At 37.7% G+C, this 57671-nt stretch carries 52 protein-coding genes and 3 pseudogenes (2 of these 55 only partly in view); 22 read left to right on the top strand and 33 right to left on the bottom strand.

Annotated features, from left to right (window positions below):
* Positions 1-282 carry the start of a glucose 1-dehydrogenase gene (locus ACOWPH_RS09175; protein WP_015215085.1) on the bottom strand. Its footprint begins 474 nt before the window's first position, so only the first 282 of its 756 coding nucleotides appear in the window; it begins with the start codon at positions 280-282; the stop codon falls past the left edge of the window.
* Between the two features lie 90 nt (positions 283-372).
* Here ACOWPH_RS09175 and ACOWPH_RS09170 point away from each other — a divergent pair, with 90 nt between their 5' ends.
* Positions 373-762, top strand: a complete 390-nt coding sequence (locus tag ACOWPH_RS09170; protein ID WP_015215084.1) for a winged helix-turn-helix transcriptional regulator — start codon at positions 373-375, stop codon at positions 760-762.
* Positions 763-981: 219 nt separating this feature from the next.
* Positions 982-2442: an Asp-tRNA(Asn)/Glu-tRNA(Gln) amidotransferase subunit GatA gene (gatA, locus tag ACOWPH_RS09165; RefSeq protein ID WP_015215083.1), complete on the top strand. Its 1461-nt coding sequence runs from the start codon at positions 982-984 to the stop codon at positions 2440-2442.
* A gap of 289 nt (positions 2443-2731) precedes the next feature.
* Here the strand turns inward: gatA and ACOWPH_RS09160 are convergent, their stop codons facing one another.
* Positions 2732-3517 (bottom strand): helix-turn-helix domain-containing protein, encoded by a 786-nt coding sequence (locus tag ACOWPH_RS09160; RefSeq protein ID WP_015215082.1) that lies wholly within the window; start codon positions 3515-3517, stop codon positions 2732-2734.
* A 440-nt stretch (positions 3518-3957) separates the two neighbouring features.
* Between ACOWPH_RS09160 and ACOWPH_RS09155 the strand changes: the two genes are divergently transcribed.
* The 3 genes and pseudogenes from ACOWPH_RS09155 to ACOWPH_RS09145 all read left to right on the top strand — a co-directional run bounded on the left by ACOWPH_RS09155 (position 3958) and on the right by ACOWPH_RS09145 (position 7440).
* Entirely contained in the window at positions 3958-5025 is a 1068-nt protein-coding gene (locus ACOWPH_RS09155) for a helix-turn-helix domain-containing protein (protein ID WP_015215081.1), read from the top strand.
* A 236-nt stretch (positions 5026-5261) separates the two neighbouring features.
* The gene (locus tag ACOWPH_RS09150) at positions 5262-5942 is read left to right on the top strand and encodes a uracil-DNA glycosylase (protein WP_015215080.1); all 681 of its coding nucleotides are present in this window, start codon (positions 5262-5264) and stop codon (positions 5940-5942) included.
* A 258-nt stretch (positions 5943-6200) separates the two neighbouring features.
* A pseudogene (locus ACOWPH_RS09145) lies at positions 6201-7440 on the top strand (ISL3 family transposase).
* 237 nt (positions 7441-7677) lie between these two features.
* Here the strand turns inward: ACOWPH_RS09145 and ACOWPH_RS09140 are convergent.
* From ACOWPH_RS09140 to tyrS, 6 genes are all read right to left on the bottom strand, one after another.
* Positions 7678-8082: a type II toxin-antitoxin system VapC family toxin gene (locus ACOWPH_RS09140; protein WP_015215078.1), complete on the bottom strand. Its 405-nt coding sequence runs from the start codon at positions 8080-8082 to the stop codon at positions 7678-7680.
* Positions 8072-8287 carry a hypothetical protein gene (locus ACOWPH_RS09135; protein ID WP_096713139.1) on the bottom strand — a complete coding sequence of 72 codons (216 nt, stop codon included), beginning with the start codon at positions 8285-8287 and terminating at the stop codon, positions 8072-8074. The genes ACOWPH_RS09140 and ACOWPH_RS09135 overlap by 11 nt, the downstream gene beginning before the upstream one ends.
* 158 nt (positions 8288-8445) lie before the next feature.
* Positions 8446-9237: an MOSC domain-containing protein gene (locus ACOWPH_RS09130; RefSeq protein ID WP_015215077.1), complete on the bottom strand. Its 792-nt coding sequence runs from the start codon at positions 9235-9237 to the stop codon at positions 8446-8448.
* Positions 9238-9375: 138 nt separating this feature from the next.
* Positions 9376-10002 (bottom strand): hypothetical protein, encoded by a 627-nt coding sequence (locus ACOWPH_RS09125; RefSeq protein ID WP_015215076.1) that lies wholly within the window; start codon positions 10000-10002, stop codon positions 9376-9378.
* A gap of 222 nt (positions 10003-10224) precedes the next feature.
* Positions 10225-10971, bottom strand: a complete 747-nt coding sequence (pyrF, locus tag ACOWPH_RS09120; protein WP_015215075.1) for an orotidine-5'-phosphate decarboxylase — start codon at positions 10969-10971, stop codon at positions 10225-10227.
* A gap of 107 nt (positions 10972-11078) precedes the next feature.
* Complete coding sequence (gene tyrS / locus ACOWPH_RS09115) at positions 11079-12272, bottom strand: tyrosine--tRNA ligase (protein ID WP_015215074.1); 1194 nt, start codon at positions 12270-12272, stop codon at positions 11079-11081.
* Between the two features lie 173 nt (positions 12273-12445).
* Between tyrS and ACOWPH_RS09110 the strand changes: the two genes are divergently transcribed.
* A complete protein-coding gene (locus ACOWPH_RS09110) occupies positions 12446-14368 on the top strand; it encodes a transglycosylase domain-containing protein (protein ID WP_015215073.1) in 1923 nt (640 codons plus the stop codon).
* A 59-nt stretch (positions 14369-14427) separates the two neighbouring features.
* Here ACOWPH_RS09110 and ACOWPH_RS09105 read toward each other — a convergent pair whose 3' ends face one another.
* From ACOWPH_RS09105 to mutS, 6 genes are all read right to left on the bottom strand, one after another.
* The gene (locus ACOWPH_RS09105; protein ID WP_015215072.1) at positions 14428-14751 is read right to left on the bottom strand and encodes a DUF1825 family protein; all 324 of its coding nucleotides are present in this window, start codon (positions 14749-14751) and stop codon (positions 14428-14430) included.
* A 129-nt stretch (positions 14752-14880) separates the two neighbouring features.
* Positions 14881-16857, bottom strand: a complete 1977-nt coding sequence (locus ACOWPH_RS09100; RefSeq protein WP_422665717.1) for a hypothetical protein — start codon at positions 16855-16857, stop codon at positions 14881-14883.
* Complete coding sequence (locus tag ACOWPH_RS09095) at positions 16850-17662, bottom strand: filamentous hemagglutinin N-terminal domain-containing protein (protein ID WP_422665716.1); 813 nt, start codon at positions 17660-17662, stop codon at positions 16850-16852. The genes ACOWPH_RS09100 and ACOWPH_RS09095 overlap by 8 nt, the downstream gene beginning before the upstream one ends.
* A 145-nt stretch (positions 17663-17807) precedes the next feature.
* On the bottom strand, positions 17808-21929 hold the full coding sequence (locus ACOWPH_RS09090; RefSeq protein WP_015215070.1) for a non-ribosomal peptide synthetase: 4122 nt from the start codon (positions 21927-21929) through the stop codon (positions 17808-17810).
* 512 nt (positions 21930-22441) lie between these two features.
* Complete coding sequence (locus tag ACOWPH_RS09085; protein ID WP_015215069.1) at positions 22442-23266, bottom strand: class I SAM-dependent methyltransferase; 825 nt, start codon at positions 23264-23266, stop codon at positions 22442-22444.
* Between the two features lie 35 nt (positions 23267-23301).
* Complete coding sequence (gene mutS / locus ACOWPH_RS09080; protein WP_015215068.1) at positions 23302-25881, bottom strand: DNA mismatch repair protein MutS; 2580 nt, start codon at positions 25879-25881, stop codon at positions 23302-23304.
* Here mutS and ACOWPH_RS09075 point away from each other — a divergent pair.
* Positions 25880-26122, top strand: coding sequence for a hypothetical protein (locus ACOWPH_RS09075; protein ID WP_042465044.1), 243 nt, complete (start codon positions 25880-25882; stop codon positions 26120-26122). The two genes, mutS and ACOWPH_RS09075, sit on opposite strands and share 2 nt — an antisense overlap.
* Here ACOWPH_RS09075 and ACOWPH_RS09070 read toward each other — a convergent pair.
* Both ACOWPH_RS09070 and ACOWPH_RS09065 read right to left on the bottom strand, forming a co-directional pair.
* Positions 26114-26200, bottom strand: a pseudogene (locus ACOWPH_RS09070) (hypothetical protein); the annotation flags it as partial. The gene ACOWPH_RS09075 and the pseudogene ACOWPH_RS09070 overlap by 9 nt on opposite strands.
* A gap of 45 nt (positions 26201-26245) precedes the next feature.
* On the bottom strand, positions 26246-27259 hold the full coding sequence (locus tag ACOWPH_RS09065; RefSeq protein WP_015215067.1) for a cyanophycinase: 1014 nt from the start codon (positions 27257-27259) through the stop codon (positions 26246-26248).
* Between the two features lie 188 nt (positions 27260-27447).
* On the opposite strand from ACOWPH_RS09065, the pseudogene ACOWPH_RS09060 reads away from it, so the two are divergent.
* Both ACOWPH_RS09060 and lysS read left to right on the top strand, forming a co-directional pair.
* Positions 27448-27807, top strand: a pseudogene (locus ACOWPH_RS09060) (MBL fold metallo-hydrolase); the annotation flags it as partial.
* A 70-nt stretch (positions 27808-27877) separates the two neighbouring features.
* Positions 27878-29464: a lysine--tRNA ligase gene (gene lysS, locus ACOWPH_RS09055; protein WP_015215066.1), complete on the top strand. Its 1587-nt coding sequence runs from the start codon at positions 27878-27880 to the stop codon at positions 29462-29464.
* Between the two features lie 49 nt (positions 29465-29513).
* Here lysS and ACOWPH_RS09050 read toward each other — a convergent pair whose 3' ends face one another.
* Both ACOWPH_RS09050 and ACOWPH_RS09045 read right to left on the bottom strand, forming a co-directional pair.
* Positions 29514-30917 (bottom strand): hypothetical protein, encoded by a 1404-nt coding sequence (locus ACOWPH_RS09050; RefSeq protein WP_015215065.1) that lies wholly within the window; start codon positions 30915-30917, stop codon positions 29514-29516.
* Positions 30910-31311, bottom strand: a complete 402-nt coding sequence (locus tag ACOWPH_RS09045) for a hypothetical protein (protein ID WP_015215064.1) — start codon at positions 31309-31311, stop codon at positions 30910-30912. The genes ACOWPH_RS09050 and ACOWPH_RS09045 overlap by 8 nt, the downstream gene beginning before the upstream one ends.
* A gap of 96 nt (positions 31312-31407) precedes the next feature.
* Here ACOWPH_RS09045 and ACOWPH_RS09040 point away from each other — a divergent pair, with 96 nt between their 5' ends.
* Together ACOWPH_RS09040 and ACOWPH_RS09035 are read left to right on the top strand one after the other, a co-directional pair.
* Complete coding sequence (locus ACOWPH_RS09040; protein WP_015215063.1) at positions 31408-31824, top strand: element excision factor XisH family protein; 417 nt, start codon at positions 31408-31410, stop codon at positions 31822-31824.
* On the top strand, positions 31812-32147 hold the full coding sequence (locus ACOWPH_RS09035; RefSeq protein WP_015215062.1) for a XisI protein: 336 nt from the start codon (positions 31812-31814) through the stop codon (positions 32145-32147). Before ACOWPH_RS09040 ends, ACOWPH_RS09035 begins: the two co-directional genes overlap by 13 nt.
* 223 nt (positions 32148-32370) lie before the next feature.
* Here the strand turns inward: ACOWPH_RS09035 and ACOWPH_RS09030 are convergent, their stop codons facing one another.
* From ACOWPH_RS09030 to ACOWPH_RS09005, 6 genes are all read right to left on the bottom strand, one after another.
* Positions 32371-35445, bottom strand: a complete 3075-nt coding sequence (locus ACOWPH_RS09030) for a CHAT domain-containing protein (protein WP_422665715.1) — start codon at positions 35443-35445, stop codon at positions 32371-32373.
* Positions 35373-35840, bottom strand: a complete 468-nt coding sequence (locus ACOWPH_RS09025) for a tetratricopeptide repeat protein (RefSeq protein WP_422665714.1) — start codon at positions 35838-35840, stop codon at positions 35373-35375. The genes ACOWPH_RS09030 and ACOWPH_RS09025 overlap by 73 nt, the downstream gene beginning before the upstream one ends.
* Positions 35827-36600, bottom strand: coding sequence for a tetratricopeptide repeat protein (locus tag ACOWPH_RS09020; RefSeq protein ID WP_422665713.1), 774 nt, complete (start codon positions 36598-36600; stop codon positions 35827-35829). Before ACOWPH_RS09020 ends, ACOWPH_RS09025 begins: the two co-directional genes overlap by 14 nt.
* 74 nt (positions 36601-36674) lie before the next feature.
* Entirely contained in the window at positions 36675-37667 is a 993-nt protein-coding gene (locus ACOWPH_RS09015) for an alpha/beta fold hydrolase (RefSeq protein WP_015215060.1), read from the bottom strand.
* Between the two features lie 26 nt (positions 37668-37693).
* Positions 37694-38158, bottom strand: a complete 465-nt coding sequence (locus tag ACOWPH_RS09010) for a cupin domain-containing protein (protein WP_015215059.1) — start codon at positions 38156-38158, stop codon at positions 37694-37696.
* Positions 38148-38588 (bottom strand): GNAT family N-acetyltransferase, encoded by a 441-nt coding sequence (locus ACOWPH_RS09005; protein ID WP_042465041.1) that lies wholly within the window; start codon positions 38586-38588, stop codon positions 38148-38150. Before ACOWPH_RS09005 ends, ACOWPH_RS09010 begins: the two co-directional genes overlap by 11 nt.
* A gap of 299 nt (positions 38589-38887) precedes the next feature.
* On the opposite strand from ACOWPH_RS09005, the gene ACOWPH_RS09000 reads away from it, so the two are divergent.
* Complete coding sequence (locus tag ACOWPH_RS09000) at positions 38888-39511, top strand: transposase (protein ID WP_216087734.1); 624 nt, start codon at positions 38888-38890, stop codon at positions 39509-39511.
* Positions 39512-39984: 473 nt separating this feature from the next.
* On the opposite strand, the gene ACOWPH_RS08995 is transcribed toward ACOWPH_RS09000, so the two are convergent.
* Positions 39985-41310 (bottom strand): IS4 family transposase, encoded by a 1326-nt coding sequence (locus ACOWPH_RS08995; protein ID WP_015215057.1) that lies wholly within the window; start codon positions 41308-41310, stop codon positions 39985-39987.
* 212 nt (positions 41311-41522) lie between these two features.
* Here ACOWPH_RS08995 and ACOWPH_RS08990 point away from each other — a divergent pair, with 212 nt between their 5' ends.
* Positions 41523-42176, top strand: coding sequence for a glutathione S-transferase family protein (locus ACOWPH_RS08990; RefSeq protein WP_015215056.1), 654 nt, complete (start codon positions 41523-41525; stop codon positions 42174-42176).
* A gap of 191 nt (positions 42177-42367) precedes the next feature.
* Here the strand turns inward: ACOWPH_RS08990 and ACOWPH_RS08985 are convergent, their stop codons facing one another.
* Positions 42368-42940, bottom strand: coding sequence for a pyridoxamine 5'-phosphate oxidase family protein (locus tag ACOWPH_RS08985; protein WP_015215055.1), 573 nt, complete (start codon positions 42938-42940; stop codon positions 42368-42370).
* A gap of 81 nt (positions 42941-43021) precedes the next feature.
* On the opposite strand from ACOWPH_RS08985, the gene ACOWPH_RS08980 reads away from it, so the two are divergent.
* Positions 43022-43945: a 1-aminocyclopropane-1-carboxylate deaminase/D-cysteine desulfhydrase gene (locus ACOWPH_RS08980; RefSeq protein ID WP_015215054.1), complete on the top strand. Its 924-nt coding sequence runs from the start codon at positions 43022-43024 to the stop codon at positions 43943-43945.
* Between the two features lie 160 nt (positions 43946-44105).
* Here ACOWPH_RS08980 and ACOWPH_RS08975 read toward each other — a convergent pair whose 3' ends face one another.
* The 4 genes from ACOWPH_RS08975 to ACOWPH_RS08960 all read right to left on the bottom strand — a co-directional run bounded on the left by ACOWPH_RS08975 (position 44106) and on the right by ACOWPH_RS08960 (position 49254).
* Entirely contained in the window at positions 44106-44528 is a 423-nt protein-coding gene (locus ACOWPH_RS08975) for a hypothetical protein (protein ID WP_015215053.1), read from the bottom strand.
* Between the two features lie 289 nt (positions 44529-44817).
* A complete protein-coding gene (locus tag ACOWPH_RS08970; protein WP_015215052.1) occupies positions 44818-45000 on the bottom strand; it encodes a hypothetical protein in 183 nt (60 codons plus the stop codon).
* A gap of 83 nt (positions 45001-45083) precedes the next feature.
* Positions 45084-47741 carry an EAL domain-containing protein gene (locus ACOWPH_RS08965; RefSeq protein WP_015215051.1) on the bottom strand — a complete coding sequence of 886 codons (2658 nt, stop codon included), beginning with the start codon at positions 47739-47741 and terminating at the stop codon, positions 45084-45086.
* 997 nt (positions 47742-48738) lie between these two features.
* Positions 48739-49254 carry a sterol desaturase family protein gene (locus ACOWPH_RS08960; protein WP_015215050.1) on the bottom strand — a complete coding sequence of 172 codons (516 nt, stop codon included), beginning with the start codon at positions 49252-49254 and terminating at the stop codon, positions 48739-48741.
* A 530-nt stretch (positions 49255-49784) separates the two neighbouring features.
* On the opposite strand from ACOWPH_RS08960, the gene ACOWPH_RS08955 reads away from it, so the two are divergent.
* Positions 49785-50174, top strand: coding sequence for a 6-pyruvoyl trahydropterin synthase family protein (locus ACOWPH_RS08955; protein ID WP_015215049.1), 390 nt, complete (start codon positions 49785-49787; stop codon positions 50172-50174).
* Positions 50175-50426: 252 nt separating this feature from the next.
* On the opposite strand, the gene ACOWPH_RS08950 is transcribed toward ACOWPH_RS08955, so the two are convergent.
* Together ACOWPH_RS08950 and ACOWPH_RS08945 are read right to left on the bottom strand one after the other, a co-directional pair.
* Complete coding sequence (locus ACOWPH_RS08950) at positions 50427-51926, bottom strand: ABC transporter permease subunit (protein WP_015215048.1); 1500 nt, start codon at positions 51924-51926, stop codon at positions 50427-50429.
* Positions 51927-51935: 9 nt separating this feature from the next.
* Positions 51936-53063: an ATP-binding protein gene (locus tag ACOWPH_RS08945; protein WP_015215047.1), complete on the bottom strand. Its 1128-nt coding sequence runs from the start codon at positions 53061-53063 to the stop codon at positions 51936-51938.
* Between the two features lie 185 nt (positions 53064-53248).
* Here ACOWPH_RS08945 and ACOWPH_RS08940 point away from each other — a divergent pair, with 185 nt between their 5' ends.
* The 7 genes from ACOWPH_RS08940 to ACOWPH_RS08910 are packed head-to-tail and all read left to right on the top strand — an operon-like array spanning position 53249 to position 57147.
* Positions 53249-53584 (top strand): cation:proton antiporter subunit C, encoded by a 336-nt coding sequence (locus ACOWPH_RS08940; RefSeq protein ID WP_015215046.1) that lies wholly within the window; start codon positions 53249-53251, stop codon positions 53582-53584.
* Positions 53581-55014 carry a cation:proton antiporter gene (locus ACOWPH_RS08935; RefSeq protein ID WP_015215045.1) on the top strand — a complete coding sequence of 478 codons (1434 nt, stop codon included), beginning with the start codon at positions 53581-53583 and terminating at the stop codon, positions 55012-55014. The genes ACOWPH_RS08940 and ACOWPH_RS08935 overlap by 4 nt, the downstream gene beginning before the upstream one ends.
* Entirely contained in the window at positions 55011-55394 is a 384-nt protein-coding gene (locus tag ACOWPH_RS08930; RefSeq protein ID WP_015215044.1) for a Na+/H+ antiporter subunit E, read from the top strand. The genes ACOWPH_RS08935 and ACOWPH_RS08930 overlap by 4 nt, the downstream gene beginning before the upstream one ends.
* Before the next feature lie 2 nt (positions 55395-55396).
* Complete coding sequence (locus ACOWPH_RS08925) at positions 55397-55654, top strand: hypothetical protein (protein WP_015215043.1); 258 nt, start codon at positions 55397-55399, stop codon at positions 55652-55654.
* A complete protein-coding gene (locus ACOWPH_RS08920) occupies positions 55651-55929 on the top strand; it encodes a monovalent cation/H(+) antiporter subunit G (protein WP_015215042.1) in 279 nt (92 codons plus the stop codon). Before ACOWPH_RS08925 ends, ACOWPH_RS08920 begins: the two co-directional genes overlap by 4 nt.
* Positions 55922-56488, top strand: coding sequence for a DUF4040 domain-containing protein (locus ACOWPH_RS08915; RefSeq protein WP_015215041.1), 567 nt, complete (start codon positions 55922-55924; stop codon positions 56486-56488). The genes ACOWPH_RS08920 and ACOWPH_RS08915 overlap by 8 nt, the downstream gene beginning before the upstream one ends.
* Entirely contained in the window at positions 56485-57147 is a 663-nt protein-coding gene (locus tag ACOWPH_RS08910) for a Na(+)/H(+) antiporter subunit B (RefSeq protein WP_015215040.1), read from the top strand. The genes ACOWPH_RS08915 and ACOWPH_RS08910 overlap by 4 nt, the downstream gene beginning before the upstream one ends.
* Positions 57148-57480: 333 nt before the next feature.
* Here ACOWPH_RS08910 and dacB read toward each other — a convergent pair whose 3' ends face one another.
* Positions 57481-57671 carry the 3' end of a D-alanyl-D-alanine carboxypeptidase/D-alanyl-D-alanine endopeptidase gene (dacB, locus tag ACOWPH_RS08905; RefSeq protein WP_015215039.1) on the bottom strand. 1279 nt of this gene lie beyond the right edge of the window, so 191 of the gene's 1470 nt are visible here — the last part of the coding sequence; its start codon lies beyond the right edge, outside the window; the stop codon is at positions 57481-57483.

Here is a 57671-nt window from a genome sequence, read left to right as displayed (position 1 = left end):
CAGTAACCCCGCATTATTAAAGGCGATATCAAGCCTACCGAACTTATCGACAACAGCAGCAATGGTTGCTTTTATATCTGCTTCTTGAGAGACATCAGCTTTCACAAATAAACCCTCACTTCCTGCCTGATGAATCAAGTTGACGGTTTCACTGCCTTCTTCCTCTCGTCGTCCGACTACAACAACTTTGGCACCTGCATGAGCAAAAGCGATCGCAGTAGTCCGTCCAATTCCAGAAGTACCACCAGTAACAAGGGCCACTTTGTTTTCTAACGGTTTCATCCAAATCTCTCCATTTTCGCTAACTAAAGCAGTGTGCCTTATTTGGATTCTTCTTTACAAGAAGGAACTTTCTGGTGATATAGTTACCTCATGGTTCCCAACAATGAGCAAATAATCTTAGGCGCAGACTGTCCTATGCGACAGATGCTGGATTTGCTAGGAGATAAATGGACCCCGCCAGTACTTTATCTTCTATCTTCTGGTACTAAGCGATATACCGATTTTCAACGTCAAATTCCTGGAATATCAAAAAAAATGCTGACACAAACCTTAAGAAGGTTGGAGTCCGCTGGTGTTGTTAATCGAACTGTGTATCCAATTGTGCCGCCCAAAGTGGAATATAACCTGACTCCCTTTGGTGAAAAGTTGATTGAACCGATTGCAGGTTTGGCAGAGTGGGCTTGGCAACACCAAGAAGAATTGAAATTGGTTTCCGAACGTCAACAGATGTCTTTGAGTAGTCAGAAATTGAAACTTTGAAGTTTTTCAAAACGGATTCAGGAGTTAAGGCATCAGACCCTATAAATTGCCGTCTCTATAATTAACCAGAAGAGACATAGGTTTACTTTATTAAACTGCTCTCAAACCTCTCTCCGCGCCTCCGCGTCTCTGCGTGCAATAATTCCACCAACCAAGAAAACACCATCCCCAGTCCTGTAAATGCTAAAATCAATGACTTGATTAATAAAGAGAAAAATTATGGCATCCATCCGCGAGTTGCACGCACAGCTAGTAAACAAAGAACGTTCTGCTGTTGAAATCACCCAAGAAGCTTTAGATCGCATTCAAGCCTTAGAGCCGAAATTGCACAGTTTCTTAATTGTAACGGCACAACAAGCTCTAGAACAGGCTCGTGCTGTGGATGCAAAAATCGCTGCTGGGGAAGAAATTGGCATCTTAGCAGGGATTCCCATTGGTATCAAAGACAATATGTGTACCAAGGGTATTCGCACCACTTGCGGCTCTAAAATTTTAGAAAATTTTATCCCACCTTACGAATCAACGGTAACGCAAAAACTGGCAACTGCTGGGGCTGTGATGGTTGGGAAAACCAATTTAGATGAGTTTGCAATGGGGAGTTCCACTGAAAACTCGGCTTATCAAGTTACGGCTAATCCTTGGGATATTTCGCGGGTTCCTGGTGGTTCTTCTGGTGGTTCGGCTGCGGCTGTAGCGGCTGAGGAATGCGTTGTATCTCTGGGTTCGGATACGGGGGGTTCGATTCGTCAACCGGCTTCTTTTTGCGGTGTGGTGGGGATGAAACCGACTTATGGGTTAGTTTCCCGTTATGGGTTGGTGGCTTATGCTTCATCTTTGGATCAAATTGGCCCCTTTGCTCGTACTGTTGAAGATGCGGCTATATTGTTGAGTGCGATCGCAGGATATGATGCCCAAGATGCAACCAGCTTAAATGTAGAAATTCCCGATTACGCAGCCAGCTTAACTCCCGATTTACCAGCTGGAAAAAAACTGAAAATCGGTGTAATTAAGGAAACTTTTGGGGAAGGTTTAGATTCTGAAGTAGAATCAGCAGTAAAAGGCGCGATCGCACAACTAGAAGCTTTAGGTGCAGAAATTCACTACATTTCCTGTCCCCGCTTCCGTTATGGTGTACCCAGTTACTACATAATCGCTCCCTCCGAAGCATCAGCCAATCTAGCTCGTTACGACGGCGTTAAATACGGCTTGCGTTCTCCAGATGCAGACAACCTGCTTTCCATGTACACCCGTACACGCTCCACCGGATTTGGTACAGAAGTCAAACGTCGGATTATGATTGGTACTTATGCTCTTAGCGCCGGTTATTACGACGCATATTATCTACAAGCGCAAAAAGTCCGCACACTGATTAAAGAAGACTTTGAAAAAGCCTTTCAGCAAGTTGATGTTTTAGTCTCTCCCACTGCTCCCACTACAGCATTTCAAGCCGGCGAAAAAATTACCGATCCCTTGAGTATGTATTTAAATGACTTAATGACTATTCCCGTCAATCTTGCAGGTTTACCAGGTATCAGTGTACCTTGTGGTTTTGACAGCAAAGGTCTACCAATTGGATTACAGTTAATTGGTAAAGTGCTGCGAGAAGATCAACTTTTACAAATAGCTTATGCCTATGAGCAATCAACTAATTGGCATCTTAAAACAGCGAAAATAGCTTGATAATTCGTAATTGATAATTCGTAATTCGTAATTAATTCATAAAGGTGAATCAGGTGCAAGGAATAAGCGTTGAAACTACCAAAAACTCAGATTCAAGACTATTCTTCTAATTCTTCCTCCTGACTCCTAGTCCTAACCAAAAGACTTTTATAGCTTACGCTACGCTATCAGCGACTCCTAATTACAAATTACAAATTACGAATTACAAATTACAAATTACGAATTACAAATTACGAATTACGAATTACGAATTACGAATTACGAATTACGAATTACGAATTACGAATTATTAATTAGTATATGTAACCTCCTTAACTTGACCCTCATTTCCTAATGGTTTAGGTTGTTCTTCATTGACAGATACCAAAACCGCACCTGCATTACCAGAGCGTATAGTCAAAGATTTTTTAGCTGTCCAAGTTTTGCTCTCCCCCTTACTTAAAGTTCCCTCAAATGCAGTTTTGCCATCAGCTTTTACTTGCAACCACGATAGTCCTTTCAGTTCCAAAGTAATAGCCACATTTGTAGAAGGGTTAGACTGACTAGTTAAAGGTGTTGTTGCGTAAGGAGTAGACTTAATAATCGGAGATGGTTGAGGTGCAGAAATACTTTGACCTGGAGATGGTAGTATTTCCTGTTGAACGCTAAGTATGGGGTCTTGCGTTTTAGCTAATGATGTACCTGAAAGTTTAGGTTTGAGTAAATAAAATAGTCCAACAGAAGCAGCTATTAATAAAAAAATATAAGGAACAAAAAGTGGTATATATAATTTTGATTTTGTAGTTGAATGATTAAATTCTAGAGGTACAACATCAATAGGAAAACTATTTGCGATCACAGTCCCATCTAGTCCTAAATTATCCGCATAGCGACGAATAAATCCTTGTACAAAAATAGGCTCCGGTAACTCCTCAAATTTCCATTCTTCTAAAGCTCGTAAAAAAAATAGTCGAATATGGGTTTGAGCAGCAATTTCTTCTAATCGGATAGATTTTTCTTGTCTAATGTGTCGTAAATTGGCAGTTATTTCTTTTAGCCGTTCTTGTTGTGCCTCATTTAAAACAGTCACTGTCATCACCTCTGGAGTAAATACGTAAACTATTTGTATATAAATTCAATGTATAGTTTAAATTCATTAACAATCATTTTGGTACTCAAAGTAAATTCTCAACCCAAAATATCGAACCCACACAGTTAAAAAGTATAACTGTATTTATCCTTACTCTGATAATTGAAAAATAAATATACAGAATATATATTGTAACTAAAAAAATTACTTATTACCTCTATTGCAAGGATTATTTATCTGCCGCTACCAGTAGAAATAGTTACATTGTTCTTTTCATATGATTGGTCTATTTGTGCTTGTTAAGAAGATATTGCTAGTAATAATTATGAGTCTTGGCTAAAAATAATCAAAAATGATACTCAGGACTCCGGATGTCGCAATTAATTACAGAAGAAATTACTCAGGTCAAACCACTGTTTCCCCTAGCACCCGGAGGGACTTAGATCATGACTATGGCATCTGCGTATTTCTTCAGCATTCCTGGTAGTTCTACCGTTCAAATTAGTAAAGACGAATTGCGATCGCTACTCAGAGAGATAGAATCTGAACTACATCGTGGTAAAGTATATCGCCTTGCTGTCGCTAATGTACAGAAATTGCTTGGTTCATCCGATGAACAAGCAACAAATTTATTCAAGGCTGTCGGTAGAGAAGCAATTAGTTTAGCATTCAAGCAGTTCGCAAAAAAACATGAGATGGTTATAGATACCCATCCCAAAATAGATAACACTGAGTTACCAAATGTAGATTTAGAACCATCTAGTAATTCACCGCAAAATTCAAAAATTATTACATCCAGTTTGGTTGAGAATACTCCCAGTAATTTATCATCTACAACTAAATCTCAACCTGATGTAGTAGCAAATAAGACCATAGAAGACAAAACCAAAACACCAAACAGATGGTTTCGGCAACATCAAAAACTTTCCAAAAGTGAACTAGCCGCACAACTAGCCGCAGAACAGCGGTTAGAAAATCTGCGTCAAATCGGGCAACAACTTAAGCAAGCACGCGAGTTTCAAGGTCTGACTCTGCAAAAACTTAATATTTACACTCATATATCAGTTCATCAGATGCAAGCAGTCGAGAATGCTGATTTAGAGTCATTACCGGAAGATGTTTTGATTCGTGGTTTTATCCGCGTTATGGGCAATGCATTAGGTTTAAATGGCACAATGTTAGCTAATACTTTACCTATACCCAATCAGACAAAATCAGTTTTGCCCTCTTGGTATCAGTCCCAAAATTACTCTGGAAAATTAAATGTAGAAATCCGTCCCATACATCTATATGTAGGCTACGCAGCCCTTGTGGCAAGCGCTTTGGGGGGATTATCTTTAGTTTCTCAGCAAACAAACAATGACACTGTGCAAAATTCTCAAGTGATTGTTCCTACATCTTCATCACTATGCCAATCAACTCAAAAGACTGAAGCGAATTTTAAACCAGGTCTTAAGTCTAGTACTAATGGGGTTTGTGTTGTCTCGGATATTTCTCCACCAGAAGCATTGTAATTTAGGAGTTCGGAGTTAGGAGTTCGGAGTCAGGAGTTAGAAGTTCGGAGTTAGAAAAAAGGAAGGATGAAGAATATTTTTCTCTTCTGTTAAGAGTTAAGACCTGCTTGCTATATCAAACATTCTGGATTCTGAATCCTTAACAACAATTACTTGATACAATGGAATTCAAACAAATTGCTTTATTCAACAAACGTCTACTTTAAAGAAATATCCTAGCGAAAACCTCTATTTTCATGAGCAGCGACACCCAACTGAGTCTCTTTAATGAATCAAGCTTTAACCAAAAAGATTTGATTCCCACAGACGCGAAAATTCCGATTCCGTCCGGTACTTATGCCAGTATGACGGACTTAGCACAGCACTGTAACAATTGCAGTCGTTGTGGGTTGGGTGAAAATCGCACTCATGCTGTGGTAGGACGTGGTAATCTCCAAGCCAAAATTATGATTATTGGAGAAGCACCAGGGCAAAGCGAAGACGAAACCGGTTTACCATTTGTGGGTAAATCAGGTCAATTATTAGAGAAAATCCTGGCATCTGTAGAATTGAGTACAGAGAATGATGTATATATTTGTAATATAAACAAATGCCGCCCACCAGAAAATCGAGTTCCTACCCCTGATGAAATGGCAGCTTGTAAACCTTATTTATTAGAACAAATTCGTTTAGTTGACCCGCAAATTATCTTATTAACTGGTGCAACTGCTGTCAAAGGCATTACAGGAAGTAAGCAGGGAATTACGAAAATTCGCGGTCAATGGTTGGAATGGGAAGGGCGTTTATGTATGCCAATTTTCCACCCCGCTTATTTGTTGCGTAACTCTTCTAAAGAAAAAGGTTCACCTAAATGGTTGATGTGGCAGGATATACAAGCTGTAAAAGCTAGGTATGATGAGATACGGAATGATGGCTAATAGGAATTTATTCCCTAGCTTGAAGGGACTAGAATCTAATTTGTCAGAATTAGGATTTACAGGATTTAAGGATATTATTTTAAAGTATCATATTTGGTTCTTCGGTAGTTGTTATGCCAAACTATTAGCTACACTCACTAAATAATATTAAAAAATGTATCAATAAATGACTAAAGGTATTGTAGGGGTTGACATACAAAGAGCATTTATTATTAACTATAAATGCAATCCAAATTATTTTTAGATAAACTTAAAGTTATGACTGGCAAAAAAGGTATTAAAATTCTAACAGAAATTCTGGATTTAAGCGGTGTAAAAGTTGTATCACATCGCCTTCATACCGGAATTGGAATGATTTTACAAATTGAACAAGAAAATTCATTTGCTACCTGCCCATATTGTGGCACAACCAGCCATAAATTACATCAAAATCATAGACATATTATTAAAGACCTCCCTTTTGGAGAAAAAGAAATATTTTTAGAAATTAATCGCCGACAGTTTAAATGTGAACAATGTAAAAAACCATTTAGTGAAGATTTAGATTTTGTTAAAAAGAAAAGAACTTTTACAAATCGCCTTGCAAATAAGACAATACAAGAAGTTTTAGAAAACGACATTCATAGTGTAGCAGCAAAAGGTATAGTAACAAAAGACGAAATAGAAAGAATGTTAAAAGACGCATCATCAGAATTACCAGATTTAAAACCTATAAATCTAAAAAGACTGGGAATTGATGAAATAGCTTTGAAGAAAGGACATGGGAATTACTGTGCAGTATTAGTAGATTTAGATCAGAGCAAACTAATTGCGATTTTAAGCGGACGAACACAAGAAATAATCAGGAAAACCCTTATGGGATGGGGGACAGAGATTCTAGAAAATATAGAAGAAGTCAGTATAGATTTGTGGAGTGGCTATAAAACTTTAGTAACAGAATTAATGCCAAATGCTCAAGTAGTAGCTGATAGATTTCATGTAATGACACAGATTAACAAAGAATTAGATACACAAAGAAAAAGGGAAAAACGGAAAGTTGAAGATTTAATCAAGAAAGCAAATACAACAGAAAAATCTAAATATGAAGAAATATTAGCTGGATTGAAGAATAGTAAATATCCCTTACTTAAAAATGAAGATAAGTTAACCCAAGAGCAATTAGAGAAACTGATTCAAGTTAAAAATGTCTCGCCTATTTTGAAGGAAATGCACGAATTTAAAGAAAAGATTAGGCAAATTTTAATACTACACAAGATTGGTATACGGGAGTTTTCAAATTAGGTATGTGGTTATCGAGAGCTAAAAATACTTCCCAAATAGCAACAATACTATTATTCGTTGGTATCAGGAAATTATAGCCTACTTTGATAATAGGACAACCAGTGGTACTGTGGAAGGAATTAATAACAAGCTTAAACTAATAAAACGTTCGGGATATGGATTTAAAAACTTTGAAAATTTCCGAATTAGATGCTTATTAAGTTGGCATTATGTTTAATAGTTTAGCATAAAAAGTACCGAAGAGCCTCATATTTTAAATATTGATTTGATGATTAATTGTGAAATTTAAGATAGAATTACCTGATAATCATAATTTACAGAATGTTCAAAAATGCTTGATTTTAAGAGATTAAAGCTCAAACAAAAATCCTGTAAATCCTTAAATCCTGGATATCCTGATTCTGACAAAGAATATCTTGGTTTTCACTTCATACCCTTCAGGAAGCAAGCTACCCTATTTTACTAACGAAAATCTAGCTTGCTGAAAATGATGATCAAAACTTAAAGTATGAGTAATATTTTTATTTTTCATAATTACAAAAGAAATGCAGTCAACTAAACCCCATTCTTTATCTTGAAAATTTTTGTACAAATCAAATCCTTGATGAAATAACTCTGGAGTAACATGGATAATTTCTACTGTTTCTGCATTTAACAAATATTCTATTAATTGAGTTGCTTCTTGTTTATAATTACGACTTAAACCATTAGCTATTTCTAATATAATTGCATCAGAAGTGACTAAAAATGAATCATCATAATAATTTGCTAAATCATTAGCTGTTTGATGATATTGATCTCTTTCATTAATTATGGCAATAATAAATGAGGTATCTAAAAAATAACGATTATTGCTCATCTAATTCTTGCTGGTATAAATATTTATCAAAATTCACGGAAAAGTCTCTAGGCCCTTGAATTTTTATCTGTTTTAATTGAGATAAAATTCCCTTTTTGGTGCTATTTTTTTTATCTGTAAAATCTTTAATTAGTTGATAAACTTCATTAAGTTCTTGTTCTGGGATTTTGTCAATTTCTGCTTGGATAAGTTCTTTCATGGTCATAACTTTTACTCCTGCTGGTAATTTACTATATTATATATGAATCAGGATATCCAGGTTTTACTGTCAGGGCTAAGTATGATGAGATATGGGGTTGAGGAGTTTTTTCACGCAGAGGCGCAGAGGCGCAAAGAGGAGGAAGATAAGAGGAGGTTGAGATTTTATATCGGTTGTGATGATATTTCGATATTATTGCCAATTTCTATGGTTTTTCCAACTTCTGATTTAGCTACTTTTGTATTGACACTCAATCTATAAAAATGATTAAATCTTGATACCGCTACCCAAGCGGGTATAGTTTCTTGGCGTTTCTGCACAAATATTTTTTGAAAGTTTGGGTAAGCTTCACCTAAAGAAGAATCTCTTGTAGGAACTATGCAACGTTGACAGGGGTTAATTCCTAAAAACTGCACGTCTCCTATTATAAAAGATACGGTTTCACCACTGGCAGTATACAGCTTATCTTCCCAAAATGCGGGGACACCATCAATTTCAATATTGGCACGCATCCGACGACGCATTTCGTCTACACTCATACCAGGAAACCAAGAAGCTGTTTCTGTTAATGTTGCTGTACTAATTACTGTTGCACCAGGTGAGTCTGTATCATCAGGAAATCCCATGTTGGTGTTTTGGGTTAATTTGACAGCAAACCCGAAGTAATTACTTAATGTTGCTTGTAGTTCTGGCTGTTCTCTATCAAGATGAAAAGTTTGTGGTGAGTCGCTATCAGGAAATTTGAGGTGGATAATTCTCTCTTTTAAAGAAAATTCTGAACGCAATAAATGTATTTTGGCATGGCGTTTACCATTGACAAATTTACCCTGTACGTCAACAATAGCAAATTCGCGGTCATTCTGAAGTGCGCCACTGGGTAAAATCGTCGCTTTTTCTACTTCAATACCATCCAATGATTTAATTGGATATAGCAAAATTCTAGCTAGATACGGCATTTAAATTAAATATTTATAAAAATTATACAGCGATTTTCGGTTGAGTGAAATGCAAGAACCCCACCCCCAACCCCCTCCCCGCAAGCGAGGAGGGGACTATGATGTATCTCATTCCAGTTCATACCGCTATATTTCTAACTATCGCCTTCGCACACTTCCTGCTTGACAATCCCGTAACCAAAGTTTAACACCTTGTGCGATCGCACCACTACTACTATCTTTCGCTGGTGCAACAGGTGGTTTAACTGGATATTCACCAGTACGACTAAACATCATGACTACATTCCAACCATTTTTAGTTTTTGTCAAAAACAACCAGTGAAATTGTTGTAATTCTACAGCTTTTTTATTTAAATACTGTCTTTCAAAGGTAGTAAAGAAAACTTGTTCTACTCCCTCTGATTCATATTTATTTGCGGTATCAATGCCAGGATTTAAAGGTAAAGCTTGAAACTCCGGTTTACCAGCTACCAATACATAAGGGAAAATATCAACACTGCGACTCAGACGACGAGAGCGTTGGGCGACACGGTTGGCGTAGCTAGGTAAATCTAACAGTAATTGTGTAGTTAAAGTTTCTAAACTTTGCTCTGAACAAGAATTACCTATTTCTGGGTTGGCAGTTTTGGGAGTGAGAGTTTTGGAAAATGCAGGAGAAACGAATAGCAAATAACTACAGGCTACTAACCACCAGCTACAAAAGGTGACAGGTGACAGGTGACAGGTGACAGAGTTGAAAATCTCTTTGTGTCTAAATTTTATCATTAGTTGATTTCCTAATCACCTTAGTAGTGACTATACACAGCACATTGTAGATATAATAAGAATGGCTTTATTACTACTCATTTGTGTGAGGTTAAGCTAGAAATATTTTATCCGTTGGCTTCCACACCCGCCCAGAAATGAATTTCCGGGCTAATAACTAAAGTTTACTAAAGTAAACTGGGGATTTTTTCGCATTTTTAGTCATCTTTTAGATGACTTTTGCTATGAGACTGGGAATTCATTCCCAGTCGGGTTATAGGTTTCATTTAGTTCTTCGGTAATCTTCTGCCAAGCTAACTCCGGCTGAGGTGCAGCAGTAATTGGACGACCAATGACTAGATAATCTGCACCGGCTTTGATAGCTTGAGAGGGTGTGAGCGATCGCTTTTGGTCTCCTTTTTCAGCCCAGGTTGGCCGCACACCAGGACAAACCAGCAAAAAGTCATTTCCACAACTTTCCCGTAATTGTCCCACTTCTTGGGGTGAACACACAGCCCCATCTAAACCCGATTCTTGAGCTAAAAGTGCCATTTGTAAAGCAAATTCTGGCAATTCTATGGGTATTTTTAATTCAAACGCCAATTGTCGGGTTGAAATGCTGGTTAACAAAGTAATAGCAATTAATTTGGGCGGTTTTGTACCCGCTTTTTCTGCTCCTACTTGTACCGCTTCGGTGGCAGCTTTCAGGGCATCCTTACCATTAGTTGAGTGAATTGTCAATAAATCCACTCCATAACTAGCCGCAGCACGACAAGCACCCGCAACAGTGTTGGGGATATCGTGAAATTTCAAATCTAGGAAAATGCGTTTTTGGCGAGATTTGAGAATTTCGAGAATTGTGGGACCCGTGCTGGTAAACAGTTCTAAACCGACTTTCCAGAAAGTGACTTGAGGAAGTTTATCCACAAGAGCGATCGCACTTCCTAAATCTGGTACATCTAAAGGAACGATAATTTGGTGATTGGTCATTAGAAGAAGGAGTTCAGGAGTTCAGAAGTTTATCTCGTTCCCAGTCTCTGACTGGGAATGCCATCATTGAGGCTCTGCCTCTGTTATCATTGATAGCCCAGCGTAAGCTATACTATAAGTCTGATAAACTTATTTTTACCAACTTGTAAAACTCTACCGTGTAATTCGCTAGGTTGTTGGTAAGAGGTATCTGCATCAGTAATTTTTACACCATCTAAACGCACTCCACCCTCTTGAATTTTGCGCCTACCTTCCGCGTTACTCTTACACAAACCACTAGAACCGAGAATAACAGATAATTTAGCCGGAAATTGAGGTACAACAGCCAGAGAGAACTCAGGAACAGCACCTTCCTTACCGCCGCTTTTTGCTGCTTCCTTGGCTTCATTAGCCGATTGTTCACCGTGATACTGTCTGACAATTTCCCAGGCTAAAAATTCCTGGCGATCGCGCGGGTTCTCTGGCAAACTATCTAAAGGTGAATCTGTCAGCAACTCAAAATATTGTGACAGTAAATTATCTGGCACACCTTGGAGCTTCTGATACTTTTGAGAAGGGTGTTCTCCCAAGCCCACATAATTACCCAAAGACTTAGACATTTTTTGTACACCATCGGTACCAATTAAAATTGGCAACAGTAGCCCAAATTGAGGTTTTAGATTAAAATGGCGTTGCAAATCTCTACCTACTGCAATGTTAAACTTTTGATCAGTACCGCCTAACTCCACATCAGCCTCAACTGCCACAGAATCAAAACCCTGCATTAATGGATACAGGAACTCATGAAGGAAAATAGGATTCTCTTTTTTATAACGTTCTGCAAAACCTTCCTTAGCTAACATCTGTCCCACAGTCATAGTAGAAAGTAACTCCAGAGTTTTCCCCAAATCAAGATGGGAAAGCCACTCTGAGTTATAACGTACCTCCAATCTGCCCGGTGTGTCAAAATCTAAAATAGGGCGAACTTGGTCAAGATAAGTTTGGGCATTTTGAGCCACATCTGCCTCTGTCAGTTGACGACGCACATCAGACTTACCAGTAGGATCACCAATACGAGCCGTAAAATCGCCAATAATCAGAACAGCCGTATGACCAGCATCTTGAAAAGCTCGCAGTTTTCTGACAGGTATGCTATGACCAAGATGAATATCTGCACCAGTAGGATCAATACCCAGCTTGACTCTTAAAGGACTATTCGCATTTGCTAAACGGGTTTCTAGACTTTCAGCGTCACTATCATTATCAGGTTGAGGAAAAATATCTGCCACACCACGATGTAACCAAGAGAAATTTTGCGTCATAATATGAAATTCGCTATTAACTACACTTTGTACTTTAGAAATTAGGTTAGTTATGTTCACTGGCAAATTATCTGTTTTTTGCTCTGCCAGACTACTATAATTGCAAAAAATTAACCGACTTTTTCCATTCCATCAATTACATTTATATTTACTAGTGAGGAAGTGAGAACGCCGTGTCGTCTAGGACTTTTGAAGACAAACAGCCACAAGAGCAGGCTTCATCTGGATTTGAGTTTTTTAAAGGAGTAGGTCAAGTAACCGGCGCTACTCTGCTATCTATCACGCTGTTAACAAGCTCTATTGTAGCCGGGGGACTGGTTGGACTAGCCACTAGTTTCCGCAATTTGCCAGACGTGAGACAATTACGTAACTTTTCTCCTTCAGAAACTACATACATATATGACATTAAAGGTAAACTTTTAACAAGATTTCATGGTGAAGCTAACCGGGAAGTCGTACCCTTAGATAGAATTTCCCCAAATCTGAAACGGGCAGTATTAGCCAGTGAAGATAGTCACTTTTACACACACCACGGTATTAACCCTACTGGTGTTGGCCGGGCTGTAGTCGTCAACTTAGTAGCAGGTGGTGTCAAAGAAGGTGGTTCTACCATCACCATGCAGTTAGTCAAAAACCTGTTTTTGTCTCAAAAACGTGCTTTTACTCGCAAATTAGCAGAAGCTGTACTAGCAATTCGGTTAGAACAAATTCTCAACAAAGACCAAATTTTAGAAATGTACCTCAATCAAGTTTATTGGGGTCATAACAATTACGGCGTACAAACAGCAGCACGGAGTTATTTTAACAAATCAGCAGAATTTTTAACTTTGGGTGAGTCAGCAATGATGGCTGGTTTAATCCAAGCCCCTGAGGAATTCAGCCCTTTCGCTAGTATGAAGCTGGCAAAACTGAAGCAAAAAGAAGTCCTGGGGCGGATGTTGGAATTGACTTGGATTACCCAGAAAGAATATGACGATGCTCTCAAGCAAGAAATTAAACTCGGTAGAATCAGGTCATTTCAAGGTAGTGCTTCACCTTACATAACCAATGCCGTAGCCCAAGAATTAGCGAAAAAGTTCGGGCGTGACGCATTGCTAAAAGGCGGAATGCGGGTGCAGACGACTGTCGATGCTAAATTTCAAGAAATGGCAGAAGGAACAGTCGCCAAGTGGCATAAAACTCTACTGGGACAAGGTTTATACAAAAATCAAATTGCCCTTGTGGCAGTTGACCCCCGGACTCATTTTGTTAAAGCCCTAGTGGGTGGTGTAGATTCTAAAGCCAGTGAGTTCAACCGCGCCACCCAAGCTCAACGTCAGCCTGGTTCAGCTTTTAAACCCTTTGTTTACTATGCTGCCTTTGCCACGGGTAAATATACTCCAGATAGTACAGTGGTAGATTCTCCAGTTAGTTACCGAGATGGTAATGGTTGGTACTTTCCGAGAAACTATGATGGCGGCTTTAGCGGTGCAATGTCAATTCGGACTGCGTTAGCTCAGTCTCGGAATATCCCTGTGATTAAGCTTGGTAAAACCGTAGGGATGAATAGAGTGATTGAAATTTGCCGCACCTTGGGCATTATGAGTCCGATGGAACCTGTTACTTCTTTACCTTTGGGTGCGATCGGTGTTACTCCTCTAGAAATGGCTAGTGCCTATGCTACCTTTGCTAATTATGGCTGGCAGTCACCACCAACAGTGATTGTACGGGTAACAGATAGCAGTGGAAATGTGTTACTTGACAACACACCTAAACCGCAGCGAGTCCTTGATCCCTGGGCATCAGCAGCGATTATTGATGTCATGCAATCTGTTGTTACAAGTGGTACAGGTAAAGGTGCTGCTATAGATAGGCCAGTTGCAGGCAAGACGGGGACAACTTCTTCAGAAAAAGATATTTGGTTTGTGGGTACTGTACCACAACTCACAACTGCTGTCTGGATCGGGAGAGACGATAACCGCCAATTATCTAGCGGTGCGACCGGTGGTGGTATGGTTGCTCCTATCTGGCGTGATTTTATGATTAAAGCTCTTAAGGATGTACCTGTAGAGAAATTCAAGTCACCTTCTCAGTTTTCTCGTCCTAAATCAAATTAGGGAACAGGGAGCAGGGAGCAGAAGGCTATTCTCCCCTGTCCCCAGTTTCCTGTCTCCCTTCAAGGAGTTTTTTCCAGTTCGGCTTTCATCCTGTTGAGGGTGACGTTCATTTGCTCAAACATTTGTTGCGGGGTAACGCCAAACTGACCTAGCTGAGTTTTTAGTTGCTCTATGGTCATTTGCGCCATGAAGTCTTCTGATAGCTCAAAACGCTTCATAAAGATGCGATATCGATCCATCATTGCTTCCATTTGCTCAATAAACAGCTTTTTACCCTCGCGGTCAAATTTGCCGTAGTCGTTGCCAAGCTTAATCAGCGATTGATAATCTTCAAAAAGCTGCTTGGCTTCATGTTGAACTATCTCAGAATCAAAAAATCCCATTTTGCTTCTATTTAACTGAGTGCTATTACTCAGTAATTTCAAATTTTGTCTCTAGTCTTATTTTAGCTTGAACTGACAGAAGCCCCACGTCTGACAAGAAGTGGTCAAATACTGAGGGTTAATTAACAGTTAAGGTGCAAAACAAGAAGTCTTAGATATAATAAGACCGTGGGGTAGAACATTTGCTGATTGAGCAATTAAGCTAACTTGACCTTTGGCATCAACAACCCATCCTTGCGCTTCTACAATCTCTGTTGATATACGGTCACTAACTCCTACAGGTTGAATATCTGGGCCATTCTGTTGACTAGGCACTAACTCTACCAAATCTACTAATGCTCTTGTCCCCGTAAATAAATCATCAGGACTAGATGGTAATCCACCACGGCCAATAATAGTAAATTTATTTTCTCGACTGGTAAATTTGCTACCAGCTGCACATTCTTGAGAAACCTGATTATCAGTATCAACCACACTAGTGGAGAGATCTATTAAACCTTGGCTGGGATCGGTAGATAACTGATTGATCTGGACTATACCACTAAACTCTGGACTTGCCCCAGTGGCAGTAATATCACTTTTTGGAGTTAGTTGATCTCGAAACTGTGTCCCGAAGATACCTTGGGCAGTAATTATCACCTTACCACCACGAAAATCAGTCGAATTGGCACTAATGTCACTATTTTCTGCTGCTGCTAAAACATCAGTCACAATAGTGATATTGCCACCAATAACATTGTTGCCAGTCGCATTAGTAGTGATTTTGCTTCCATTACGCATAATCAAATTTTGAGAATGTAAATTAAGATTAGCTTGTTCTTGATTAGTAGCAGTACTATTAATGAGACTGTTGCCACTAATAGTACTAAATTGATCCATCAAAATCGAGTTAGCCTTCAAGCTAAGATTGCCTGCATTTCCTGAGCCTAAAGCCTCTACAGTGATTGTAGCCCTATCGAGAATTTGCAAATTATTAGTATTAACTTTTATATCTCCTGCTGCCCCTGTTGCACTTAACCCAGAACTGGCAAAAAAACCACTGGATAACCCATTAATATCAGTACCAACTAGTTGGATATCAGCAGCATTGACTGTTAAGGTTCCGGCTTTACCTGCATTAACAGTGGAAACGCTGATTTCTGCCCCCTCCTGAATTTGCACTTTATTAACATTAATAAGCAAGTTTCCTCCATTTCCGACACCAACAGCACCAGCGCTAATTTTGCCATCCTGCATTTGCAAAGTGTTAGCATTAATATTTAAATTACCTCCGTTACCCGTTGCCCCAATTTCTGATGCAGTACCTAAAGCATTAATAAAGCTTTCAGATCCTTTACCAATTAAGTGAATATCAGAGGCATTAATTGTTAAATTACCACCATTTCCAGAGCCAAAAGTGGCAGCCGATATAGCAGTATTTTTTCTTAAAATTAATTGCTTAGTGCTAATTTCTATATTTCCAGAATCAGCAATGCCCACGGTAGAAGAGTTGATATTTGTATTAACATTTATATCATCAAATACTTGGTAAAAAGATTCACTTGGCGTTAATTGAATTGATTCAGAAGCATTAATGTTAATATTACCTGCTTTACCTGTAGCCAAAGAACTACTAGCAATAGATCCTCGATTTTGAAGGAGCAAATTTTTTGTTTTAATATTGATGTTACCAGCGTCTCCACTACTTTGGAGTCTATTTCCTGTTGCTAATAAAGATTCAATTACTTCTACTGACTCAGAGGCGTTAATGTTGAGATTACCACCATTACCCTGATTAACAACAGAAACTAATAAAATAGCTCCATCCTTAAGTATCAATTTATTTGTATTAATTTCAAAATTTCCGGTACTTCCAGAACCAGTGCTAAGGATAAAAAAACCATCCCGTCCTTCTGAAACATCAGCGCTGGGATCGAGAATGTTTGCTGCTTTTTTCTCAAATTCACCAGTACCAATTATTTCTATGGTATCAGTGGCGTTAATGGTTATATTACCTCCTGGTAATGATCCCAAGGTTAAAGATGCGATGCGCGATCCTTCACTCATTTGCAGATTACCAGTTTGTATTTGCATCTCTCCCCCACCGATGCCACTGGTATCAAACATTAGCTTCAGCAGTTAGTTGAATGTTGCCAAATTTTTGTATGCCTTCATAATTGAAGGAAAATCCTTGGTTGGTGGAGGTGAGTTTAACTAAACCTTCTCCAGCAACACTACCTAATTCTAATCTTCCTCCATTTGTCTTTAGTGTTGCAGCATCTAAGCTGATATCTCCGCCTACTAAAGCTAAGGTTTGATTTGCTTGTATCTGCAATCCAGTAGCTTTACTATTTACCTGAATTAAACGGGGATGCGCTGCAAATTGCAATCCTATAGGCATACTGATAGTCAATAATGGTGTGCTTTGAGAAACTTGACGACTAAACTGCGTACCATCTACAAATTTGATGCTGTTCGCTGTACTCGCTATCAAAGAACCACCAATGTTTAAATTGGCATTTTCACCAAATATAATCCCGTTAGGATTGATGAAAAACAGGTTTGCATTACCATGAGTACGAATCATTCCATCAATATGGGAGATGGTGTTACCTGTTACCCTGGTAAGGATGTTTTGTATTGCCGAACTATTATTAAATAAGGCTTCACCACCTGTAGGTACAGAAAATTCTTTAAAGCTGTGAAATAAATTTACACCTCTGATTGTTCCGCCATTGATTTCACAAATACTGCATCCTGATTGTACCTGAGAGTTAACTGGGAGGGTATTGTCAGGAACAATTTGGGCTATAGCTTTTTTGGCTGTGAAGGAGGAAATGAGCAATGCTAACAGATACAAGCTTAAGGGTAAAATAGCAGATTTTTTTGCACCTTGGCTTTGTTTGAAAGGATCGATTTCCTGTTTGCTCATTTTGGGTTATTTATTTGTCTATGTTGTTATTTTTGTTCGCTAGTTGTTAATTATACAATATGGGCGTGCAATCCGCCCATACAAGAAAATTTTGAGCAATACAGACAACGGCTAAAAATCTGATCCCCTTAATTTATCAAGGATTTTACCGATTTACCAACTTACCAGCACTATGGGTTTTAATCAGCCGATTTGATAGGATAATCGCATTTTCTTCCCAGTAATTTTCCTGTGCTTGCTCTAAGCAAACCTGCAATTTTTCTGCTAAAATCTGCACGTTGGGTTCATCTAACATACCTAAATGTGTACCTGGTACATGATAGATATCTAAACCATCCTGAGCCAGATGTTTCCAACCTCTATCGGTTTCATTGCGACACCATCTCAACACTTCCTTAGTAGTAAATAAAGTTACTCGGCCAGGATAAGTCTGCGGAACATAATCTTTCATTGTTACCCGTTTTATAGTTTCTATAAACTCCATGTTGTAAGGGTTGCTATCTTCTGATAAAGTGTGATTATTCCAGAGGTCATACTTGCTATGAGGATTCCCTGTAAAAAGTAACCGCAACCAGTCCATCTTCGCTAGAAAATAGTAGCGTTTAGCTTGTGGCGATAGCTCTAACAAGGTACGCCCATAAGCATACATGGTATGAATGAAGGAGGGATTCTCAATATACAGCCTGGGGTTATAGGTATCAAACATTGCTAATAGAGCCACCTGCTCACCTTGGGCTATTAATTGCTGACCCATCTCAAAAGCAACTATACCACCACTAGAGAAACCAGCTAATAGATAGGGTCCATGAGGTTGGACGGTGCGAATTTCTTGAATGTAATGAGCAGCCATGTCTTCAACCCTGGTGTGAGGAGGTTGTTTACCATCTAGTCCTTGTGCTTGTAGTCCATAAATCGGTTGTTCTGAACCTAAGTAACGAACTAGGCTTTGGTAGCCAATGATATTTCCACCAAGAGCATGAACCAGGAATAAAGGACGTTTACTATTCTTAATCGGCTGAATAGGTACTAGAGACGACCAAGAAACGGGATCGTTTTCTTGACTGAGAATGTTCGCTAACTCTTCTATTGTTGGTGAATGGAATAAGGTAGCGAGAGGCAGTTTTTTACTAAGTTTATGTTCGATTTGGGTGAACAATTTCACAGCCAATAGGGAATGTCCCCCCAATTCAAAGAAGTTATCTTTAACTCCAATTGAGTTAATACCTAATACCTGTTTCCAAATCTCAGTTAATTGTAATTCTATTGTGTTGCTAGGAGGAATAAAGGCTTTTTCTAAATTGGGTCGTGTTTGGTCAGGTATGGGTAAAGCCGAACGGTTTATCTTACCATTAGCTGTTAATGGAATATAGTTAATGGGTATCAAGGTACAAGGAATCATATACTCTGGTAATTTCTTTTGTAGAAACTGCCGTAATTCATTCATATTTTTGGGTGCATATTGTTGATTTAGCACCATATAAGCCACCAGTCGCTTACATCCTGGTTCGTCTTCCCTAGCGATAACTACTGTTTCTTCTACTCCGGGGTGTTGTGCGAGTACACCTTCAATTTCTCCCAACTCAATGCGGAAACCACGAATTTTTACTTGATGGTCAATTCGTCCCAAGAATTCAATATTACCATCTGGGAAATAGCGAGCTAAATCTCCAGTTTTATAAAGTCGTGATTCGGGATTTTTACTAAAGGGATTAGGAATAAATTTTTGTGCTGTCAGTTCCGGTTGATTTAAATAACCAGAAGCTAAACAAACTCCACCAATATACAAATCCCCCGCTACACCAATGGGACAAGGATTAAGGTAAGAATCCAGAATATAATATTGTGCATTTTGGATAGGTTTACCATAGGGAATACTCTTCCAATGTGCTTCTACTTTGCCAATGGGATAATAATTAGACCAAACTGTGGCTTCGGTTGCTCCTCCTAAACTAATTACTTCCACTTCTGGAAATGTAGTTTTTAGTAAGTCTGGTAATGTGACTGGTATCCAATCACCACTCATAAATACCAACCGCAACAAGGGATGACAATTACTAGATTTAACTGTGGGGAACAAGGAAGCTAACTGTTGTAATGCTGGGGGTGCTGAGTCCCAAAAAGTAATTGGTTCATGGCAAATAATGTTTAATAAAGCTTCTGGATCTCTAACATCTTGATTAGACACAACCCGAATAGAACCACCTACGGCTAAAAGTCCGAATATGTCATAAACTGATAGATCAAAACACAAAGATGTGATAAATAAAATTCGGTCAGAGGAATTAACATTAAATGTTTTGTTAACCCAGGAAATGAGATTGATCACAGGTTGATGACGAACAACTACACCTTTTGGTGTTCCTGTAGAGCCTGATGTAAAAATTATGTAGGCAATATCATCAGAACTAACAGAGGTGTTTAAGTTTTTTTGAGGTAATTGATCTAGATAGGAACGATTCCATATTTGCTGATTTCCCGATTGTTTAGCGGCACATTTATCTAAACAAATTAAGTGTTGTAGTGCGGGAAGCTGTGTTTCTAGTTCCTGAATTTTAGGTAATAACTTAGTTTGGGTAACTAGACAATTAATTTGCAGTGAAGACAGGAGTAATTGAATACGTTCTTGGGGAAAACTGGGTTCTAAGGGTACATAAGCACCGCCAGCTTTTAAAATTCCCAAAACTGCGGAAATTATCTCTAAGGAACGTTCTAGGTAAACGGCAACCAAGACTCCTGGTTTGACTCCTAGTTCTTTGAGTTGATGTGCTAATTGATTTGCTTGAAAATTAAGTTCTTGGTAGGTTAATTGCTCATTTCCGAAGACAACAGCAACAGATGTAGGTGTTTTTTCTACCTGTGATTCAAATAGTTGATGAATACAAATTTGTTGATTAAAATCTGCTGCTGTGTGATTCCATTCTATTAACATTTGATGTTGTTCATCTGTTGTTAATAGGGGTAATTCTCCTAGATTTTGGTGGGGATTTGTGGCTATGCTGGATAATAAGGTTTGCAGATGTCCCAGCATTCGCAGAATTTTATCATCGTTAAAACTGCGTTGGTCATATTTTATTTTTAGTAAAAGTTCTGTTCCCGCATAACCAACTAATGTCAGCGGAAAATTTGTTTGTTCTTCTAGCTGCACTTCCAAGTTTTGCCATCTTTCATCATGAGAATGCAAAGCCTGATTTAATTCGTAATTTTCAAAGACGACAAGACTATTAAATAATGAACTTCCACCAGGAACATTACTCCAACTCTGAATTTTTACTAGGGGTGTATGTTCGTATTCTCGCAAAGTTACCCACTGCGATCGCAATTCTTTTAACCAAGGAAGTATAGGTGTTTCTCCTGTTATTTTTACCCGGACTGGTAGGGTATTGGTTAATTGTCCTACCATTGATTCTGAACCAGGGACAGATGAATAACGGCAAGCTCTAGTTGCACCAAAAACAACGTCATTTTCACCGCTATAACGACTCAATAATATAGCCCAAGCTGCCTGTATTAAGGTATTGAGAGTGAGTTGATTTTGTTGTGCTAAATCTTCTAATATCTGAGTATTTTTTGCTGATAATCTAATTTTTTGCTCTCCAAAACCGCTTTTATTATGGGGATTTTGGTCTAATAACAAAGGAGTTGGTGCGGTAAAATCTTTAAGTAATTGCTGCCAAAAACTTGCATTTTTTGACCAGTCTTGTTGCTGTAACCATTGAATATGATTTTTATAAGGATGGGGTTGTAGGATTTCTAAATCCTCTCTTTGAGAAAAAGCCTGATAAAAGGTAAGAACTTCTTTGAAAATGATGAGTAAAGACCGACCGTCTAACAAAGCATGGTGAAAAGTCCAAACAAATTGGTACGCAGATTCACTTACCTGAAATAATGCTAAACGCATTAATGGTGGTGTATGTAGCTGAAAACCTAGTGTGCGATCGCTTTGAAGATAAGTTCGTAATTTCTGCTTTTGTTCTGTGTCAGATAAGCTACTCCAATTTTGTTCTTCCAGAGAAAGAATTACTTGTTTATGTACTAGTTGTAGTGCTTCATTTTCGTTTGACCAATCAAAGCTACTTCTTAAAGCTGCGTGTCTTTCTACAACTTTAATCCATGCTTGTTGAAATATTTTCACATCAATTTTTTCTGGCACTAAACAAATAACCTGCTCAATATCAACTCCAGACTGTTGAGCAATTAGGCTATTAAACAACATTCCTTCCTGTAGAGGTGAAAGTTGGTATGAATCTTCTAGATTTAGTAATTTCATATTGAGTTGATTAATAAATACGGGTAACAAAAATTTGATTTGATTAGCGGTTGCTCGATAATACAAGTTTTTTTGTCATGATTAACGCCAAATTCATTAATACATTACTAAAAAAAATCTGCTTGCCACCTATAAATCTAAGTTATTTTTTTGTATTTTTTGTATTTTTTTTATATATTTTTGATTAATTATTTTAGTTAGCATAAATGTTATAAAATTTTCATTAGAATAATTTGTTTAATTTGTAACATTTATTCTGTCAATAGGAATACATTTCTGAAAAATAAAGTATAAATAAAGATTTGATGAAAGATCATAGGCACTATTAGCAATTTTTTCTAACAGGCTGTACTATCTGTTATTGGGCATGGCTATGCTTAGAACGATAGGGTAACGCACCAAGCCTTTGATCATGGTGCGTTACGGATTTCATCTTGTTTTCTGCGTTCCTAAATATTCGATTAGTAAAACTAGGTGGTGAAGCTACCTTAAGTAGAAGTGCATTGGGGTTATTATGTTATCGCTTCACTGGCTTTATGGGCTGTTACAAAGAAAAATGTGACATCATTCCAATAGCCTTCTTTAGTTGCAGCTTTATTTATTTCTGTAAAGTATTCTTGCTGACAACGCTCTAATTCTTCCTCTGATATTTTCACATCCTGAAGCCCAAATGCACTCTTAGCATTACCATTCCACGCAATCTCAGCATCTTGCAAGTAGAAGCCTAATTGCTCAGTTGTAATTTCGATCTCTTCAAAGCCAATTGTTTCCAGTATTTGGTAACACTTCTGATGTGTTCCGAGTAATTCATTAGGATTTGGGATAGTGATACCGTATTTTTGAACTACTGCCCGAAACAAAACAGATGCGGTTGGAGAGGTTTCTGCAAGGCAGGAAAATGCGACAATTCCGCCTGGTTTTAGAGCATTATGCCATCGACAAAGTGATGTGGGAATATCTGTGAAGTAGGCGATCGCAGATGAACACATAATAGCATCAAATTGCCTCTCCTCAAATTCTTGCTCATCTGCATCCACTGTATCAAACATGATATTAGTCAATCCTAAAGCTGCAACTTTTTGCTGGGCTTGCTGCAACATTCCCAAAGCAAAGTCAGTTCCCAAAACATGACCCGTAGAACCAACAATTTGAGCCGCAGCAATAGCCGCTAGACCTGTGCCAGTAGCGACATCTAAAACTTTCTGACCTGGTTGTAATTTTGCTAATTCTACTAATCGAGAGGCAGCTCGTCTATGAAACTCATTCTCGTAGTTTAGGCGGTTGTTGAAATCGTTAAGAATCTTCTGTTTATAAGCATTTAGCGATGAGTAATTCATACACAGTTATTGATTTAGTCTCTTACATGAAATAATTAAAGTCCTTCACGCAAACCCATTGCAATTTTACTGTGTTTTTCTATTTGTCCCATTACTTGTTTTGCCCGCTTTATTACCACTGCTGGTAAGCCGGCTAATCTTCCGGCTTCGATACCATAGGATTTATCAGCACCACCTGGTTGAACTTGATGCAAAAAGATAATTTGGTCAGGTAATTCTTTAACTGTAACTTGATAATTAGCCACATTAGGAACAATACTAGCTAGTTCATTTAACTCATGATAATGGGTAGCAAAAATAGTCCTTGATTGAATTTCTACTGCTAAATATTCTGCCACAGCCCAAGCTATTGATAAACCGTCAAAAGTTGCAGTTCCGCGACCAATTTCATCTAACAAAACCAACGATTTAGCAGTTGCATGATTGAGGATATTTGCAGTTTCATTCATCTCCACCATAAAGGTAGATTGACCAGTTGCTAAATCATCCACAGCACCGACACGGGTAAAAATGCGATCGCACACTCCCAGCCTAGCAGACCGAGCCGGCACAAAACTCCCCACCTGCGCCATCAACTGAATTAACCCCACCTGTCTTAAATAACAACTCTTCCCACTAGCATTTGGCCCCGTCAAAATCACTAAATCAGGCTTCTCCCCCTCCGTGTCCTCTGCGCCTTCGCGGTTCGTTTCTCCACCCAACCCCGTAGAATTAGGCACAAAAAACCCAGCAGGTAAAGACTGTTCCACCACTGGGTGACGACCATCAACAACCTCAATCTCTCGCCCTGCAAGCATTTCAGGACGACAGTAACCTTGATGTACAGCCAATTCTGCCAAACCACACAACACATCCACAGCCGCTACCGCACGGGAAATATTCCGAATTATTTCCGCATGACTACCCACCTCTTCCCGCAAAGCTGCAAAAATCTCATATTCCAACTGATTTAAATCATCCCTAGCTGTGAGAATTCGCGCTTCTCGTTCCTTCAAATCAGGAGTGATGTAACGTTCCTCATTTGTCAGAGTTTGCTTACGGATGTAATTATCTGGAACTTGGTCAGATTTAGAACGCGAAATACTAATGTAATAACCAAAAGTTTTATTAAATCCCACCTTCAAATTTGGAATTCCCGTTCTCACCCTTTCATCAACTTCTAAATTTGCAATCCATTGTTGATCACCTTCCACAGTCGCTTTTCTTTCATCCAACTGTGGATTTATCCCCGGACGAATTAAACCACCTTCTTTGAGATAAATAGGTGGTGATTCTACGATATGAAGTTGTAATTTTTTAGCTAATTCTTCCAGTACAGCGGGTACTTTTTGCAAAGCTTTGAGAAATGGGGATTGCGCCTCTGATGCTAGATATGATAATTCTGGTAACCGGGAGAGAGAATCAGCTAAAGCGACTAAATCCCGTGCATTGGCTCTCCCTGAACCTGCGCGACCTGTTAAACGTTCTAAATCGTAGATTTGCCGTAATAACTGCCGTAAATCTTGACGGAGAGGGGTATTTGTAACTAATTCTTGAATAGTATCTTGGCGTGATTTAATCCCTTTAATATCAAGTAGCGGTTGTAACAACCATCTTCTTAAAGCCCGTCCACCCATTGCAGTACTAGTTCTGTTTAAAGCCCATAATAAAGAACCGTGAAATGTGCCATCGCGGACGGTTTGGGTAATTTCTAGGTTGCGTCGGGTTTGGTGGTCAACGATGAGATAATCGGTCAGGGTATAGGTGTGTAATAGTTGCAGAAAAACGGTATTTTCTTTTTGAGTATCTTCGATATATTCCAATAGTCCACCAGCAGCGCGAACAGCGAGGGGGAGATGTTCACATCCTAAACCTTCAAGCGATCGCACTTTGAATTTCTGCAATAATTTACTTCTAGCTTCTGCTTGGGAAAAGGGAAGTTGCGATCGCAAACTATAGCAAAATGTGGGTGGTAAACATTGGGGAAGGGATGGGGAAGTTTCCCCAGGACGCAGTAAAGTACCTAAATCTGGGGCGTTGGTGGGAAATAGTACCTCGGAAGGTTGCAAGCGCATTAGTTCTTGAGTAAGATTTTCTAAATCGCTACCTTGACAGGTGAGAAATTCCCCAGTTGATATATCTGCGTAAGCTAAACCCCAATGATTAGCCGCAATTACCACAGCAGCAAGGTAATTATTACGACTTGCTTTGAGCATCCCTTCTTCTAGCAAAGTCCCTGGTGTGAGGATGCGGGTTACTTCGCGTTTTACCAAACCAATAGCATCAGCAGAGTCTTCCACTTGGTCACAAATCACCACAGCGTAACCTTTTTCTACCAGCAGGGTTGTGTAGCGTTCCCAAGCGTGGTGGGGTACACCGGTCATAGCGACGCGACCAAGTTCACCACCGTGTTTACTGGTTAAAACTAATTCTAGTTCTCTGGAGACTGTGACAGCATCTTGGAAAAAAGTTTCAAAAAAATCACCGACGCGATATAGCAGCAACGCATGAGGATATTTATCCTTCATTTCTACATAATGCTGATACATCTTACTCAGCTTGCTGCGGTCTTCTACCAGATTTGTATCGCTAAGAGGTGTATTAGGTTGATTGGGTTCTGGTGTCGGAGTCGTCATGGTAGATGCTGAGAGTTTAGGCACAGATTATGGCACAATACCCGATGATAACGTGATGTGGGAGATGGGAGTGCGATCGCTTAAAGTTTATTTATTTTTTGGTGTTGTGGAATTATGGATGTCTCACGCAGAGGCGCAGAGGCGCAAAGAGGAAGAAAGAGATTATGATTTTCTGCGACTACTGCGAAAGGTAGGGCTATATATCAGCAAGCTTCCAGCATTTCGTCAACTGTTAAATTGATGTCACTCGCAATCTTCCGTAGCAAAGTTGGTGAAATGGAACAGTTGTTCCTCTAGCGTCTTCATGACGAAACTGTTTATGAGAACCTGTCTGACGTACTTCTACAAATCCAAGATTTTCAGACTAATTGATTGGGTTTCTTTTGAAACCAGCGCTTCCACCAGTGGTAAACCAGTATTCCCAAGTTCCTCCAGCAGCAGTTGACCAATTGTTGAGGTCAAATTGTCCGCTTCCTGCTGGTGTGCCTGCAATTTTATAAGCTTTAACAGCTTTTCCGTTATTATTCCAAACTAAGGGTAAATTATGTTTCATCTGTTCTGGGACTATACCGTTAGTTTTCAGAAAATAGGCATCTTCTCCTTTACCTGAACCATTGCCAAATACCTTAGCAATTCCTTTTTCATCAATGGCAACAAATGCACCTTCTTCTAAACCAATAGCAAAAACTGAAAGTTGATTGCTATCATGAACAACTCTAGCCAGTAATCCAAAAAGTCTCCCATATCTTGTTTCCGAATGATTTTTATTAAGTCGGTCTAAATGCGTGTCAGTAATTACATTTTTAAGAAATGGGACTTTAATAAAGTCATTGCGATAAATATCCTTTGTGTTGTGGTGAAAAGGATCATTTAAAATTTCTGAACTCTGTACTCCTCGATGGGAAGGTGCATAATAATAATCTCCCAAAATCGCCATACCGGCACTGGTTCCAGCAACAGGAACTTTTTTTTCATTAATCAAAAAATTAATTGCATCTTCTACGGCTGTACCTTCCCAATAATCTTCATAGGCATTCTGATCACCACCAGCTATAAATAGAGCATCAGCTTCGCGGATGTATTCGATAACTTTCGGATCATTGGCTGCTTCCCGACTATCAATAGAAAGTTCAGCAGATGAAGTAATCAAATCTCTATAATGATCACAAATCCAATCAGCTTGTCTGCCAATTCCACCGGAACGAAGAACTAAATAGTTACCTCGATCTGCTTTGTTAAGAAACCATTCAGTGGCTGCCTCTTCTCCAGATCTTCCTCCTTCTGCTCCACCAATTAATAGAATACTAAATACTGGTTTGGCAGAGGTACTATTGACTTTCCCACATTCTCTAATATAGTCAAATTCTCGTCTTACCATAAAAATCACCTTTGGTACTTACTGAGAATGACAAATTTTGAGCAGATTTTATGTTCAAAAAATACAGTTTTCTGAATTATTAATAATAATTCAAGTTGCGGCATGAGTTTATTTTATATGGTTAATATTTTTACGCTAAATTGCTTAGTAAGTCTCTTGCTTTTGGTAGTCTTGAACGTGATACAAAAATACACATAACAGGTTATATACCGTTGCAATTAAATCCAGATTTGTTGATTAGTTCTATTCCTGGTAACACCAAAGGATATACGGCTTTACTCTACAAAAATAAATTTCTCTTCACCGGTGGTCATCTTGCTTGGTCAGAAGACTTGCACCAGTTAGCGGCCTTTCATGAATTTTGCTGGTATTCCTGGTCAGAACAAATTCAATCAATGCGTAAATTGGCTAATTACTCCTTTGAGTGGGTGCTATCAAGTCATGGACGATGCTTTCATACTGATGTTGAGACTATGCAACAGCAGATGCACGGGTGTATTGATTTTATGGAAACTTTTAACGCTAAATCGCTAGTTACAAGCCAATAGCTGATGTAACTGATCACTGATGACGAATCATAGAGGTAGAATAGAGAGATTGTGAAAATAAATATGGCAAATGTTTTGGGCTGATAAAATCGCTGCTGATGCACAAGGCTACCAGGTAGTTAATGATTCCAAGACTCCTTCAGGTAGAGTACACGTAGGGTCTTTGCGGGGTGTGGTTATCCATGACGTTATTTACCGTGCCTTGAAACACGCAGGTAAGCCCGTGAAATTCTTGTACGGTGTGGATGATTATGACGCATTGGATACTGTTCCTAAATATTTAGACCAAGAAAAGTTTGCGCCTTATCTTGGTTTTCCGTTGTGTAATGTTCCATCTCCAGAAGATACAGCTAGTGATTACGCTAAGTATTTCATTGGCGAATTTTTTGAGGTTTTTGAGTATTTAGGAATTAAACCAGAGACTTATTTTTTACGGGATTTATATCGCACTGGAAAACTAAATTCCTATATCGACACTTTCTTGAAAAATGCTCACCTCGTCAGAGAAGCATATAAAGAGGTAAGTAAAGCAGACCGTCCCAATAATTGGTATCCTTTTCAAGTTGTTTGTGAAAATTGCGGCAAAATTGCCACAACTGTAACTACAGATTACAACGGTTCAGAAGTTTTTTACACTTGTAAACCAGACGCAACTGATTATGTAAAAGGTTGTGGTCATTCGGGTTGGGTTTCTCCTTTTGATGGTAATGGTAAATTACCTTGGAAAGTTGAATGGGTTGCTAAGTGGGATGTATTGGGTGTAACTATCGAAATGGCAGGTAAAGACCACTCTCAAAAAGGTGGTTCTAGAGATGTGGCAAATGCTATTTCTCGTAAGGTTTTACAAAAGCAACCTCCTTTCCATTCTCCCTATGAATTTATTCTTGTGAATGGCACAAAAATGAGTTCTTCTAAAGGAGTTGGTTCTAGTGCAAAGGAAATTGCGGCTTTACTTCCTCCTGAGTTATTGCGCTTTTTGATGTTGCGGACTCAACCAAGGTCAGTCATCAATTTTGCACCTAATTATGAAACAGTTACTCGTTTATTCAGAGACTATGATACTTTAATAAATAAGTATCCCAATGCTGCTGAATTAACTGAGGAATTAATGCCGTTATTTTACGCGCAATTAGGAGACGAAGTTAAAACTTTCCAACCTTTCGATTTTAGTACGCTGATTTCTTTGTTGCAAGTTCCTCGTTTGAATATTCAAGAAGAGGTTAAACAACGTAGTCAAAAGCCTTTAAATGAGTATGATCAGCAGATTGTTAATCAAAGAATTGCTGCTGCTCAATTGTGGTTACAAGACTATGCAGATGAGGAAGAAAAGTTAGTTCTCTATTTGGAACAAGTACCAGATAAAGCCAATGAGTTAAATGAGGAACAGGTTGCTTATTTGCAAAGATTGGTAGAGAATTTGCAGAATATTTCTAACTGGGAAGCTGAGGAATTACAAACTTTGATTTTCTCAACTACTAAGGAGTTGCAGATTCAACAAGCTAATGCTTTTAAGGCTTTGTATCTATCGTTTTTAAATAAAGAACGGGGTCCAAAAGCCGGAGGTTTGTTGTCTTATTTAGAGAAGTCTTTTGTGATTTCGAGGTTGCAAGATGTTGTAACTTTGAATACAGGTAAAGAAAAAACTGAAGCTTCTTAATTTCTTGTTCCCTGTCTCTGACAGGGAATACAGTTTATAAAGAAAATAGTTAGCGATGAATTTTGGGCAATAATATCCAGGCTATTATACTGACAATCACTCCGGTTACAACGCTGATGTAAAAAGGTGGGGTGATGATAAATGGGGTTTCTGGTGGTGGTGGAAATTGAGAAACCAAGACAGAGGAAGCGATTTGGCTGGTTGCTAGTCCGATACCTGCGATCGCTATGGTAGTATTGAGTGTGCGATCGCTTTTCGTTTGTTCTAAGTCTATAATCCCTTGGATAGTGCTATTGAGATTTTGCAGTAAAGTTAATCCAGGGCTAAGATTAGCTAAATCTGCTTCTACTTGACGTTGATATTTTTCGGCATAGACTTCACCTTCACTAAATTTTCTGAGAAATTCTAAATCGCTACCTGGATATTTTTTCTCAATATCAGTCAACCGAAATTTATAGTTTTCTAAATTTAAATGAATAGTGCGATTTTGATTTTCTAAATAGTTTAAAGCAATCGTATAATCAGATAAATTAATTAAATTGTTTGTCAGAGTTGTTTGTAAATCACTTAACTTTAAATTATTATTTTTTAGCAGCCTAGTTAACTGACTTGCTTGTTGAATAGAAGGTTGAACATCAATATATTCTTTTTTGAGAATTTTTTTCTGATAACGACTTTGATAATATGACCAAACTATCTTATGTCGGTATTCCCATAATCGCAGAAAATCTTGATAAACACTTTGCGCTTGTTTCCTCATCTCATCTGGGGTAGTGGTTTCAGGAAACAACCAAATCAAAACATGATGGTTTAATTGGCTAAATTTATCCCAAAATTCCTTACCTTCCACACCTAAATTTTGAGGACAATACCATAATTCAAATATTGTTCCTTCCCCTAATTTACCCTTACCGATAAAATCGCGCTGCCAGTTGTAATCGCTGACAACTTGTGTATAACATTTTTGGGCAATATCCTCAATTTCTACTTCTGTTTTGGCACTAGTTAATTTTCCCCATAGTAACCAAGTTTGCCCAATTGTTCCCGTTTGTTGTGAAAGAAGTTGATTAATTTCTTGTTTTAATTTAGCGAATGGTTGATCATCAAAATTTTGTTCAATATCATTAATTTTACCATTAGCATCCAATTTACCAGAATAGTCAACTTGCAGGGCATAAGTATCACTAATTTGTAAAGGATAGTAATAACCATCCAAAGGAGAATTAAACTTTCTAGTTCTAGTTTCTAATAATTCAACAACTTCAGTATCAAAACTTTTATATTTCAATAACTGGTTGAATCTTTGTTGAAATTCCTTTGCATCAACATCACTATATATTTTACGACAAAAATCTTGACAATTTTGATTAATTTGGGTTTCAGTTTCACCTAAACCATCTTTCAAATCATATAGGAATAAATCAATACTAGGATAAATAATTTGTTCAGCCATTTGTTTTTTTACCAGTAATAAATGCTCTTACTTGTTCCAAGAGATTGGAATTAACAGCTTGCTTCACAGCTTCTACAGAATTAGGATGATTAAAACTATTAATTGCAGCATTTGTCAATTCCTTGGTAGGTTCGGTAGGTAAAGTATCCGGTTCTAATCCCTTATTGCGTTGACTAATATTACTATCAATTACAGCTAATTCAGCTTGATAGATTTTATCTAAAGTTGGATAGCTTTCGGCTATAGCATCCAAATTATAGATATTATTTGTATCTGCGGCAATGGCTTTACCAACATCATTTAGCTGCATTTGGATATCTTCTGGTAAAGGTTCATTTAGCTTTGCAAGAGCAGTTAAAAAGGCTGTAAGATGAATTATATCGTTAGGTTTCATGGTAAATTTAGCTAGTCAGTCCAGTAGAAATGGTTACTCAAGACTAAACTTTATTTTACACCTTTTGAGTCTAATTAATCAAAATTTGCTATAATTATGCCAGCAAGAGATTTATTTCATGATACGGTTAAACGAGCCTTAGTAGCTGATGGATGGATAATCACTCATGATCCACTTCCTGTGAGTTTTGAGTTGGGAGATATGTATATTGATTTGGGTGCAGAAAAGATTTTTGCAGCAGAAAGAGGTGAAGAAAAAATTGCGGTTGAAGTTAAAAGCTTTGTGCGAACATCAGCAATTTCTGAATTTCATACAGCATTAGGACAGTTTATTAATTATCGCTTGGCTTTATCGGAACAAGAGCCGGAACGTATACTATATTTAGCTGTACCTATTGATGCTTACAGTTCATTTTTTACGATTCGACTGGTACAAAATATCATCCATATTCATCAACTTAAATTAATAGTTTATCATACAAAAACAGAGGAAATTGTGCAATGGATAAATTAATAAAATATCGAGAAATTGTACAAAAACTGTTGCGTGAGTATGCTGAAATAGGGAATTCTAATCAAGATGTTGAAACTCAGATAGTATTTGATACTGAACATAACCATTATCAATTGATGAATGTGGGTTGGAAAAATGACCGTCGTATTTATGGCTGTTTTTTACATATTGATATTAAAGATGGTAAAGTTTGGTTACAACATAACGGTACAGAATATGAAATTGGAGAAGAATTAGCAAATTTAGGAATTCCTAAACAAGATATTGTGATTGGATTCCATTCACCTTTTAAGCGTCAATTTACTGATTATGCAGTTGGTTAGATAATGTAATTTTCCTATAGTTTTAGAACTTATGCAAGTCTCAGATTTAAGATCTCTTGTAGGGTGTGTCAGACCGATAAATTAATTATTCTCAACAGATTTTTGACATCTAACGCACCTGATTAATAGACGAGTTGCATAAGTCCTAAATTTTTCTATTTACAACTCTTGTGAGGTGAGCATCTTAACCATCCTTGATATACAAATTAAATGTACAATAAATTTAAAACCCAGTAATTATAAACCCAGCCCAATAATAAGGATGTATATAAGGCTTTTTCTGCTTTTCTATATCTTCCATGATACTGATTTGATATAACTTCCTTCTAATAAAAGGACGGATAGTTTGATCATTTTCTGGTAAATTGGATAAGATGACGCGATAAATTTTTTCTAGTCTTAAAAAAGTTAAATTACGCAACCAATTTTGAGCTTTTTTGAGTGCAATGGTAGGAGATTTACCTTTTTTCAGTTGCCAGTAAAAATAAATCATCAAAAAGCTACTAGAATCATCAGTGACAGTCCATAATGTACTGACTACATTAGCAACACCTTGAAAAAGAAAGCCGCTAACTAAACCTACATATTCAGCCGTAATAGTTTGATTGCTTGCAATTGCAGTTTCACACGATGACAGGGTGACTAATTGATAATAACCAAAATTTTCAATGTTACAAATTTCTTCTAGAGTTAATAAATCTTCACCGCTTAATGCTAAGGCTGATTGTTTGGGATGGTGGAAATTATAAAAACTATGTCCTGTAAAGTGAAATATCCCAGAATTGTTAATTAAGGCTGTTTGAATTGCTTGTTTTGTGGCTTCTGCTTCTCCTATTCGTCGTTCTGTAGGTACTTGGAATATTTTAGCAATTGCCGCGACTTCAATTTCTGCATGGGATAAGATACCAAAATCTTTACTATCAGGATGTTCTACACTCAGTAGGGGCAATTTATGAATTGCCCCTACATTGATTTCACGAATTTTTTCTAAATTTGTTGATTTTAATGTTTTTAAACTAATGCCAGTTTTCGCACTTGGTAAATAGATGATAGTGAAATTATTAGGAAACAGTGCATGGATAGGGAAACAGTGTAAATCACGGTGGGGAATTAAAATCAGATTTTGAATTGACCTCTCCCCTAACCCCTCTACTGCAAGAAGAGGGGAACAAGAATCATCTTTAAAACTAATAAAATCTCCTTCTATATTCTCCCCATTCCCTTGTAGGGAAGGGGGTTGGGGGGTTAGGTCATTAATAACATTGACAATATACCCAATATCTAAAATTTCGCCCAATTGCTGCAACATTGAGGGTAAATTATCTCGCCAAGTCGTGATTTTTTCACCTTCATTATCTTTACCTTTACGATAATTACTGTATTCTTCATTCCAGGTTTTTGCCCATTTTTCAAAATCCTGTAAGCGTTGCGCTGGAGATTGGGAAGAAGTAAGAATAATGGGTTGGTTATTGTGAGTAAGAATGAAAGTGTGGAGGGCGTAGGGGCTGAGATGCCAGTAAACTATAGCAGTCTTGGTATTTAGTAATTGTTGAATTTCTGCTAATTTGGGTGACTCATCACTCCAACCATCTAAAAGCCAACTTAAACAAGCATTTTTCCCTGCTTCTGCTAACTCTAACGCTGCACACCAGTTACCAGACTGCACAGCTAAATCAACTGTAAATTGTTGAAAACCTGCAAATTTTAAAGCCAGTTGTTTTTTCTTCCCTGGACTTTGACATTCATTCAGCAAACATCTTAAAACATCAGTTCCTTGTCGTTGGAGTTCTTCAATTTTGGCGATTTCACCCACATGCAACCGGACATTAATCAAGTCGTGTAAAACCTTTAAATGAAATTCAGGAAAATCTGATGCTGTCAGGGTTTTTAGTGCCTGATTATAACTTTTAACTGCTTTGAACCAATAGGTGCGAGGGCGGAAATCTTTCTGTCCTTGGACATAATTAGCAATACCAATTGCTTGATGTAACAAACCCCAACCTTCGGGGTGTGTATCTTGGTGGCAATATTTGAACCCTTCCTCATAGCTTGCCAATACTCCATGATAACCACGCTTATCAAGGTCAGGATTGTTTCTGGCAATAGTGCTTGATAGACTTAGGAAAGGGTCACAACTCACTGAATTTCCAGATGCAATTCCTCTATTTATCCAAACTTCGTGGAGGTCAGGTTTAATTTCTAAAGCTTTGTCGTAGGATGCAACAGCTTGTTCATATTCCCCTAAATCACACAGCACTACACCCCGGTTGCACCAAGCTTCGTATTTGTCAGGTTTGAATTCTAAAGCTTTGTCGTAGGAAGTAACTGCTTGTTCATATTCCCCTAAATGATCTAGCGCCACACCCCGGTTGCACCAAGCGTCGTAGTAGTCAGGTTTGATTTCTAAGGCTTTATCGTAGGATGCAACTGCTTGTTCATATTCTCCTAAATTATTCAGTGCATTACCCCGGCTGTTCCAAACTTCGTGGTAGTCAGGTTTAAATTCTAAAGCTTTGTTGTAGGATGCAACGGCTTGTTCATTTTCCCCTAAATGATCCAGTGTCACACCCCGTCCGTACCAAGCTTTGTGGTAGTCAGGTTTAAATTTTAAAGCTTTATCGTAGGATGCAACGGCTTGTTCATATTCCCCTAAATGATCCAGTGTCACACCCCGCTTGCACCAAGTTTCGTGGTCGTCAGGTTTGATTTCTAAAGCTTTGTCGTAGGAAGCAACTGCTTGTTCATATTCCCCTAAATGATCCAGCGCCACACCTCGGTTGCACCAAGCGTCGTAGTAGTCAGGTTTGATTTCTAAGGCTTTATTAAAAGATGCAACAGCTTGTTCATATCTTCCTAAATTATCACAAAGCAAAATTCCCCGGTTGTACCAAGCATCATAGTAGTCAGGTTTGAATTCTAATACTTTGTCGTAGGAAGCAACAGCTTGTTCATATTCTCCTAAATAACCCAGCGTCACACCCCGGTTGAAGCAAGCTTGGTAGTCATCAGGTTTGATTTTTAAAGCTTTGTCGTAGGATGCAACTGCTTGTTCATACTCCCCTAAATTACCCAGCGCCACACCCCGGTTGTTCCAAGCTTCGTATTTGTCAGGTTTGATTTGTAAGGCTTTGTCGTAGGATGCAACTGCTTGTTCATATTGCCTGAAATGATCACACAGCACTACACCCCGATTGCACCAAGCATCGTAGTCGTTAGGTTTGATTTCTAGGGCTTTATCGAAGGATGCAACTGCTTTTTGATATTCCCTAAATGAACCAGCGTCACACCCCGCTTGCACCAAGCTTCGTGGTCGTCAGGTTTGATTTCTAGGGCTTTATCGAAGGATGCAACTGCTTTTTGATATTCTCCTAAATTACCCAGCGTCACACCCCAGTTGCTCAAAGCTTGGTGGTATTCAGGTTTGATTTCTAAAGCTTTGTTGTAGGATGCAACTGCTTGTTCATATTCCCCTAAATAACCCAGTGCTACACCCCGGTAATGCCAAGCATCGTAGTCATTAGGTTTGATTTCTAGGGCTTTATCGAAGGATGCAACTGCTTTTTGATATTCTCCTAAATGAACCAACAACAGACCCCGATTGTTCCCAACTTCGTGGTAGTCAGGTTTGATTTCTAAAGCTTTGTCGTAGGAAGCAACTGCTTGTTCATATTCCCCTAAATTAGCTAGTGCCACACCCCGCTTGCATCCAAGCTTCGTGGTAGTCAGGTTTGATTTCTAAAGCTTTGTCGTAGGAAGCAACTGCTTGTTCATATTCCCCTAAATAATCCAGCGCCCCACCCCTTATCAACCAAACTTCGTGGTAGTCAGGTTTAAATTCTAAAGCTTTGTCGAAGAATGCAACAGCTTGTTCATATTCCCCTAAATGATACAGCGTCACACCCCTTATCAACCACACTTCGTAGTAGTCAGGTTTGAATTCTAAAGCTTTATCAAAAGATGCGATCGCACCTGCAAAATCCCCAGCGTTGTATTGCTCATAACCTTTATTAAACCAAACTTTTGCCTTATCTGTAGCAGATTCATCTTCCTCTGTGTCCTCTGCGTCTCTGCGGTTCGTTACTCCCCTCTCCAACAACCGCACCCCAATCTCATAACCCACATCACCCAACTCCCCCATACCCTGCAACCTCACCAACCGCCTTGCTAACTCCTCATTCTCTGCCGATGAAGCCAACAACCTCTCCCCAAAACCCCGCAACCATGCCAAAAAATCCGCTTCCTTGATGTTTTTTGCTAATAAAAAACCTTTGACATCGCCTCTATTCCAACCTCCATCTAACCCCGCTAAAAGTTGGAAAAACAAAGATTCATAATCTATCGGCTGTTTAGGTAGTTCTAAGCGCCTCTGTTCCCCTGCTGGTTGAGGATTTGCTTTCCTACCAAACAACCTCTGAAAAATCTTTTTGAGCCAATGCCAAAACCGCTTGAGCATCTGGTGTTAACTCGTATCGCTTTTAGCTGTTATTTTAGCAAATACCGTGAAAATGCTGTATTTATTTACGTTAATTAATACTTTGTATTTTCAACTTTCTCTAAAACTCTTCTCACTGCTGTCAAAATAACTTCCGGCTCGTCTATCCATACAAAATGACTACTTCTTTCTGTCAATAATTGTTCACAGTCAGTCGAAAGTAAAAGCAAATTAGATTGTATAGCATCTCGCAGTTTATCGGCTGGTGAAATTGAAAAATAAAACCTTCCCAACCCAAGCTTCAGAAATGTAATAGCTTTGATATTAACAATTGGCATATTTCCAAAATAATCAGCTTTTTGCAATTGATGACCGCTGGTATTTAAACTACACATTTCTCGAAACATGGTCAACCAATGTCGTGAAGAATAAAAAGAACGCTTCACGATTTTTAATTTAGTCGCTGGAAACTGACGAAGTTCTTTTTTGATAACTTCAAAAGCGCCTATTATCCCTAAAAACCTAACAATTCCTAATGCTGCACCCAAGGAAGCAATAAAAAAAGAACCTGTAAAAAATAGCTTCAATAATTGCATACTAAATGGCATCGCTAACATCTGTTTTTCATGCAAACCATCTGTTAAAATCATCCCCACCACTTCTTCCGGGAAATAATGAGCATAAAGACGCATATTATAACTACCAAAAGAATTACCAACTAATATATAAGGTGGTTCAATTTCTGCCTTCTGCAACAAGATATGTAATTCTTTAACTATTTGTTCACTTGTCCGAGGTTTATTACTTGATTGACTAGAACCATAACCGGCTCGATCATAAATACAAACTCGTGAAATTTTCGCTAATTCTTCTACTAAAAAATAGCCATCTATTCCCCCCAGACTATGATCTAAAATTATTGTGATCTTTCCTTCTCCAGCAGCATAAAGATGTAATTTATGTCCACCGACATCAATTAATTTTCCTATGGGTGGTATTTTTGATTTTTCTTGAATGTTGGCAAGTTGATGATATGCAGTGATTCCTAATAGTATCAATGATTGCCAGTTAAATAAATTTGATAGCAAAATTTTAATTTTCCTATATTTTAGATTCAAATTTTATACAAATCACCATCTCGATGTGTAAAAATCCATCCTCCATTATCACTAGATTTAGCAATCAAATCATCATCTGGATAATATACTAAATCTCCTGGGGTTCTATCTCCAACTTCCAAATAAATTGCTATTTCTTGAGATTTATTCACAAGTTGATGTCCATCTGCTTCTTTTGCGGGGAAAGCTGCCATCATTCCCGGTATGAGGATTTGCTCACCTGCATTAGTAACTAAAGTTATTTCACCTTGAATAATATAAATAAACTCATCTTGTTGAGTATGCCAGTGTCTTAATGCTGAACAACTTCCAGGTGCTAGAGTGACTAAGTTCACACCAAAATTTTTCAATCCGGCTGAATTTCCTAAAGCCTGTTTGACTCGTCCTGCAATTCGAGATTTGAATACATCTGGATAAACCGAAGTTGTTCGACAAGGTACATTATCCGGATTAATAATCATTTTTATGTTCCTTAAAATCTGGGTTATGACGGCGCATTAATTTTATGTCATCAACATCTTTTTGGAAACCCCAACGCTCATAAAAAGGTATCATTTCTGTTAAACAGAAAAGAGCAATATTTTCAACTTCTTTCAACTGTGGATGATTAATTACTTCATCTAATAATTTAACACCAAATCCCATTTTTCTATAGTTAGGTTTAATAATTACATCATAAAGAGTTGCTCGATAAATAAAATCAGTCAGGACGCGACAAAAGCCAATTAAATCTTTGTCATCATTTACCAAAGCAATGATGATATCTGATGCCTCTAGCATCTTAACAACACGCTGGTATGTTCTGTCTTTGCTCCAGAATTCATTTTTGTATAATTCCACAAGTTCGTAAATTTGCTTTTCATTTAACTGGTTAACGATTTGATAATTCATGGTTAATTTCAATACCTTGGTCAAATTACGAGGGTTCAACGGCTGTAGAAGCATTGTGAATACCTCACATCTTGCACCTGACCGAAAACCTCAGTATTAACCGAAAATAAGAGAACAAAAGAAACATCTAAAAATCATACCTACAATTTATATACTGAAATAATAAACTACATTTACTCCCAGTATATTTACAAATGACATATATGAAAAGAGAAATAATGTCATCTGCACAGAAACACTTGTATTTTTTTATGAAAAATGAGAGAAAAGGGCGTAGAAAACATTAATCAGCAAGAAATATGGAAATCATTCTTGCCCACGCCCATAACCTAATGTACACCATTCTAGCATTGATGCCTACTCGTTATCAAAGAGATAATTTGGAAGCAATGCTAGGATTATTTCTAGCCGCAGATGGAAAACCTTTACCACATTACAGTAAAGCCAAATCCGAAAGTGCATTAAGTCGATTTTTGAATATTAGTAATTGGTCTACTCGTAAACTCATTTATCATCTCCGCCAGCAGGCGCTTGAACAAATTAATAGTCACTGTCCATTAGGGCGAAAAGCATTTTTACAAGTGATTATTGACCTCACAACTTTAGAAAAATGTGGTAAATTCAAAGGTTTAAATAACTTAATAAGTGTCTACAATGGTAGGCGAGGTTTCCATATAGTAATCTTATATTTGGTAGTTGGAAAATGGCGTATACCCTGGAATTTTCGCGTCTGGAGAGGTAAAGGTACAGCCAGTCCTGCTCAGATGGCACTACGAATGGTACGTAATTTACCAAAAGATTTTACCAAAAAATTCGAGGTGAAAATTCTAGCTGATACAGCCTTTGGCACTAAAGATTTTTCAACGGTATTCGTAAACTTAAATATCATGCTGTCCTTGGTATTGGTTGTAATCGTAAATTAATTAATGGCACTCCTGTTAAACTTTTACATCGTCGAGGAAGACAAGTTCAACTCGTTGGATTAGATTTTCCTGTTACCCTTTCTTGGTATTATTTTAAACGCGAGAATGGTCAGTTTGTCAAAAGATATGTTATCTCTACAAAACCCATTAAAGCTAGCACTATTTCTTGGTGGGGTAAACGCCGTTGGCTTTCTTGAGGTTGGTTCAAAACTGCTAAACATCGCTTTGGTTTAGACAAGTTTGGACAAGGCACTCTTTTAGGGGTTTATCGTTGGTTAATCTTGTCTATGACTGCCTATTTATTAGCATATTGGGCATATATTTCATCTTCCTTATCTGATTCTTTGGACTGGGGTAAAGCTGCTTTTCTTGCACTCTCTACTTTTCTTCCTCATTTAGTCCTGTCTTTGTTATTACTTGACATTGAACGACTTCGACCCTTAGCACTTAGTCATGGAATTGACATTACTATTTTAAGGTGCAAGATATGAGATACGACCAAGAGAGGTAAGCTTGGCAAAAATCTGGGCTAATAAAATAGGCTCTGGTTGTTCGGGAAGCATTTTTAACATTTCCCGAACATAGCGAAAACCACGACAATAAGCCTTAAGATCAACAATGCCGGCACCGGGATTATCTTCACGAAACTGAGCTAGAAGATGGTGAGATAAATTGACCATAAAAAAAGAAAGGTTAGCCGCATTAGTCACAGATGTTTGACCCTGGGTCATAAAATCTTCCAATCCCCAAAACTGCTTGGCATCTCGAAAATTAAATTCGATTTGGAAGCGCAGTTTATAGTAGTCGATTATTTTCTCATATGATAAAGTTAGGTCGCTAGAGAATAGGATTACGTGACTACGAGCATTAGTTTTGAGATTAGTTTTCACCAAAATAACTACATTCAGGGACTGAGGAAATTCTTTATGCAGTAAAGTAGCCTGATAAGTATCAGTTTGGATATCTTCTTCAATACCAGTTTGGCGCAGATATTCCTGGGAAATATTACGCCAGTCTAACTTATCTCCGTATTTACGACGAGAACAATGATTGGGGTCAGGATGTTGATAAGGTATATATAATGCTGAATCGTGGCGTAACTTGGAAATTATGTGCAAATTCAGTTGTCGAGCCATTTGCAAGGCATTATTGTTTCCAAAATGACCATCCATCACCAAGTAAGTAAGAGGAATAAAGTTGGCTATTAATTTGACTAATTCATTAATCATTTTCTTAATTCGTAGTAATTCCGATGTAAAAATCACCTCTTTTTTATTTTTGTTCTTACTTCCTTTAGGTCGTCCTCGTCCACGTTTTTCTTGAGGTTTTACTTCTGGGATTAGTGATCCATTATTTTTTTCTATATCGCTTTTTATTACCTGTTCTATCTGAATCGGAAATGAGTGTCTTTTTTGAACACTTACTAATGATAATGTAAAGAAAGATAGTCCCGATATCGGCTTGCTTAACAGACTTGAAAAGAACCTATCTAATCCATGTGTTTTTTTGCCAGCTTTAGTTATTACTACCTCGTCTCCTGCAAGCAGATAAACATCATTTGGACAAAACAAATGCCGCCGAAAAAACACCCAGAATACTGTCGCCCAGGGTATGACTGTATGAAAAAATCTCCTCACTGTCCGATAACTACCACCAGTTCCAGCCCAACGTGATATTCCCAACATCGTTACTCGTCCGCTCATCGCTAACATGGCCATGATGATCTGGCTCAACTGCCGCATAGTCGTCACTTTTATTTCTGGTAGCAGGCATTGCAACAGTGTTAGGATATCGAACATGGGCTGTTTGTGGCTTTCGAGTTGTTGTTTTGGAAGACTATAACTCTACTACATCAGCCCTCTCTTCATACTCTTTTTGACCAAGGTATTATAATTTATAATTAATTTAATTATCAGCAATAATTTTAATAGCAAAATAGTTATTAATGTGATTTAATTTCAAATTATTATATAATTTAGATTAATCTAACAATTCTATTGATAATGACAATATGCCGCAACTAACCTTGGTAATTGGTAATAAAAATTATTCATCTTGGTCATTACGTCCTTGGTTGGTGATGAAGCAATTTGGATTAAAATTTGAGGAAATTCGGATTCCTCTCTACAGTTCAGACTCTTTATCAGAACTTCAGCAATATTCTTCCTCTGGAAAAGTACCTGTATTACTTCACAATAATATAACTGTGTGGGACTCTTTAGCTATTTGCGAGTATCTAGCAGAAACATTTCCTCATTTACCCTGCTGGCCAGAAAATACAAATGCCAGGGCATTAGCACGTTCTATTAGTGCTGAAATGCATTCAGGATTTCAAATGTTACGCCAAAATATGCCGATGAATTGCCGCAATAAATATCCTGGAAAAGGTTGGGATTTGGGTGTACAAAAAGATATTAATCGCATAACTAGTATTTGGCAAGAATGTCTACAAAGCTTTGGTGCAAATGGCAAGTTTTTATTTGGTAATTTTACCATTGCCGATGCTATGTTTGCCCCAGTTGTATTGCGATTTTTAACGTACGATGTACAGATAGATTCTATTTCTAGGAATTATGTAGAGGCAATTTTGGAATTACCTGCAATACAAGATTGGATCACAGCAGCAAAAGGTGAATTTGAAGTAATATCCAAATTCGAGTTTTAGCTATTTACATTTCTATAAAATCTAATTTCATCTTTAAAGATATAGAACCTACTCGGTTAATCATATAAATAATAAAAATCTATTTTATCTTTATTCTCTCTGCGTTCTCTGCGCCTCTGCGTGAGACAAAAGAATTTTTACAAATCAGGTTAGGAACACTATATTTAATGAACTTGAATAATCATGATTTACTAATCAATAAACTTCTGATTATGAACTTGACACAAGGGAGTTAATAAGCCATCAATGCTAACAAAATTTTTCTGCTGGTGATATTCTTTAATTCCCGCTGCTCCTTTTTTATCAGCCCAATTAACTAAAGTTTCTCTTTGTCCTTGATATTCATAAAGTGGAACACCAAGCCCACAAGAAGTTTGTACACGTTCAATATCTGCAACTATTATTTGTCGAGAGCCTGAGATGGGAGAAAATAGGGAATATAGGGAATTCCATGCTGGGGAATCTGGTAAAATCGTTTGTCCTTGTCCGTAAAGACGCAAAATACAAGGTGGTTCTTGAAAAGCGCAAAACATAAATGTAATTCTGCCATTTTCTAGCAAATGGGCTGAGGTTTCATTCCCACTACCTGTGACATCTAAGTAACCCACTCGGTTCGGTGAAAGGATGCGAAAGCTTTCTAAACCTTTGGGAGAAAGGTTAACATGACCTGTTGAACTTAGAGGTGCAGAACCTACAAAAAATAGGTGTTGGGCTGCAATAAATTTTTGCAGTTCTTCAGTGATATAGTCAAATACTTTAGCCATATACTGTTTTATTAAGTGTGGCAATTTCCCATATTCCAGCTTATTTCTTAGTTGGTAATTTAGCAAGGCTGAATATTCTGAATGTCTTCAATCTTTCTTTCTCCACCTATACAGCAAATTAATAGTCAAATAGCCGATAATGCTGGTGTAGAATTATACGTATTACGACTGGATATGATGCACCCACAGGTTAATGGTAATAAGTGGTTCAAACTGAAATATAACCTTTTGGAGGCAAAAGCAAAAAATCTATCAACTCTGCTCACTTTTGGAGGCGCTTATTCTAACCATATTTTTGCTACAGCAGCAGCAGGTAATTTGTTTGGCTTTCGGACTATTGGGGTAATTCGTGGTGAAGAAACTTTACCTCTAAATCCCACGCTGAGTTTTGCGGTAGAAAAGGGTATGCATCTGGTTTATGTAAATCGCCAAACATACCGTCAACGCGACACAAATCAATTACAGGAAGAGTTAAAACAACGCTTTGGTGAAGTGTTTATTATTCCTGAAGGTGGTTGTAACCTTAATGGTGTACATGGATGCAGAGAAATACTTAAAACAACAACGGGATTTGATACTATTTGTTTAGCCTGTGGAACTGCGACAACTCTCGCTGGTATTGTCCTATCATCTAATTTAGAACAGAGAGTAATTGGCTTTCCTGTATTGAAAGGTGGCGATTTTTTGACGAGGGAAATCCACAGTTTATTACAAAATTATCTTGTTTCTGATTTATCTATACCTGTTGATTTTACTGCATCTTGGGAATTGGTATGCGATTATCATTTTGGAGGTTATGCAAAAGTAAATGAGGAATTAATTAGGTTTTGTCAAAGTTTCAATAAAGAACACGGCATACTTCTAGATTATGTATATACGGGAAAAATGTTTTATGGGGTGATAGATTTACTTCAACAAGGATATTTTCAACCAGGACGCATCCTGTTAATACATACTGGTGGCTTACAGGGAAATATGGGGATTAAAATAATTCGTAATTCGTAATTCGTAATTCGTAATAATAGAAAATCTAGCTTGATAACAAGCATTGCTGAACAAAAAAATGTAGGCTGGATTTCGCAACAGTTAACTGATGTTAGCTTTTTTGATGTTATTCCAACCTACATAAATATTGATTTTGGTTCTTTAACTGAATGGTAGTTATTTATAAAACTACATCATGTTTTTTAGCAATTTCTGTGAGTTGCTCATACTGATGTTGTGATGCTTTAGCTAATATCCCTTCTGCTTCCTCTGGATCAGTACCGTCTTTAGGAATTAAATATTTAACGTAAAGTGAAACGAAATCAACTATGGCTGCTAAACCTGACAAGTTATGTTTATCAGATTCTTTGCCAGCAATTACTGCTACTAAACCCGCTCTAATGGGGTCTGGTTTGACTTTCATGAATTGGTCAATTAGTTGTTTTAAATAGTCTGTTGGTGCTAAGTTTTTTAACTTAGTTTGATCAGGTTTAAATTCTAATCTTGCGGCTTTTGATTGCTCTAAAACACACCATTCTGTAAATTCTTGTAGTGCTGCTTCAGGAAGACGGGGGAGATATTTGTATAGTGCTAAATCAGACACAGGCTTACACCAATTTGGGATTTTAGATTGCGAACTCTCATAGTGGGGTTATTTTGTTTATTAGAAACAATACAACCTATAAACTATGTTTAATGCAGTTGATTAAAGTGCATCAAATCCAGCCTAACGCACTGTTTTAGAGAGTTTTGTAGTGCAACTGACAATCTGATATGGATTAAGAATTTGTTTGATAGCGGTTCTCTGTTGGATGTAATAAAATCGAGGGCAGGGAAACCCAGCCCCTACAGGTTGAAATGTAAAAAACTGTACTTCACTGATATCAAAATCGCTATATTTCTGAATACAAATTAGAAGAATTGCTTTTTGCAATGACTGCTGGTGGGTTCAATTGGCTAATAGGAGCAGGTTTCATGTCTCGGTAGTCAAGGATTTGGACAATGATTAAATAGGCGATCGCTAGTAATATAGAAATCGCACCTGTAATAACGGCAACTATTTTTGAACGGTTCATTAGTATTCCTCCGAATGGATTTTATGCAGTGTAACCCCTGTGTTGAGTAGCGAGCGAGCTAAAGACTCAGATAAGGGTGGGGATTACTCAGAGATCTGAGATTTACTGATCATCAATTCTGTAGCCTGTTGAACAGAAAGAGGTCGATGGAATAGAAATCCTTGTACATCATCACACTTAATTGACTTCAAAAACTCTAATTCCTCGGACTTTTCTACTCCTTCAGCAATCAGTCTTAAACCTAAACTACGTCCTAAGGCAACGATCGCTTTGATGATGTGGGCTACTTTGTTATTTGTATTATCTTTTGTCAATTCTTTGATGAATGATCTATCAATTTTTAAATTATGGAGTGGTAAAACCTGTAAGCGGGAAAGGGAAGAATAACCTGTACCAAAGTCATCAATGGAAAGGAGTACACCCATTTGCTGTAATTTTCCTAACACGATTTGCGTGAAGTTGAGATCCTCTATTGCTGTTGTTTCGGTGATTTCTAATTCTAAAAATTGCGATTCAAGTCCTGTTGCTGCTAAAATTTCAGCTACTGTTTCCACCAGATTGGGTTGACGAAACTGCTTGGGAGAAAGATTAACTGCAATAGTCATGGGTAAGAAGCCAGCATCTTGCCAGGCTTTATTTTGAGTACAAGCTTTCCGTAATACCCATTCACCGATGGGGATAATTAATCCGCTTGCTTCAGCTATGGGAATGAAGATATTGGGGGCGACTATTCCCATTTCTGGGTGATTCCAACGCAATAAAGCTTCCATCCCAGTAATTTTTCTGGTGATGATGTTTACCTTAGGTTGGTAATAGACAATGAATTCTTCTCGTTCTAGAGCATAGCGCAGACTTTTTTCTAAACTTAAGAGTTCGGGAGTTCTGGCACTCAGGGATTCTCTGTAGAATTGGTAGTTATTTCTGCCTTCGTCTTTGGCATAATATAAGGCGACATCTGCGTGCTGGATTAAGGTTTCGGCATCAGGACTATGTTTATTTAAAAGTGAAATGCCAAGGCTGGAACTTATATACAGCTCATGTCCATGTAGATGAAAGGGTTTTTCTATGGCTTGTAAAATTTTGGCAGCTAGTTGGGTTATTTGTTGATCATTACTAATTTGGGGCAGCAGGATGGTGAATTCGTCACCTCCCCAGCGAGCAATAGTGTCTCCTGGTCTCAGGGAATGTGCCAGTCTTTTAGCTACATTTTGTAATAGTTCGTCTCCTAGTGTGTGTCCCAAAGTATCATTAATCATTTTGAAGCGATCTAGATCGAGGAACATTACAGCTAGACTTTTTTGCTCTTCGTCTGCTTTATTTATAGTTTGAGCTAGTATATCGTTAAACTGCAAACGATTGGGCAATCCGGTAAGTAGGTCATGTAGGGCTTGATAGCGAATTTTAGCTTCTACTTGCTGTCGCTGACGAGCGCCACTGATAATTGCAGCCATGGTCAATAAGCTAGATTTTTCATGGGTTGACCAAATACGCTCTAAGGTACAATCTACTAACCCAAGATAGCCCCAAAAATCATCTTCTAATCGCAGAGGTACAAGCAAGAGGGATTTAATTTGATCTTGGCGCAGGATTTCTTGTTCTGCAATGGGAAACCCTTGGGTAAGTCCACTAATGGGCTTTCCTATAGAGAGAGTACTGTACCATCGTCTTAGTCCGGAAGTTTGGTAAGACTTATTTTGCCAATGGTGTTGGGATGGTGCTACACCTGTTTTTGTCCATTCAAATTGTAAACTCATGGCCATTTCCCCTGTGGTGAGATGGGGATGGTTTTGGAAGAGGTAAATGCGATCGCCATTGGCCGCTGCCCCAAATGTAGCAAGTGCTTTTTCTATCGCTATTTCATAGTTCATTTCTGCCAATAAATAATTGGCAGCTTCAGCAACAGCTTGAAGCAAGCGATCGCGTTGTTGCAATTCTGCTTCAGCTTTCTTTTGCTCCGTAATTTCTCGAACAATAAAAGTTCTAATTAAATCGCTCTCTGGCAAGTAATGAACGGATTGTTCAAAAATTTCTCCGTTGACTTCTACCTCTCTGACAAAAGAGTTATTTTTACCTTCTTGATTTTCAACTTCACTCACCAGTCCTGCCAAAATTGGGTGTTTCTTGGCAATTTCCCTAAGTCTAGGAAACTTCAGCGCTGCTGCTGGATTCAGATAGGTGACTGTTCCCTCTAAATCCATTTCGATAATTGGATTAGGAATGAGTTCTGGAAAGGAAGCAAGTCGAGTTAACAGAGAATCACCAGATACTTCACCGTTGTCTTCATAAACAATCAGAGTATCAAAAGGATTGACAGGATCTCCTTGTGCGGCTAAAAATCCAGACAAGTCAGATGCTTTACAAGATTGTTTAAATTCTTCCTCTGATAGGTTAGAAATAGCATAATATTGAGCTTGCGCTTGGGGATTACCAAAGGCAATAATGTCTCCATGTTGGAGGTTATGAGAAAAAGATTTACTGCCATTAATAATTAAGCCGTTAGTACTTCTTTTGCCATTGAAGTTACCATCAATAATCCGAAATCCATATTTTTCTGTGTTAGGAATAGTGACACGCAATAGAATTGCGTGTTGTCTCGATACGGATCTAGATCTCAGAACAATGGCGTTTCTGATATCCCGACCTAGAGAGTAAGTAGTCTCTAATAGAGGTATAGTTCGTTGTCCTTCTGGATCACTCACAACCAGTAAGTGCCGAATTTTCTCCCGTTCATTTTCTGCCATAGCTATTCCTTAAATTTTCATATTTGTTGATCTGTCATGAAAAATGTGGATATAAAGGGATATAATTTTTCACTTTCATATCCTGGAATTTCAACCAGGTAATCCATTATTTTTTTATTTTCTGGACTAAATACTGGCAACAAAAACTAACCCCAAATAAAAAATATGCTGTTGTTATGGGTTTGGGTAGTGGAATTAATAACCATGCTGATTAATAACCTAATTTGATAAAAATCAAATGCTTCTGATGTATTTTTATTATTTGTCTCTCATAACTAAATTGAGTGGTAAATCATACACTGCAAAAAAAAACTATGTTGATAATAAAAATATAATCTGATTTTTGCAAATTTCTTTTAGGTGATTCACAAGATATTACAGTTAATTCAGAACATATTACACCAAATTTCTCATTTCAGACCAGTGGCAGATCTTTTGATGTTCTGTACTAATCCCAATTGATCACACCGCTAAGGTATAGAAGTGACAATTTTCTCTACCCAAGCTATTCCCATTTCAATAATAGGCAAAGTATCAAATATGACTTATCAGTTTAATAGTAAGATAACATATCCATCAGCTTATCATAATATTATACGAATTAGTATTGTGTATTTTAAGTGAAAATACTAGGGTTTTTGAAAAAAGTAATAATATATATAACACGTACTATTTTTATGGAAACTGCGATCGCACAACTTTGAAGAAGACTCCCAGTCAGCAGGAGATAACCTACTCAGAGGACAAGTTTTTCTCCAGCCAAACAGACTCTCCCATCTTTCCTGATTAAAATTAAGTAGTCGGACAAAATTAAATTCACTCGTTGAGGGAGGGAACAGGTAACAGAAAAATCAGTTGTGTAATTAATTCTGTCCCATCACTTAATAAGTTTGATTTCAAGTTTAAACGCGTACTTCGCCAACTTACTGCAAAAATACGCGTCTAATAACTTTATTTCTTGTTAACAAAGATCATGAAATAAAAACACTCGTACAAATCAACTAGAAACACGAGTACCTAAATAATCACGCAGATGAAGTCTCACTAAACGCAACCAGCGCATCCAAATTTTAGCAGGTTGGTCAAAAAATGTGAAAATATCACCGAATCCCAAATTAGTTTTTTGATGGTGTAACCAATGCTGTTCAGGAGTAGTGATAAATAACAATTGACACAGGAAAGTCACCGGCTGAGGAGTTTGCCAACCTAAAGCGGTGATATGTCTCCACCACACATGAAACTGACCAAACAGTAGTCCACAAATAACCCCAACTGGAGATAAAGACCAGAGCAATACTGCTACAAGTAGATAAGGAAAAGCTCCTAATACACCATCTAAAAGCACCTGAAAATTGAATGTTAAAATAGCATAGTGTCGGAAATCCTTTTTCGATGAGTGGTGTGTTGTCAGGTGGAGGCTACCAAAAATATGCTCAGGTATGTGGTAAAAAAAAGTTGAAAGGAAATCGCCTAAAAACAGTAACAACCAAGAAACAGCGATAGCCTCAAGCATTTATACTCCTTAAGTTTGATAGAAAAACTGCACAGCGAAAATAAATCAAAAATTATGCGAGACCTGGTTATGTCATAGTTCAGTGCTTATTAACTACAACACCCAAGCTGCTTTACATTTCTTAATCACAGTTACCGTTTGATTGCTGCTGAGGAGGTAAAGTAAACTATACATCTACAACTACATAGATATACTGGGTTTTATTATTTGCTGCTTACAATCTTCTTACTAAGGCATACAGCACGAGCAAAGATTGAGTTAACATCGGTACAAATTTAGGTTAAGCTTTACTCAATTTTGTTTTCTCAACTAGTATTATTTAAAAATTGGTTATTATTACCTACGCAGAAGCATTTAGCTATTTCTAAACACAAATCAAATTGCTATATTCTAAAACCAGTCTAATATGATTTAGTAATCTTTAATTGAGTGGTAAATCTGCAACTAGTGCCGCAGTGTATCCTCAATTAATTGATTCTGATTCCTAAATCCTTCTTCAACTTACGCGACTACTAAAGGTGGTATTTAAAATGCCTAAATGGAAATTATTAACAGAATTCACATTTGATAGCGCCCACTACATCAAAGACTATAAAGGCCCCTGTGGAAGAATGCACGGCCATACTTATAAAGTAAAGATTGAAGCAAAATCATCACAATTACATTCTTCAGAATACTGTCCTCACCCAGTCATGGTTGCTGATTTTAGAAGCTTACGTTGGGCTAAAAAAGATGTAACCCAAGGAGGATTAGATCACTGTGTTCTTAATGAAGTTTTACCTCCTGAATATGAAACAACTGCGGAGATGATTGCTAAATATATTTATGATGAAACCAAAAAGCGATTACCAGCGGATGTAAAACTCAAAGTAGCAGTATCAGAAACGCCTAATTCTTGGGCAGAGTATGAGGATGATTAATAATTTGTAACTCGTACCGGAGAAAGCTCGAATTTGACCATTTTTTTGCAGTTCCGTGTTTCAATTATTGAGGTAATAATTAACAGCTATGGATATGCTACAGAAAGCTGTTGCTCATCGCTAGATATTCAAGTAAGTGAATAACCGAAGATATAGCGGTTATCGGTTGAGTGAGGTACAAAAACCCCAACCCCCTCATTGCTCGTGGGGAGGGGGCTATAATGTACCTCATGTTATAAGGAAACGCTATATTTAATTTTTTGATTTTAAATTAACTGGATTCATCCATTTTTCTAACTGACTAATGGCTTGAGAAGAAATCAATGTTAAACATAAATAAATCAAAGCTACGGCAGCATAAATTTCAAAGGCACGATAATTTCCTGCCACTATTAGCTGTCCTTTACGAAACAATTCTTCAAAACCAATTACTGCAACTAAACTAGTATCTTTTAATAAACTAATAAATTCATTACCTAAAGGTGGAATCATCCGCCGGAAAGCTTGGGGAAAGATGACATAACGCATTGTTTGTAAAGAATTTAAACCTAGTGAACTGGCAGCTTCTGCTTGCCCAATTTCGATTGATTGAATCCCAGCCCGAACAATTTCGGCAATGTAGGCAGAACTATTTAAACTTAAAGCAATTACTCCAGCTAAAAGGCGATTTAATGAAAATGTAAAACCCAATTCTTGAAAAAATGCCGGTAAACCAAAGTAAATCATAAATATCTGCACGAGTAAGGGAGTGCCTCGAAAAAAATCTACATAAGCCCTCGCCAACCAATGTACAGGTTTAATTGCAGAAATACGAAAAATACCAATTAATGAACCAAAAATCAAACCAAATATGATTGATATTAATGCTAATTGCAATGTTACTAACACACCGATTAATAAGGTGGGTAAAGATTGCAAGATTAAACTGAGAGAATTTAATCTATCTGTATTTTGATTGGCAAATAGTGATATTTCTGGTAAGATTGGAGGTGTGGATTTAAACCATTTTTGGTAAATTTGTTGATAAGTTCCGTTTTCTAATATCTTTGTTAAACCTTGATTAATCAAAGATAAATAAGGGGAATTTTGAGCGGTAGCAATTCCGTAAAATTCTTCTGTTAGCAATTGTTCTATGACTTTGATTCCTTGCAGATTATTTGTATTAATGGCGTATAACGTCACGGGTGCGTCATTAATAACTGCATCGACATTGCCATTGATTAGTTCTTGCAGTGCTAGAGGTGCAGAATCAAAACTGCTAACTTGCGCCCCAATAACACTTTTAGCTTTTTCTGCACCTGTTGTGCCAATTTGGACGGCGATTTTTTTATTTTGCAGATTTTGAAAACTAGTAATATTTGAGTCGCCTGCACGAATAGCTATCGCTAATCCAGCTTTAAAATAAGGACGGGAAAAAGCTACAGTCTTTGCCCTCTCTGGGGTGATGGTAATTGAACTAATCGCCGCATCTATGGTTTTTGCTTGTAGTGCGGGGATGATGCCATCAAACGGTAAACTCTGAAAATCTATCTGAAAATTAGCAGCAGTCGCAACTGCCTTCATCAAATCAATTGAAAAACCTTCTAACTCACCACTTTTTCCCTGCAACTCAAAAGGAGGAAAGGCGGGTTCAGTCGCTACTCGCAAAGTTTTCCCATCAACAGAATTGACACTACAGCCAGTTAATAACCAACAACTGAACCCAAGCGCCAAAAACCAATGCAAACAACGCTCAAAGGTACATTTCACCATTTTTATTGATTAATTCAATCTTTGTCTTAACCATAAAGCCAATAAAGGTAAAGTTAACCGATAACCCTGTTCAGCATTATAAATTAAACCTTTATTTTGTAACCCAGTTAAACCACCTTGTAGACTACCACCTCTAGAAAGTCCATGTTTTTGGATATATTCTTTACTTTGCGGTTTGTCTGTAGGATCAATCGCTAAACATTCTAAAAGATGTATCTGACTTGCAGGCAGTAACATTAATAAAGATTCATAAGTTATAGATAGATCTTTGAGCATTCCTTCAATGACTTGCTGTATTTCTTGTTCAGTAATTAATCCTTGATGATGCTGCAAAGTTAACAATCGACGAATTAATGTCATCGCATCACCGACGTTTCCCTGGACTGCATCTAAGAATATTTGCAATGCTTTGGAATGAGGATCAAATTTAAGATTTTCTGTGTGTAAAATTTTTCTTGCCCACAATGCTAAAACATCTTTGGCTAAAGGAGCTAATTGGATTGTTTCTATTGAATAGCTATTCTCATCTGTATGATTGCTTGTTTCGCCAATTGTAGCGAGTAAAACATAACTAACGTGAGGATGATCTTTAACTTCTTGTCTAAATTTTGATTCCCATAAACTATGACGATCCCAAGAGCGAATATGTGGGAAACTCTGCAAAATTAAAACTACTCTCTGATCTAAATCATTAGCCATAGTTTGCAATAGTTCAACCAAGATGATAAATGCTTGCCATAGCTGTTTTTGATTCAGGGAACGTAATAATTTTAGTTTACTTTCAGTATTAAAAATAAAAAACTCACTCGCACTCTGATTAACCCATTTTTCTATTTTTTTTGCTTCCCAGCTTTGGTTAATCGCTTCTGCTAGTAAGTGCAGAAATCTTTCCCCATCTGTAGCGCGGATACAGTCTATATCCAAAACAACTGCACTCACTTCCTGGGCTGCAATCCTGACTAGAGTCCGTCTTCCACTTCCAGGTACTCCGGTAATCAGCAAGTCACCATCCTGGGTCAGTATTTCTACAATGCGCTGAAATTCTAGGGAACGCCCAATTAATTGTAAAGAAGTAGATAAATCCAAGTTCACGGGTTTCTCGTCTCTATTTGTGGTTGGCGCTATTAAAGAAAACATAAATCATTTGCTGTAACTATGATTACTATTTAAACAATTTAGTGTTTGCTGTGTTTTGGCACTAATAATTCGTGCTATTAATAATCTAACACTTTGATACAACTGAAAAACAACGTAATATCCAAATCCCCACTCAAGAAAGTCGGGGATACATCCCTGATCCTTTATTAAAATAGGTAATTCTTGTGTTAGAAGCGTGCGTACTGGCAACAATACTGTGCGGATTTTTCGGCATCATCCTGAAAAAAAACCTGGTAATGAAGATTGTCTCAATGGATGTAATGAGTACGGGGGTGATTGCCTTTTACGTGCTAATTGCATCACGAGAAGGTTTATTTACTCCCATCATTTCTGAGGTAAAAAAAGCTGCTTATGCTGATCCTGTTCCCCAAGCGGTTATTTTAACAGCGATTGTCATCGGTTTTTCGATTCAGGCTTTGATGCTAGTTGGTGTCATGAAGTTGGCACGGGATAATCCGACATTGGAAAGCAACGAGATTGAGAACAATAACACGCCATGAATACTATTACCATTGCTTGGGTTGCAATCCCATTTTTTTTAGGGTTCATTATTTTTCTAGTCCCCAAACTTAACCGACATCTGACGCTGTGGGGAGCGATCGCATCTGCGGCTTATGCAGTGCAACTATTTCTAAAACCATCACCTATAAATCTGAATTTACTGGATAGTTTTGGTATCACCTTAGTAGCTGATCAGTTAAGCGCCTATTTTATCTTAACTAATGCTCTGGTAACGGCTGCTGTAGTCCTCTACTGTTGGGGTAGTGATAAAACGGCTTTTTTCTATGCCCAGATGATTATTGTGCATGGGAGCTTGAATGCTGCCTTTATTTGTGCAGATTTCATTAGTTTATATGTGGCTTTAGAAGTCAGCGGTATTGCTGCTTTTTTGTTGATTGCATATCCTCGGAGCGATCGCTCAATTTGGGTAGGTTTACGCTATCTCTTTGTCAGCAACACAGCCATGTTATTTTATCTGGTTGGTGCAGTGCTGGTTTATCAAACACATCATTCCTTTAGTTTTGCAGGTTTAAAAGGTTCACCACCAGAAGCACTAGCATTAATTTTTCTAGGACTATTAATCAAAGCTGGGATTTTTGTTTCAGGATTATGGCTACCTTTAACTCATTCAGAATCAGAAACGCCAGTTTCCGCCTTGCTTTCAGGTATCGTCGTTAAAGCCAGTGTTTTACCCTTGTTGCGTTGCGCTGGCATTTCTGATGAAATTGATACCATAATCAGGATTTTGGGTGTGGCTACGGCTTTGATGGGTGTATCCTACGCCATCTTTGAAAAGGATACCAAGCGCCTGTTAGCATTTAGCACCATTTCTCAGTTAGGCTGGATACTCGCTGCACCTGAAGTAGGAGGCTTTTATGCCCTCACACATGGACTGGTAAAATCATCTTTATTTCTGACTACGGGTTCTTTACCCAGTCGCAATTTTAAGGAACTGCAAAATAAACCCATTAATACTAACATTTGGATTGTCTTAGTTATCGCTAGTTTGTCAATTTCTGGTTTTCCTTTATTGTCAGGTTTTGCAGCCAAGGTGTTAACTATAAAAAATCTAGAATCTTGGCAATTTATAGCCATGAATATTGCCGCAGTCGGAACAGCAATAGCCTTTGCTAAATTCATCTTTCTACCCCCTAAAAAAGACGATGAACAAAAAGCAAAACCCGGTTTTTGGGTAGCAGTAATATTCTTGCTCACTGGTTTAGTTGCAGCAAATGTTATCTATTTACAAGCTTATAATATTGCTGATATTACCAAAGCGATTGCAATTATCGCCGTTGGTTGGTTAGCATATCATCTGATTTTCAAACGGTTAGTAATATATCTACCCCGTGTATTTGAAGAGTTTGAGCATTTAGTTGGTGTGATGAGTCTAACTTTAATCCTGCTATTTTGGATGGCATTAGCATGATCGGACATTTAATATTAAGGCTAACCATTTGGTTTTTACTCACCTCAGATGTGAGTTTAATAAATATTATCATCGGCGTAACTATTGCCATTGTCTTACCGCGTGGTTACACATCACGGGAAAAATTAACAGAATGGATCAAAGTTATTGGTCAAATCTTGGTTGCAATTTTAGTGGCTTATAAGGAGGCATTTGAAATAATATTGCGTCCCCATAAGCAAGAAGAAATCATCATGGAAACAGTGAAGTTGAAGCGTTCTCCTCTTCTAGTTTTCATAGATATATTTCTCATTACGTTTACGCCTAAAACCATAGTTGTGAAACACCACGAAGAAGAAGGCTCTTATGAAGTCCACTATATTAAACCCAAAGGTAAATAATCATGAATTTGGAAATAGTCTTAATCGCCATGATTGCAGCTTTACTTATCCCCATTTATGAAGCTTGGAAAACGGATGATACTTGGCAGCTAATGTTAGCTTTTGGCAGTACTTCTAGTAAAGCAGCAATCATGATTTTAGTCATTTCCGTTTCCAGAGATGATTGGATGATTGGTGTGGTAGCGGTGATAATTTTGAGTGTGGGAAATGCCGGCTTTATGCTATTAGCACATATTTTAAGAAGGTTAAATGAAGCATGATCACTATCATTAGTTACACCTTGATAGGTATAGGCTTATTTTTCTGGTTTTGGGGTACTTCTCATTTAGTCAGCAACAGATCAGTATTATTCAAATTACATGGTCTTTCTGTTGCTGATACTTTGGGTTCAATGCTGATTATTATTGGACTTTTAATGAAAATACCCAGCGAATGGCCATTACTGATTTTAGGACTTATTTCCTTAGCAATTTGGAATACCATGCTCGGTTATGTCATAGCATACTGTTCAACTCAAGAGACAAAAAATGAATGATTCTTATCTGTATATAATTATTGCTTTGTTACCCTTAACTGCGGGAATGTTAGTAACTCAAGTTAACCCCTATCATGCCTTAGTTTTGCGTGGGGTATTAGGTGCAGTAGCAGCAATGGTAGATGCAGTTTTAGGGGCGGCTGATGTAGCTTTAACAGAAGCATTAATGGGAACAATGTTATCTATCACTCTGTATGCGATCGCAGTTCGTTCATCCTTGGTTTTGCGTTTGGGTGTGATGGAAAATCAATTAACACAAGAAAATCAAGATAGAAATTTTCAAGAACTTATCAACGACTTTCGCAACATTTTCAAAAAACATTATATGCGTTTAGAACTCGTACCTTATGCGAACAACAAAACTTTGCAACAGGCGTTAATAGAAAAAGAAGTTCATGCTACTTGTGCGCCATTAGTAGACACTGAACCAGAACAAGAAACCTATCAAACTGAAATTCGAGTACAGCGCATCTATAACATTATAGAAAACGAACTTTCATCATCAAACACAAGTTTAAACTATGTCAATATTTTAGATTCAGAGGAGAAGCATTCATGAAACTCGTTTACATTTTATCCGGAATAGCTTTGTTTGTAAAAATGCTAATCATGCCTGATTCAGCACCTAACTTAGCAGATATTTCTATTACGGAAACAGTAGTTCAAGAAAGTGGTGTTATCAATGCAGTATCAGGTATTATTTTCCGCAATCGTTTATATGATACTATCTTTGAAGTGATTGTATTTACGATTGCCATTCTTGGTTCTAATTTTTTACTTGCTAATGAAAATCTTTCCTGTACTATCTATCAATTCAAGGATCAACCATCTATTATTTTAGCTCGTTTGGGGGCGACAATTGCAGCTTTAGTAGGAATTGAATTAGCGATTAGAGGACATTTAAGTCCTGGGGGTGGTTTTGCTGCTGGTGTAGCTGGTGGAACAGCGATAGGATTAATAGCAATTACTTCATCATATCAATGGATGCAGGATATTTACCAACGTTATCATGCAGCTATTTGGGAGAAGGTTTCGGTGTTGGTTTTTATTGTTTTATCAGTGATAACTTTGTCGGGATTAGAGTTACCACACGGGGAGTTAGGAACTCTTTTTAGTGGTGGTATTTTGCCGATATTAAATATTATCGTTGCTGTTAAGGTGGCGTTAGGTTCTTGGGCGGTGGTTTTGATTTTTATTCGTTATCGGGGTTTGTTGTGATTGAATTAGATTTATTATAGCCTTTCTCACTTTAGTTAGATACAAAATTACCCCTCCCCAACCCTCCCCTTGGTAAGGGGAGGGTGCGCGACAGTGCGGGTGGGGTGTATTTCATGAGATGGGGAATTGCTATATGTGATTCACTACAAAGCTGCTTTGAAATTGTTAGTATATAAAACTCTTACAGCACTTCCTGGTGTTATGAAGTACACTTAATTAATCCTCTATATTTAAGCAATTAGTTTGTTAATTTCTGCTACTGTACCTCATAAAAGTGGAAAATTCTGTATTTATCTGTAGTTTATTTTTCCATTACCTGCAGTCCTGATAATATTAACATCGCTTTAACTGTGATAATAAAACTACAATTTCGTCCATTGCTTTCCTCACAACACTTGCAGGTTGTTCAGATTGATTTACCATTATACTGAAAACTAAAGGTTCATAATTAGGTGCATTTATATATCCTGATAGGGAAACGACACCCATCATTGTACCAGTTTTTGCTTGAACAATTCTCTCTG

This window comes from Anabaena sp. PCC 7938, assembly GCF_049315035.1.
Classification (GTDB): domain Bacteria; phylum Cyanobacteriota; class Cyanobacteriia; order Cyanobacteriales; family Nostocaceae; genus Anabaena; species Anabaena cylindrica.
Note: the sequence above shows the minus strand (reverse complement) of the source record. Positions and strands in the feature narration are given on the sequence as shown.

Coding starts and splice junctions, on each gene's coding strand:
- ACOWPH_RS09170 (WP_015215084.1), top strand. CDS start 373: ATGGTTCCCAACAATGAGCAAATAATCTTAGGCGCAGACTGTCCTATG.
- gatA (WP_015215083.1), top strand. CDS start 982: ATGGCATCCATCCGCGAGTTGCACGCACAGCTAGTAAACAAAGAACGT.
- ACOWPH_RS09160 (WP_015215082.1), bottom strand. CDS start 3,517: ATGACAGTGACTGTTTTAAATGAGGCACAACAAGAACGGCTAAAAGAA.
- ACOWPH_RS09155 (WP_015215081.1), top strand. CDS start 3,958: ATGACTATGGCATCTGCGTATTTCTTCAGCATTCCTGGTAGTTCTACC.
- ACOWPH_RS09150 (WP_015215080.1), top strand. CDS start 5,262: ATGAGCAGCGACACCCAACTGAGTCTCTTTAATGAATCAAGCTTTAAC.
- ACOWPH_RS09140 (WP_015215078.1), bottom strand. CDS start 8,082: ATGAGCAATAATCGTTATTTTTTAGATACCTCATTTATTATTGCCATA.
- ACOWPH_RS09135 (WP_096713139.1), bottom strand. CDS start 8,287: ATGACCATGAAAGAACTTATCCAAGCAGAAATTGACAAAATCCCAGAA.
- ACOWPH_RS09130 (WP_015215077.1), bottom strand. CDS start 9,237: ATGCCGTATCTAGCTAGAATTTTGCTATATCCAATTAAATCATTGGAT.
- ACOWPH_RS09125 (WP_015215076.1), bottom strand. CDS start 10,002: ATGATAAAATTTAGACACAAAGAGATTTTCAACTCTGTCACCTGTCAC.
- pyrF (WP_015215075.1), bottom strand. CDS start 10,971: ATGACCAATCACCAAATTATCGTTCCTTTAGATGTACCAGATTTAGGA.
- tyrS (WP_015215074.1), bottom strand. CDS start 12,272: ATGACGCAAAATTTCTCTTGGTTACATCGTGGTGTGGCAGATATTTTT.
- ACOWPH_RS09105 (WP_015215072.1), bottom strand. CDS start 14,751: ATGGGATTTTTTGATTCTGAGATAGTTCAACATGAAGCCAAGCAGCTT.
- ACOWPH_RS09100 (WP_422665717.1), bottom strand. CDS start 16,857: ATGTTTGATACCAGTGGCATCGGTGGGGGAGAGATGCAAATACAAACT.
- ACOWPH_RS09095 (WP_422665716.1), bottom strand. CDS start 17,662: ATGAGCAAACAGGAAATCGATCCTTTCAAACAAAGCCAAGGTGCAAAA.
- ACOWPH_RS09090 (WP_015215070.1), bottom strand. CDS start 21,929: ATGAAATTACTAAATCTAGAAGATTCATACCAACTTTCACCTCTACAG.
- ACOWPH_RS09085 (WP_015215069.1), bottom strand. CDS start 23,266: ATGAATTACTCATCGCTAAATGCTTATAAACAGAAGATTCTTAACGAT.
- ACOWPH_RS09075 (WP_042465044.1), top strand. CDS start 25,880: ATGGTAGATGCTGAGAGTTTAGGCACAGATTATGGCACAATACCCGAT.
- mutS (WP_015215068.1), bottom strand. CDS start 25,881: ATGACGACTCCGACACCAGAACCCAATCAACCTAATACACCTCTTAGC.
- ACOWPH_RS09065 (WP_015215067.1), bottom strand. CDS start 27,259: ATGGTAAGACGAGAATTTGACTATATTAGAGAATGTGGGAAAGTCAAT.
- lysS (WP_015215066.1), top strand. CDS start 27,878: ATGTTTTGGGCTGATAAAATCGCTGCTGATGCACAAGGCTACCAGGTA.
- ACOWPH_RS09050 (WP_015215065.1), bottom strand. CDS start 30,917: ATGGCTGAACAAATTATTTATCCTAGTATTGATTTATTCCTATATGAT.
- ACOWPH_RS09045 (WP_015215064.1), bottom strand. CDS start 31,311: ATGAAACCTAACGATATAATTCATCTTACAGCCTTTTTAACTGCTCTT.
- ACOWPH_RS09040 (WP_015215063.1), top strand. CDS start 31,408: ATGCCAGCAAGAGATTTATTTCATGATACGGTTAAACGAGCCTTAGTA.
- ACOWPH_RS09035 (WP_015215062.1), top strand. CDS start 31,812: ATGGATAAATTAATAAAATATCGAGAAATTGTACAAAAACTGTTGCGT.
- ACOWPH_RS09020 (WP_422665713.1), bottom strand. CDS start 36,600: ATGCTCAAGCGGTTTTGGCATTGGCTCAAAAAGATTTTTCAGAGGTTG.
- ACOWPH_RS09010 (WP_015215059.1), bottom strand. CDS start 38,158: ATGATTATTAATCCGGATAATGTACCTTGTCGAACAACTTCGGTTTAT.
- ACOWPH_RS09005 (WP_042465041.1), bottom strand. CDS start 38,588: ATGAATTATCAAATCGTTAACCAGTTAAATGAAAAGCAAATTTACGAA.
- ACOWPH_RS09000 (WP_216087734.1), top strand. CDS start 38,888: ATGGAAATCATTCTTGCCCACGCCCATAACCTAATGTACACCATTCTA.
- ACOWPH_RS08995 (WP_015215057.1), bottom strand. CDS start 41,310: ATGTTCGATATCCTAACACTGTTGCAATGCCTGCTACCAGAAATAAAA.
- ACOWPH_RS08990 (WP_015215056.1), top strand. CDS start 41,523: ATGCCGCAACTAACCTTGGTAATTGGTAATAAAAATTATTCATCTTGG.
- ACOWPH_RS08985 (WP_015215055.1), bottom strand. CDS start 42,940: ATGGCTAAAGTATTTGACTATATCACTGAAGAACTGCAAAAATTTATT.
- ACOWPH_RS08980 (WP_015215054.1), top strand. CDS start 43,022: ATGTCTTCAATCTTTCTTTCTCCACCTATACAGCAAATTAATAGTCAA.
- ACOWPH_RS08970 (WP_015215052.1), bottom strand. CDS start 45,000: ATGAACCGTTCAAAAATAGTTGCCGTTATTACAGGTGCGATTTCTATA.
- ACOWPH_RS08965 (WP_015215051.1), bottom strand. CDS start 47,741: ATGGCAGAAAATGAACGGGAGAAAATTCGGCACTTACTGGTTGTGAGT.
- ACOWPH_RS08960 (WP_015215050.1), bottom strand. CDS start 49,254: ATGCTTGAGGCTATCGCTGTTTCTTGGTTGTTACTGTTTTTAGGCGAT.
- ACOWPH_RS08955 (WP_015215049.1), top strand. CDS start 49,785: ATGCCTAAATGGAAATTATTAACAGAATTCACATTTGATAGCGCCCAC.
- ACOWPH_RS08950 (WP_015215048.1), bottom strand. CDS start 51,926: ATGGTGAAATGTACCTTTGAGCGTTGTTTGCATTGGTTTTTGGCGCTT.
- ACOWPH_RS08945 (WP_015215047.1), bottom strand. CDS start 53,063: ATGTTTTCTTTAATAGCGCCAACCACAAATAGAGACGAGAAACCCGTG.
- ACOWPH_RS08935 (WP_015215045.1), top strand. CDS start 53,581: ATGAATACTATTACCATTGCTTGGGTTGCAATCCCATTTTTTTTAGGG.
- ACOWPH_RS08930 (WP_015215044.1), top strand. CDS start 55,011: ATGATCGGACATTTAATATTAAGGCTAACCATTTGGTTTTTACTCACC.
- ACOWPH_RS08925 (WP_015215043.1), top strand. CDS start 55,397: ATGAATTTGGAAATAGTCTTAATCGCCATGATTGCAGCTTTACTTATC.
- ACOWPH_RS08920 (WP_015215042.1), top strand. CDS start 55,651: ATGATCACTATCATTAGTTACACCTTGATAGGTATAGGCTTATTTTTC.
- ACOWPH_RS08915 (WP_015215041.1), top strand. CDS start 55,922: ATGAATGATTCTTATCTGTATATAATTATTGCTTTGTTACCCTTAACT.
- ACOWPH_RS08910 (WP_015215040.1), top strand. CDS start 56,485: ATGAAACTCGTTTACATTTTATCCGGAATAGCTTTGTTTGTAAAAATG.